Origin of the sequence: Marinomonas colpomeniae (genome assembly GCF_014803385.1) — a bacterium.
In the GTDB taxonomy this organism is placed as follows: Bacteria; Pseudomonadota; Gammaproteobacteria; order Pseudomonadales; family Marinomonadaceae; genus Marinomonas; species Marinomonas colpomeniae.
Map to the genome: position 1 here is coordinate 57,672 of NZ_JACYFC010000001.1, position 57,671 is coordinate 115,342.

The 57,671-nt window shown below is 40.1% G+C and carries 52 protein-coding genes (2 of these 52 cut by a window edge); 19 read left to right on the plus strand and 33 right to left on the minus strand.

The features are described from left to right. Window positions 1-2,355, minus strand: partial view of a TRAP transporter permease gene (locus IF202_RS00305; protein ID WP_191592882.1) — the 5' portion only. It extends 246 nt beyond the left edge of the window; 2,355 of the gene's 2,601 nt are visible here — the first part of the coding sequence; its start codon is at window positions 2,353-2,355; its stop codon lies beyond the left edge, outside the window. A 91-nt stretch (window positions 2,356-2,446) separates the two neighbouring features. Next, window positions 2,447-3,424, minus strand: a complete 978-nt coding sequence (locus tag IF202_RS00310; RefSeq protein ID WP_191592883.1) for a TAXI family TRAP transporter solute-binding subunit — start codon at window positions 3,422-3,424, stop codon at window positions 2,447-2,449. A gap of 492 nt (window positions 3,425-3,916) precedes the next feature. On the opposite strand from IF202_RS00310, the gene grpE reads away from it, so the two are divergent. The 3 genes from grpE to dnaJ all read left to right on the plus strand — a co-directional run bounded on the left by grpE (window position 3,917) and on the right by dnaJ (window position 7,830). Next, window positions 3,917-4,495 carry a nucleotide exchange factor GrpE gene (grpE, locus tag IF202_RS00315; protein WP_191592884.1) on the plus strand — a complete coding sequence of 193 codons (579 nt, stop codon included), beginning with the start codon at window positions 3,917-3,919 and terminating at the stop codon, window positions 4,493-4,495. 101 nt (window positions 4,496-4,596) lie between these two features. Continuing rightward, window positions 4,597-6,513, plus strand: coding sequence for a molecular chaperone DnaK (gene dnaK, locus IF202_RS00320; protein ID WP_191592885.1), 1,917 nt, complete (start codon window positions 4,597-4,599; stop codon window positions 6,511-6,513). Window positions 6,514-6,702: 189 nt separating this feature from the next. Further along, window positions 6,703-7,830 carry a molecular chaperone DnaJ gene (gene dnaJ / locus IF202_RS00325; protein WP_191592886.1) on the plus strand — a complete coding sequence of 376 codons (1,128 nt, stop codon included), beginning with the start codon at window positions 6,703-6,705 and terminating at the stop codon, window positions 7,828-7,830. 35 nt (window positions 7,831-7,865) lie between these two features. Here dnaJ and IF202_RS00330 read toward each other — a convergent pair whose 3' ends face one another. Beyond that, the gene (locus IF202_RS00330; RefSeq protein ID WP_191592887.1) at window positions 7,866-8,477 is read right to left on the minus strand and encodes a uridine kinase family protein; all 612 of its coding nucleotides are present in this window, start codon (window positions 8,475-8,477) and stop codon (window positions 7,866-7,868) included. A 128-nt stretch (window positions 8,478-8,605) separates the two neighbouring features. On the opposite strand from IF202_RS00330, the gene IF202_RS00335 reads away from it, so the two are divergent. From IF202_RS00335 to IF202_RS00345, 3 genes are all read left to right on the plus strand, one after another. Further along, on the plus strand, window positions 8,606-9,166 hold the full coding sequence (locus IF202_RS00335; protein ID WP_191592888.1) for a uridine kinase: 561 nt from the start codon (window positions 8,606-8,608) through the stop codon (window positions 9,164-9,166). Window positions 9,167-9,206: 40 nt separating this feature from the next. Further along, window positions 9,207-9,536: a DUF3392 family protein gene (locus tag IF202_RS00340; RefSeq protein ID WP_191592889.1), complete on the plus strand. Its 330-nt coding sequence runs from the start codon at window positions 9,207-9,209 to the stop codon at window positions 9,534-9,536. A 262-nt stretch (window positions 9,537-9,798) separates the two neighbouring features. Continuing rightward, window positions 9,799-11,172: a glyceraldehyde-3-phosphate dehydrogenase gene (locus IF202_RS00345; protein ID WP_191592890.1), complete on the plus strand. Its 1,374-nt coding sequence runs from the start codon at window positions 9,799-9,801 to the stop codon at window positions 11,170-11,172. A 114-nt stretch (window positions 11,173-11,286) separates the two neighbouring features. On the opposite strand, the gene IF202_RS00350 is transcribed toward IF202_RS00345, so the two are convergent. The 3 genes from IF202_RS00350 to IF202_RS00360 all read right to left on the minus strand — a co-directional run bounded on the left by IF202_RS00350 (window position 11,287) and on the right by IF202_RS00360 (window position 14,720). Continuing rightward, window positions 11,287-12,066 (minus strand): TSUP family transporter, encoded by a 780-nt coding sequence (locus IF202_RS00350; RefSeq protein WP_328797177.1) that lies wholly within the window; start codon window positions 12,064-12,066, stop codon window positions 11,287-11,289. Window positions 12,067-12,204: 138 nt separating this feature from the next. Continuing rightward, window positions 12,205-13,695, minus strand: a complete 1,491-nt coding sequence (glpD, locus tag IF202_RS00355) for a glycerol-3-phosphate dehydrogenase (RefSeq protein ID WP_191592891.1) — start codon at window positions 13,693-13,695, stop codon at window positions 12,205-12,207. Window positions 13,696-13,934: 239 nt separating this feature from the next. After that, complete coding sequence (locus IF202_RS00360; RefSeq protein ID WP_191592892.1) at window positions 13,935-14,720, minus strand: DeoR/GlpR family transcriptional regulator; 786 nt, start codon at window positions 14,718-14,720, stop codon at window positions 13,935-13,937. A gap of 159 nt (window positions 14,721-14,879) precedes the next feature. Between IF202_RS00360 and glpK the strand changes: the two genes are divergently transcribed. After that, window positions 14,880-16,364 carry a glycerol kinase GlpK gene (gene glpK / locus IF202_RS00365; RefSeq protein WP_191592893.1) on the plus strand — a complete coding sequence of 495 codons (1,485 nt, stop codon included), beginning with the start codon at window positions 14,880-14,882 and terminating at the stop codon, window positions 16,362-16,364. A gap of 93 nt (window positions 16,365-16,457) precedes the next feature. Then, window positions 16,458-16,745, plus strand: a complete 288-nt coding sequence (locus IF202_RS00370; RefSeq protein WP_191592894.1) for a hypothetical protein — start codon at window positions 16,458-16,460, stop codon at window positions 16,743-16,745. Between the two features lie 83 nt (window positions 16,746-16,828). Here the strand turns inward: IF202_RS00370 and IF202_RS00375 are convergent, their stop codons facing one another. From IF202_RS00375 to IF202_RS00385, 3 genes are all read right to left on the minus strand, one after another. Beyond that, window positions 16,829-17,344 carry a DUF501 domain-containing protein gene (locus IF202_RS00375; RefSeq protein WP_191592895.1) on the minus strand — a complete coding sequence of 172 codons (516 nt, stop codon included), beginning with the start codon at window positions 17,342-17,344 and terminating at the stop codon, window positions 16,829-16,831. A gap of 132 nt (window positions 17,345-17,476) precedes the next feature. Continuing rightward, window positions 17,477-17,887, minus strand: a complete 411-nt coding sequence (locus IF202_RS00380) for a PilZ domain-containing protein (protein ID WP_191592896.1) — start codon at window positions 17,885-17,887, stop codon at window positions 17,477-17,479. 169 nt (window positions 17,888-18,056) lie between these two features. Beyond that, on the minus strand, window positions 18,057-19,475 hold the full coding sequence (locus IF202_RS00385; protein ID WP_191592897.1) for an aminotransferase-like domain-containing protein: 1,419 nt from the start codon (window positions 19,473-19,475) through the stop codon (window positions 18,057-18,059). A gap of 252 nt (window positions 19,476-19,727) precedes the next feature. On the opposite strand from IF202_RS00385, the gene IF202_RS00390 reads away from it, so the two are divergent. From IF202_RS00390 to aroQ, 3 genes are all read left to right on the plus strand, one after another. Beyond that, window positions 19,728-21,704, plus strand: coding sequence for a methyl-accepting chemotaxis protein (locus IF202_RS00390; RefSeq protein WP_191592898.1), 1,977 nt, complete (start codon window positions 19,728-19,730; stop codon window positions 21,702-21,704). A 62-nt stretch (window positions 21,705-21,766) separates the two neighbouring features. Next, the gene (locus tag IF202_RS00395) at window positions 21,767-22,246 is read left to right on the plus strand and encodes a peroxiredoxin (protein ID WP_191592899.1); all 480 of its coding nucleotides are present in this window, start codon (window positions 21,767-21,769) and stop codon (window positions 22,244-22,246) included. Between the two features lie 158 nt (window positions 22,247-22,404). Further along, window positions 22,405-22,857, plus strand: coding sequence for a type II 3-dehydroquinate dehydratase (gene aroQ, locus IF202_RS00400; RefSeq protein ID WP_191592900.1), 453 nt, complete (start codon window positions 22,405-22,407; stop codon window positions 22,855-22,857). 73 nt (window positions 22,858-22,930) lie between these two features. Here aroQ and pepQ read toward each other — a convergent pair whose 3' ends face one another. Both pepQ and IF202_RS00410 read right to left on the minus strand, forming a co-directional pair. Next, window positions 22,931-24,220, minus strand: a complete 1,290-nt coding sequence (gene pepQ, locus IF202_RS00405; RefSeq protein ID WP_191592901.1) for a Xaa-Pro dipeptidase — start codon at window positions 24,218-24,220, stop codon at window positions 22,931-22,933. Window positions 24,221-24,333: 113 nt separating this feature from the next. Then, entirely contained in the window at window positions 24,334-25,362 is a 1,029-nt protein-coding gene (locus tag IF202_RS00410) for an AraC family transcriptional regulator (protein ID WP_191592902.1), read from the minus strand. A 162-nt stretch (window positions 25,363-25,524) separates the two neighbouring features. On the opposite strand from IF202_RS00410, the gene IF202_RS00415 reads away from it, so the two are divergent. Continuing rightward, entirely contained in the window at window positions 25,525-26,181 is a 657-nt protein-coding gene (locus IF202_RS00415; RefSeq protein ID WP_191592903.1) for a cytochrome b/b6 domain-containing protein, read from the plus strand. A gap of 69 nt (window positions 26,182-26,250) precedes the next feature. Here the strand turns inward: IF202_RS00415 and IF202_RS00420 are convergent, their stop codons facing one another. The 5 genes from IF202_RS00420 to IF202_RS00440 form a co-directional block, all read right to left on the minus strand. Then, complete coding sequence (locus tag IF202_RS00420; protein WP_191592904.1) at window positions 26,251-26,826, minus strand: cupin domain-containing protein; 576 nt, start codon at window positions 26,824-26,826, stop codon at window positions 26,251-26,253. A 12-nt stretch (window positions 26,827-26,838) separates the two neighbouring features. Beyond that, window positions 26,839-28,737, minus strand: a complete 1,899-nt coding sequence (locus tag IF202_RS00425) for a TRAP transporter permease (protein ID WP_191592905.1) — start codon at window positions 28,735-28,737, stop codon at window positions 26,839-26,841. 112 nt (window positions 28,738-28,849) lie between these two features. Further along, window positions 28,850-29,776 (minus strand): TAXI family TRAP transporter solute-binding subunit, encoded by a 927-nt coding sequence (locus tag IF202_RS00430; protein ID WP_191592906.1) that lies wholly within the window; start codon window positions 29,774-29,776, stop codon window positions 28,850-28,852. Between the two features lie 466 nt (window positions 29,777-30,242). Next, on the minus strand, window positions 30,243-30,899 hold the full coding sequence (locus IF202_RS00435; RefSeq protein WP_191592907.1) for an NAD(P)H-dependent oxidoreductase: 657 nt from the start codon (window positions 30,897-30,899) through the stop codon (window positions 30,243-30,245). Between the two features lie 189 nt (window positions 30,900-31,088). After that, window positions 31,089-31,745 (minus strand): nitroreductase family protein, encoded by a 657-nt coding sequence (locus IF202_RS00440; RefSeq protein WP_191592908.1) that lies wholly within the window; start codon window positions 31,743-31,745, stop codon window positions 31,089-31,091. A 156-nt stretch (window positions 31,746-31,901) separates the two neighbouring features. Here IF202_RS00440 and IF202_RS00445 point away from each other — a divergent pair, with 156 nt between their 5' ends. After that, window positions 31,902-32,846 (plus strand): LysR family transcriptional regulator, encoded by a 945-nt coding sequence (locus IF202_RS00445; protein ID WP_191592909.1) that lies wholly within the window; start codon window positions 31,902-31,904, stop codon window positions 32,844-32,846. Window positions 32,847-32,959: 113 nt separating this feature from the next. Here the strand turns inward: IF202_RS00445 and IF202_RS00450 are convergent, their stop codons facing one another. The 4 genes from IF202_RS00450 to msrA form a co-directional block, all read right to left on the minus strand. Further along, window positions 32,960-33,484, minus strand: coding sequence for a peroxiredoxin (locus IF202_RS00450; protein ID WP_191592910.1), 525 nt, complete (start codon window positions 33,482-33,484; stop codon window positions 32,960-32,962). Between the two features lie 43 nt (window positions 33,485-33,527). Further along, window positions 33,528-34,265 carry an oxygen-insensitive NADPH nitroreductase gene (nfsA, locus tag IF202_RS00455; RefSeq protein WP_191592911.1) on the minus strand — a complete coding sequence of 246 codons (738 nt, stop codon included), beginning with the start codon at window positions 34,263-34,265 and terminating at the stop codon, window positions 33,528-33,530. 158 nt (window positions 34,266-34,423) lie between these two features. Continuing rightward, entirely contained in the window at window positions 34,424-34,996 is a 573-nt protein-coding gene (locus tag IF202_RS00460; RefSeq protein ID WP_191592912.1) for a porin family protein, read from the minus strand. Window positions 34,997-35,226: 230 nt separating this feature from the next. Further along, window positions 35,227-35,853 (minus strand): peptide-methionine (S)-S-oxide reductase MsrA, encoded by a 627-nt coding sequence (msrA, locus tag IF202_RS00465; RefSeq protein ID WP_191592913.1) that lies wholly within the window; start codon window positions 35,851-35,853, stop codon window positions 35,227-35,229. A gap of 236 nt (window positions 35,854-36,089) precedes the next feature. On the opposite strand from msrA, the gene yghU reads away from it, so the two are divergent. Continuing rightward, entirely contained in the window at window positions 36,090-36,890 is an 801-nt protein-coding gene (gene yghU / locus IF202_RS00470; RefSeq protein WP_191592914.1) for a glutathione-dependent disulfide-bond oxidoreductase, read from the plus strand. A gap of 233 nt (window positions 36,891-37,123) precedes the next feature. Further along, window positions 37,124-38,941: a methyl-accepting chemotaxis protein gene (locus IF202_RS00475; RefSeq protein ID WP_191592915.1), complete on the plus strand. Its 1,818-nt coding sequence runs from the start codon at window positions 37,124-37,126 to the stop codon at window positions 38,939-38,941. Between the two features lie 48 nt (window positions 38,942-38,989). Here the strand turns inward: IF202_RS00475 and IF202_RS00480 are convergent, their stop codons facing one another. Both IF202_RS00480 and IF202_RS00485 read right to left on the minus strand, forming a co-directional pair. After that, entirely contained in the window at window positions 38,990-40,954 is a 1,965-nt protein-coding gene (locus IF202_RS00480; protein ID WP_191592916.1) for a putative bifunctional diguanylate cyclase/phosphodiesterase, read from the minus strand. 33 nt (window positions 40,955-40,987) lie between these two features. Next, window positions 40,988-41,203 carry a YgaP family membrane protein gene (locus tag IF202_RS00485; RefSeq protein ID WP_191592917.1) on the minus strand — a complete coding sequence of 72 codons (216 nt, stop codon included), beginning with the start codon at window positions 41,201-41,203 and terminating at the stop codon, window positions 40,988-40,990. Window positions 41,204-41,446: 243 nt separating this feature from the next. On the opposite strand from IF202_RS00485, the gene IF202_RS00490 reads away from it, so the two are divergent. Continuing rightward, window positions 41,447-43,039 (plus strand): L-lactate permease, encoded by a 1,593-nt coding sequence (locus tag IF202_RS00490; RefSeq protein ID WP_191592918.1) that lies wholly within the window; start codon window positions 41,447-41,449, stop codon window positions 43,037-43,039. A gap of 65 nt (window positions 43,040-43,104) precedes the next feature. On the opposite strand, the gene modF is transcribed toward IF202_RS00490, so the two are convergent. From modF to ilvC, 5 genes are all read right to left on the minus strand, one after another. After that, window positions 43,105-44,577, minus strand: coding sequence for a molybdate ABC transporter ATP-binding protein ModF (gene modF, locus IF202_RS00495; RefSeq protein WP_191592919.1), 1,473 nt, complete (start codon window positions 44,575-44,577; stop codon window positions 43,105-43,107). A gap of 37 nt (window positions 44,578-44,614) precedes the next feature. After that, complete coding sequence (locus tag IF202_RS00500) at window positions 44,615-45,796, minus strand: cytochrome-c peroxidase (RefSeq protein WP_191592920.1); 1,182 nt, start codon at window positions 45,794-45,796, stop codon at window positions 44,615-44,617. Then, complete coding sequence (locus IF202_RS00505; RefSeq protein WP_191592921.1) at window positions 45,793-46,203, minus strand: FixH family protein; 411 nt, start codon at window positions 46,201-46,203, stop codon at window positions 45,793-45,795. The genes IF202_RS00500 and IF202_RS00505 overlap by 4 nt, the downstream gene beginning before the upstream one ends. Beyond that, the gene (locus IF202_RS00510; RefSeq protein ID WP_191592922.1) at window positions 46,200-47,018 is read right to left on the minus strand and encodes an amidohydrolase family protein; all 819 of its coding nucleotides are present in this window, start codon (window positions 47,016-47,018) and stop codon (window positions 46,200-46,202) included. The genes IF202_RS00505 and IF202_RS00510 overlap by 4 nt, the downstream gene beginning before the upstream one ends. A 138-nt stretch (window positions 47,019-47,156) precedes the next feature. Continuing rightward, window positions 47,157-48,632: a ketol-acid reductoisomerase gene (gene ilvC, locus IF202_RS00515; protein WP_191592923.1), complete on the minus strand. Its 1,476-nt coding sequence runs from the start codon at window positions 48,630-48,632 to the stop codon at window positions 47,157-47,159. A gap of 199 nt (window positions 48,633-48,831) precedes the next feature. On the opposite strand from ilvC, the gene ilvY reads away from it, so the two are divergent. Then, the gene (ilvY, locus tag IF202_RS00520; protein ID WP_191592924.1) at window positions 48,832-49,719 is read left to right on the plus strand and encodes an HTH-type transcriptional activator IlvY; all 888 of its coding nucleotides are present in this window, start codon (window positions 48,832-48,834) and stop codon (window positions 49,717-49,719) included. A gap of 244 nt (window positions 49,720-49,963) precedes the next feature. On the opposite strand, the gene IF202_RS17320 is transcribed toward ilvY, so the two are convergent. The 6 genes from IF202_RS17320 to IF202_RS00545 form a co-directional block, all read right to left on the minus strand. Continuing rightward, on the minus strand, window positions 49,964-50,563 hold the full coding sequence (locus IF202_RS17320) for a YHYH protein (RefSeq protein WP_206705330.1): 600 nt from the start codon (window positions 50,561-50,563) through the stop codon (window positions 49,964-49,966). Next, a complete protein-coding gene (locus IF202_RS17325; RefSeq protein WP_206705331.1) occupies window positions 50,560-50,814 on the minus strand; it encodes a hypothetical protein in 255 nt (84 codons plus the stop codon). The genes IF202_RS17320 and IF202_RS17325 overlap by 4 nt, the downstream gene beginning before the upstream one ends. A 506-nt stretch (window positions 50,815-51,320) precedes the next feature. Then, window positions 51,321-51,992, minus strand: coding sequence for an HAD family hydrolase (locus IF202_RS00530; RefSeq protein WP_191592925.1), 672 nt, complete (start codon window positions 51,990-51,992; stop codon window positions 51,321-51,323). Beyond that, window positions 51,985-53,043 carry an ABC transporter ATP-binding protein gene (locus tag IF202_RS00535; protein ID WP_191592926.1) on the minus strand — a complete coding sequence of 353 codons (1,059 nt, stop codon included), beginning with the start codon at window positions 53,041-53,043 and terminating at the stop codon, window positions 51,985-51,987. Before IF202_RS00535 ends, IF202_RS00530 begins: the two co-directional genes overlap by 8 nt. 33 nt (window positions 53,044-53,076) lie before the next feature. Continuing rightward, window positions 53,077-55,272 carry an ABC transporter permease gene (locus IF202_RS00540; protein WP_206705332.1) on the minus strand — a complete coding sequence of 732 codons (2,196 nt, stop codon included), beginning with the start codon at window positions 55,270-55,272 and terminating at the stop codon, window positions 53,077-53,079. A gap of 141 nt (window positions 55,273-55,413) precedes the next feature. Beyond that, window positions 55,414-56,586, minus strand: a complete 1,173-nt coding sequence (locus IF202_RS00545) for an extracellular solute-binding protein (RefSeq protein WP_191592927.1) — start codon at window positions 56,584-56,586, stop codon at window positions 55,414-55,416. A gap of 208 nt (window positions 56,587-56,794) precedes the next feature. On the opposite strand from IF202_RS00545, the gene IF202_RS00550 reads away from it, so the two are divergent. Both IF202_RS00550 and IF202_RS00555 read left to right on the plus strand, forming a co-directional pair. Then, on the plus strand, window positions 56,795-57,538 hold the full coding sequence (locus IF202_RS00550) for a response regulator (protein WP_191592928.1): 744 nt from the start codon (window positions 56,795-56,797) through the stop codon (window positions 57,536-57,538). Next, window positions 57,531-57,671, plus strand: the 5' portion of a protein-coding gene (locus IF202_RS00555; protein WP_191592929.1) for an ATP-binding protein. The gene runs 1,791 nt beyond the window's last position; the window shows 141 of its 1,932 coding nt (coding positions 1-141); it begins with the start codon at window positions 57,531-57,533; the stop codon falls past the right edge of the window. The genes IF202_RS00550 and IF202_RS00555 overlap by 8 nt, the downstream gene beginning before the upstream one ends.

The following is a 57,671-nucleotide window of genomic DNA, read 5'->3' on the forward strand; positions in this document are numbered from 1 at the left end:
ATCTAGTAAACGAGTCTCTCCACTTTCGCCTTTAGGTCCCATCGGTAAAAGGTAACGAGCGTCAATCTTTTCACCATATAGATCTTCACCTAGTAAGCGTACTCGTAGCGAGCTATCGCTGTTCGCTTCTGTTGCCATTTCAATGACAGTGTTACCCGGGCGAGTCTCGAATTCTGGCGCCAGTTGATTTAAGAAAAAACCTGGCTGGAATAACATGAAGGCAGCAAATAATAATGCAGCACTTTCCCATATTTTAGACTTGATTACGAAGTAGTTCATCGTACCCGCTGCAAACAATAGCATGGCAATCAAAGCAAAGACGAAGACGAAAATAGCTTGTATTGGCCCAACGTTAATCAGTAGCAGATCTGTGTTGAAGATGAACAAGAAAGGCAATAACGCGGTACGAATCGAATAAAAGAAAGCTTGGAAGCCTGTTTTTAAAGGATCACCCTTAGAGATTGCTGCCGCTGCAAAACTTGCTAAACCAACAGGAGGTGTTACATCGGCCATAATACCGAAGTAAAAAACAAACATGTGGACGGCGATTAATGGAACAATCAAACCATTCTGAGCACCTAACTCCACAACTACGCCAGCCATTAAAGATGAAACGACGATGTAGTTTGCTGTTGTTGGCAACCCCATTCCCAAGACGATGGAAATAAGTGCAACAAAGAACAGCATGGCTAATAGGTTACCACCAGAGAGAAATTCAACGAATTCCGCCATGACTTGTCCAATACCTGTCAGTGTTACCGCGCCAACGATAATGCCTGCAACACCCATTGCCGCGGCGAGTCCTATCATGTTACGAGCGCCAGCAATCATGCCTTCTGAAATATCGACTAGACCTTCTTTTACGTGGCGAACAATGTCTGTTTGGCCGCGAAAGTAGGCTTTCAATGGGTTCTGTGTGAGCAAGATAAATAACATGAATATAGTTGACCAGAAAGCGGACAAGCCTGGTGACTTACGCTCAACCATAAGTAAGTACATCAGCAACATAATTGGCATTAAATAATGAATGCCTGTTTTGAAGATTTCTTTAGTTGGCGGTAAATTCTCAATAGCGTCCAGACTCATGTCTAAATCTGGGCCTTTTGCAGCGAATCGCACAGCGGCGATGTAGCCTATTAGCATTAACCCCAAAATTATCCAAATGGATAGACCTCCAACTGCGGCACCTAATGCTCCAACGGCTAGGCCGGCGAGATAGAGTGAGCCACCGAAGAAAATAATTGACAAGGCAATAATCAATATTGCAGCCAAGATGATTTTCACAGGGTGAGTCGTCGATGTGGTTGTCATGCCCATTTTTAATGCTTCTAAATGGACGATATAAACCAATGCTATATATGAAATAGCGGCAGGAATAATGGCTGTTTTCACTACTTCAACATAAGAAATGCCGACATATTCTGTCATTAAGAAAGCAACAGCGCCCATAACAGGAGGCGTCAGTACACCATTGATAGAAGAAGACACCTCGATTGCACCTGCTTTGGTTGCAGGGAAACCAACTTTCTTCATCAAGGGGATTGTAAAGGTACCTGTAGTAACAACATTGGCAATAGAAGAGCCAGACACCAAACCTGTTGCTGCAGACGCAATAACAGCCGCTTTCGCTGGACCACCACGTAGATGACCTAAAGAGGCGAAAGCAAGTTGTAGAAAATAGTTACCAGCACCGGCTTGATTTAACAAAGAACCAAATAAAACAAATAAGAATACAAAGCCTGAAGAAACGCCCAGAGCGACACCGAAAACGCCTTCACTGGTAAGCCACATGTGGCTCATTGCTTTTTCAAAAGACGCGCCTTTCCACTGAACTATTTCAGGTAAGCCACTCCAAGATCCAAAAAATACGTATGCTAAGAAGAAAAGAGCAACACCCATTAAAGGGAAGCCTAATGATCGTCTTGCAGCTTCAAGTAATAAAACAATACCAATACCAGCGATGACTAAGTCAGTCATATTGGGTGCGCCAGTACGATTCGCAATCCCTCTGTAGTCCCACCATAAATAAGACGCAGCGACGGCGCCAACAATGGCAATTAGCCAAGTGATTTTTCGAATATGCAGGCGTGGACTGGATTTAAACGCGGGAAAAGCAAGGAATGCCAAAATAACGGCAAAACCAAGGTGGATAGAGCGTGTTTGGGTGTCATTTAAAACACCGACGCCGATCATGTAAGGTAATGGCGAAGCGATCCATAATTGATAGACAGCCCAAATAAGAGGTAAATACCATAAAACGGCCTTACCAAAAGGATCTTGAGGTTTACGACCACCGACGTCGGAATCACCGACTATATCGTCGAGTTCGTTATTGTCTAACGTTTTTTCAGACATGAATTTGTTCCTGGAGGTAGGGGATAAAATAAATGCCTGCCAGCATAGTGCTGGCAGGCATTTATCAGGATGAACTAATTATAAGGTTGAATTATAACCAGCCACGTTCCTTGTAGTATTTTACAGCACCTGGGTGTAGTGGAGCGCTCAGGCCATCTTTAACCATGTTCTCTTCTTGCAACGTTTTGAAAGCTGGGTGTAGCTTTTTGAAATCAGTGAAGTTGTCGAAGATAGATTTAACAAGAACGTATACAACTTCATCAGAAGTGCTTGCGTCTGTTACGAATGTCGCTTTTGGTCCCCATGAAGCAACATCTACTTCATTACCAGGGTATAAACCTGCTGGGATTGTTGCAGCAGCATAGGCCGCATTTTGGCTTAGTACTTTATCTGTGCCTGATGTGGTCAAATCAAGGATTTTAACATCACAAGTAGATGTTGCTTCCATAGTTGAACCGTTTGGTAAACCAGCAGCCCAGATTGCAGCGTCGATTTTACCATCACATAAAGCAGAAGCTTGTTCTGATGATTTAAGCTCAGCAGCTAAAGAAAGGTCAGAAGGTGTAATTCCAGCGGCATCCATTAATACTGCAGCTAATACGCTAGTACCAGAACCAGGGTTACCAATGTTTACACGTTTACCTTTCATGTCAGCAACAGAATTGATGTTTGCATCTTTACGAACCATAACGTGCATTGGCTCTGAGTGAACAGAGAAAACTGCGCGTAGATCGCTATAAGGCTCGTCGTCTTTAAATGCACGAACGCCTTCAATTGCTGCAGACTGTACATCAGACTGAACAATACCAAAATCTAACTCACCGCCACGAATAGTTCGAGTGTTATAGACAGAGCCACCAGTAGATTCTACTGAACAACGAACACCGTGGTCTTTACGTCCTTTATTTACTAAACGGCAAATCGCGCCGCCAGTAGGATAATAAACACCTGTTACGCCACCAGTACCGATAGTAATAAATTGTGAATCGGCAGCTTGAGCTGGAAGAGATGCCGTTAATCCAATTGATGCCGCTATAATTGCTGTGGCAAATGTGCTTGATTTCAACATTGTTAGTAACTCCTAGTTTGCATTTTTTGAACGCTTTAAAAAGATGGCTTATGACATCTTTTTTCACATTGTAGTTTAGTATTAATAACACCGTTAGTAAAATTAATGTATTTAATTCACATTGTTGATAATACAAATGTATCAGTTAAGAGTGGAAAATACTTATTTCCGCTTCTTATTAGTGCGATGTGTTTCTTTATTCTCTTTTTATAGAGATAAAAAGGTTTCGCAGGTATGAATAGACTTTTTTAATTAATGGCGTAAATGAGTAAATAGTATTCGTTATTTATAGCGGCGTTGTGCTGTTTATTTTTCCACGTTTTTGGATAAAAACTAGACCCAAAAAACACTGGCTATAACCTAATATCCCAACGGATTTAATCGACTTAATTTATTCCATGAAAATAATATGGATTTAGTGTTGAAAGGCAAAAAGCAGCCCCCATATAACCAGCACAGAGAAAGAATAGTTTCTGTTATTTGGAGTGCACGATGAGTGAACAGCAAAAAAATCCTAACCTAGAAACGGAGCAAGATTTGAAAAGCGAAACGCAAAATGAATCAGTAGAAGGTCTTTTGGAGCCAGAAGTAGACGCTTTAGAAGATGTTGTTGAAAACGACGAGTTAACCAAAGCATTAGAAGACGTGGCTCAATATAAAGAAGCCGCACTTCGTGCACAGGCAGATTCACAGAATGTGCGTCGCCGTGCAGAGCAAGACGTTGAAAAAGCCCATAAGTTCGGTGTCGAAAAATTCGCAAAATCAATTGTGAACGTAGCTGACAATCTTGAACGTGCTTTAGCGTCAGAAGAAGCGACAGGTGAAGCCGATCCCCTTCGTGAAGGTGTTGAGTTAACTCTAAAAGATTTAATTGAGACCTTGGCGCGTTTTGAGGTGAAAGCAGTCGACCCACATGGCGAACCTTTCAACCCTGAATTGCATCAAGCTATCACTATGGTACCTAACCCAGAGTTAGAACCTAATACAGTAATGGATGTTGTTCAAAAAGGTTATACGCTTCATGGCCGTATTTTGCGTCCGGCAATGGTAGTGGTTTCAAGCGCTGCATAATAAGATGTCATTTTTTTGACACCTAGCGCTTGAAATGCTCAGAAGCGTACCCAAATATAGAAACATCAACGAAACAAACGAACTAATTGGAGATACAAACCATGGGTAGAATCATTGGTATTGACTTAGGTACAACGAACTCTTGTGTTGCTGTACTAGATGGCGAAAAAGCACGAGTTATTGAAAATGCAGAAGGTGATCGTACTACTCCTTCTATTGTAGCTTTCGCAGAAGACGGAGAGGTGTTAGTAGGTCAATCTGCTAAACGTCAGGCTGTTACTAACCCAACAAATACTTTGTTTGCGGTTAAGCGTTTGATCGGTCGTAAATTTAAAGATGATGTTGTACAAAAAGACATCTCTATGGTGCCGTACAAAATTGTTGCCGCTGATAACGGTGATGCATGGGTAGAAGTAAAAGGCGAGAAGAAAGCGCCACCACAAATTTCAGCTGAAGTTCTTAAGAAAATGAAGAAAACAGCAGAAGACTTCTTGGGTGAGAGTGTAACTGAAGCGGTTATCACTGTTCCTGCCTACTTTAATGACTCTCAGCGTCAAGCAACAAAAGATGCTGGTAAAATTGCTGGTCTAGAAGTTAAACGTATTATCAATGAGCCAACGGCTGCTGCTTTGGCTTACGGATTAGATAAAAGTACTGGTGATTCTACTATTGCAGTTTTTGACCTTGGTGGTGGTACATTTGATATCTCTATCATTGAAATCGCTGATGTTGATGGTGAAAAACAATTCGAAGTATTGTCTACAAATGGTGATACGTTCCTAGGCGGTGAAGATTTCGATATGCGCGTTATCGAATTCTTAGCGAGCGAATTTAAGAAGCAATCTGGCATCGATCTACATAATGATCCATTGGCTCTACAGCGTTTGAAAGAAGCGGGTGAAAAAGCAAAAGTTGAGTTGTCTTCTTCTACTCAAACAGAAGTTAACTTACCTTACATCACGGCGGATGCAACTGGCCCTAAACACTTGAACGTTAAATTGACTCGTTCTAAGTTAGAGTCTTTGGTTGAAGATCTTGTGATTAAATCTCTTGAACCATGCCGTCAAGCGTTGAAAGATGCAGACCTAACTGCTGCAGACATCGACGACGTTATCTTGGTTGGTGGTCAAACACGTATGCCATTGGTTCAAGCGAAAGTAACTGAATTCTTCGGTAAAGAGCCACGTAAAGATGTAAACCCTGATGAAGCTGTTGCGATTGGCGCATCTATTCAAGGTGCTGTATTGGCTGGTGACGTAAAAGACGTACTTCTTCTTGATGTAACGCCTTTGTCTCTAGGTATCGAAACAATGGGTGGTGTTATGACTGCCTTGATTGAGAAAAATACAACGATTCCGACTAAGAAATCTCAGACCTTCTCTACTGCTGAAGATAATCAGAATGCAGTAACTATTCACGCAGTACAGGGTGAGCGTAAACAAGCGTCTCAGAATAAATCTCTAGGTCGTTTTGATTTGGCTGAGATTCCACCAGCACCACGTGGTGTTCCACAAATCGAAGTAAGTTTCGATATTGATGCGAATGGTATCTTGAGCGTATCTGCAAAAGATAAAGCAACTGGTAAAGAGCAGTCTATCGTGATTAAAGCGTCTTCAGGTCTTAGCGACGAAGAAGTGGAAAAAATGGTTCAAGACGCTGAAGCGAACGCTGAAGAAGATCGTAAGTTTGAAGAGCTTGTACAAGTTCGCAATACAGCTGACGGCATGATTCACGCAACTCGTAAAACTTTGACTGATGCCGGTGATAAAGCGACAGAAGAAGAGAAAGCAGCGATTGAAACAGCGATTACTGAACTTGAAGAAGCGCTAACATCTAATGATAAAGATAAAATCGAAGAGAAAACCAATGCGTTGACTCAAGCATCTGGCTCTTTGGCTCAGAAGATGTATGCAGAAGCTGAAGCGGGTGCAGAACAACCTGCTGAAGGCGAGCAAGCTTCATCTCAGGATGATGCGGTTGATGCAGAATTCGAAGAAGTAAAAGACGATAAAAAATAAGCGTTAAACCTTATTTTTCCCCTTCGGGGGCTGTTTTCAGAAAGCACGGTTTTAGAACCGTGCTTTCCTGTTTACACTCTTCTCAGTTAGCAATTTTATGATTCAGATTTTATAAATTCAGATTTTATAAATTCAGATGTTTTAATTTAGACTTTTCAATTCGGATTTTTCAATTCAGGAATGCCTGCGATGAGCAAAAGAGACTATTACGACGTTCTTGGGGTGGCCAAAGACGCGGATAAGAAAGACATCAAAAAATCTTATCGCTCCTTAGCGAATAAGTACCACCCAGATAAGAACCCAGATAACCCAGAAGCTCTTGAAAAATTCAAAGAGTTAGCTGAAGCCTATGAAATACTGTCTTCTGATGACAAACGTGCTGCTTATGATCGTTTTGGTCATGAAGGCGCAAATGGTCAGGGTGGTTACGGTGGCGGCGCAGGAGCTGGCGGTTTTAGTGATATTTTTGGCGATGTGTTTGGCGATATTTTTGGCGGCGGTGGTGGTGGCGGTCAAAGCCGTACACGTCGTGGTTCCGATTTACGTTACACATTGGAGCTTGATCTTGAACAAGCTGTTTGGGGATGTGATGAAAAAATTCGCATACCAACTTTAGTTAACTGTAAGCCTTGTAGTGGTTCTGGTGCCAAGAAAGGTTCAACGCCAAAAACGTGTGGTACTTGTGGTGGCGCAGGCCAAGTTCGCATGTCACAAGGTTTTTTCTCTGTTCAACAAGCATGTCCAGAGTGTCACGGACAAGGTCAGGTTATTTCTGATCCGTGTCCTGATTGTCATGGACAAGGCCGTACACAGGAATATAAAACACTTAATGTTAAAATTCCTGCGGGTGTTGATACGGGTGATCGTATTCGTTTGTCTGGTGAAGGTGAAGCTGGTGCTCAAGGTGGTCCATCCGGTGATTTGTTTGTTCAGGTTTCTGTTAAACCTCACAATATTTTTGAGCGTGATGGTGCAAACTTGTACTGCGAAGTGCCAATCAGTTTTACTACAGCGGCATTGGGTGGGGAGATAGATGTTCCTACACTAGATGGCCGTGTACGTTTGAAAGTAACGCCTGAGTGTCAGACTGATAAGCTGTTCCGTTTACGTAATAAAGGCGTTAAGCCTGTTCGTGGTGGTCCAGTGGGCGATTTGATTTGCAAGGTTGTTATTGAAACACCTGTGAATCTTACTGCTCGTCAGAAAGAACTATTTACTGAGCTGTCAGAAAGTATGGGTGAGGGCACAGACCACTCACCTAAACAGAAAAGCTGGTTCGATGGTGTAAAACGTTTCTTCGACGATATTAAAAAGTAAACGATTTACCTTGCTCAGCAAGATAAAAAAGGCGCCTATTTGGCGTCTTTTTCTTTTAGTAAATATTCTATGTGATTGCGCAATAAGTTTGCCGCGTTGGTGAAGCTTTTATTATTTGGAATAATAAAGTCAGCTTTAGAGCGGATATCAATTGTTTTCAACGATGCTTGACGTACATGACGCATGTATCGGCTTGTTACTTCATTTACATTGCGGCCACGCTCGGCAATGTCTCTTTTTAGTCTACGTACAACGGCTATGTCCATATCTGTATCAACAAACAAAAGGAAATCAACTGCATCTCGTACTCCTGGATCCTGAAACATCATGTGTCCTTCCACTAGAACTACGTGTGTTGGATCTAGGTTACGATAGCCTACTCTTTTATGCTGAGAGTGATCATAAACAGGTATTTCATTTGGCTGCTGTCTGTTTTTACAGTTATGAATCGCAAGTGTTAAGCTTTCAAGGTCAAGCGAGCTTAAGTCATCAAAGTTGTAAACATCAGGATCTATGCTGCCACAACCATTATAAAAATTGTCTTGGCAAAGAATTGTGATGCTTTTATCTTGGCCTTCAGCAAGTAGAGAACAAAGTCGGCTTTTTCCACTACCTGATACGCCAGTAATGCCAATAACAAGTGCCATGTTTTACCTCAGTAAATAAAGTTATAGTGCTCCTTGAATTGAAGGAGCTTATAGTGTTGTATTATATATCAGGTTTCATCTTTTGTGCCTGTTAAACTGGAAGATGATACGCCATAGGGAAATTATTAATGCTTAGAAAAAATGCTCCAGCTTTGACGTTGTGGATGCTAGTTCTTTTTTTTACCATAACGGCTTCTGTTAAAGCTGCAACAGCAGAAGAACCACGCTTTTCTGGTACTGCCGAATTATTTGGACTACCTCTTAATAATTTGCATTTGTCTAAAATACAAGAAAAACTTAAAAGCATGGGCTTGTATAGTTACCCTTCTTATAAAACTGGCATTGTGAGTTATAGTTTAGGGTCAGAAGGTATCTTAGGTGTTACCAACGCTACCATTTACTCCAATACGTCTAATTATATAACGAAGGCTTTATTGTCTGGTGTTGTGCAAAGTAAAGAGAGCCGCCAAGCGTTAGGTGAGGTGTTGACAACAAAGTATGGTAAACCCTCTGCTGGATTTTTATCCGAAGGAATTGGTAGGGCTAAGTGGTTTTTTAAAGAAGGTACTATGATTGAATTTCATAATAGTACGTTTGACGTCTCTATTTTATATGTAGATGAACAGCCAAAAGTAGCGTCTCGATCTGGAAAAATTGATGTGGAAGCTCTGTCTCGTAAAAATAAGTAGCTTTTTTTTATCTTGTTGTGAGTAATATGGTTAATTATTTATGTTTATTTTTGATCTTAACCTTCGTTTAGCCTATTTTATTCAACCACATCTTCAAGATGCTTCTTTAGCATTAGTCGCCACCTGTTTGGTAATTTATGGTGGCAAAATCAATGCTGTTTTGAGAACCTTGGTGTCGTCTTGGGTCTTTATTGGCAGAGTGATCGCGTTTATTCTAATGTGCACTTTTGGGTATGGACTGCTGACGCTTTGGGGGCAGCCATTAGTCTATTGGGGGATTACCCGAGTAGATTTAGTTTATCGTCCAGTTTTATTGTTTTTTTGTTTCTGTCTTTTAGGTGTTTTAGCAGAAAGAAAACGGCATTTATAAAATAATTCATGAAATTTCCTATCGGATTACGTTGCCAAATTACAAAAAAATCATAATATCTTAATGCTAATGTCGTCGGATATTGTGATTATGTAATAAAGTTTCCAAGCCTTTCTTTTTATTTCGTTGTTTTTATAAAAAATCATTCTAAACGTCCGTTTTTAAAGCTTTTTTGTAGTCTTCTTACAATTTGTTTTTGCTCTTCTACGGCGTTAAGCTGCGTCCATATTATAATTAAACAGCGTTTTTTTTGGGGCAAAAAATGACAAACACTTGGTTGCAAACACTTTCGCAAGCTGAATCTATGATTCCTCTTTTAGGCCAATTGGGTCGTGAAAAATCAGTAAAAGTTCAGTTGGCAGGAAAAACCTTAATGGCTGATTCTGTTACTGGATTAATGACTGTTTTTGATCAGCACCCTGAGTTAGATCTTGTGCAAGTCCATCAATTGTTAGAACAGATATTGGCTAGCAATGCAGAGCAATCTATCGTTGAGTTGGAAGCCTTGATTACGGAATCAGATGTAGCTGCTGTCTTATCAAATCAAGCTAATGACGGCACCGAAACTCCTGTTGTTTTATATGGTTTTGGTCGTATTGGTCGCTTACTGGTTCGTCGTATGTGCACACTTGGTCACACAACCCCTGGTATGGCGTTAGCCGCTATCGTGGTTCGTAAGGCATGTGATAATGATTTATCTAAACGTGCAAGCCTACTGAAATACGATACTGTTCATGGGGTTTATGATGGTTTAGTCAAAGTGGATGAAGTGAATCAGTCTTTAATTATTAATGGTTCTGTGGTGAAAATAATTTATGCCTCAGACCCTGCTGAAGTGAATTACCAATCTTATGGTATCGATCATGCATTGTTGGTCGATAATACCGGGCGCTGGCGTGACCGTGATGGTTTAAATGTTCATTTGAATCGCCCAGGTATTGATCGTGTTGTATTAACGGCGCCTGGTAAAGAAATGAAAAATATAGTGTTTGGGGTTAATGATAACGATATCACGGAAGATGATCGTATTGTGTCAGCCGCGTCTTGTACTACTAATGCGATTACGCCTATTTTATCCGTACTCGAAGATAGATTTGGTATTGAATCTGGTCATGTTGAAACTGTACATGCTTACACTAACGACCAGAATTTGATTGATAATATACATAAAGGGGATCGTCGTGGTCGTGCTGCAGGTATGAACATGGTGATGACGGAAACAGGCGCAGCCAAAGCTGTTTCAAAAGCTATTCCATCTTTAGAAGGCAAGTTAAGTGGCAGTGCGATTCGAGTGCCTGTGATTAATGTTTCTATTGCTGTATTAAGCTTAAACCTTAAATCTGCAGCGTCAGTTGACGCAATTAATCAGCTTCTGAAGAATGCATCGATTAGCCCTGAATTAACAGGGCAGATTGGTTACAGCGATTGCGCTGATGCTGTGAGCTCTGATTTTATTGGCTCTCAGCAAGCTGGTATATTGGACTCGTTGTCGACCAAGGTACGTGGTAATCAAGCGATTCTGTATGTTTGGTACGATAATGAATATGGCTACAGCTGTCAGGTTGTGCGTTTAATGGAGAAGTTAGCGCAAACTACGGCGGTTGCTTTAACACAACTTGAAGATAAGGCCGCTTAGAATTACTCAGGTACATTCGTTGTGTTTTAGTAAAGCGGCAACCTAGTTCGTCGTTTTACTATCTTAATTAAGCTACATACATAGTGATGTAGCTTATCAGGTTATGTTCCTTGTTTAATTATCGAGTAATAGCTTTACCGAAATCGCTAAGCACATGATGATCACCATAGGGCGAATTAGTTTTGCCCCTTTGGTGATGACAAGGCGTGAGCCGATTTGTGCACCAAACCATTGCCCAATCCCCATTATTATTCCTAACGCCCAAACAAGGTGGCCGCTAAAGGCAAACATCGCCAAAGATGCTAAGTTGCTGGTCGCATTTAACACCTTGGTGTGAGCGGTAGCCGACACAACTGTTAATCCCATAAAACAAAGATAAGCTGTCGAAAAGAACGCCCCTGTTCCTGGACCGATTAAACCATCGTAAAAACCAATGCCGGTGCCAATGAAAAGTGAAAATTGCATGTTAGTCAGCGAGAAACGACTCGCAATATAAGGCTGAACTTTAGGTAAAAAGAAAAAGAAGATCGCAACGGCAATCAGAATAATAGGAACGGCTTTTAGTAGTAACGCACTGTCTAGATAGGATACTAACAGAGTGCCTGTGATTGCTCCGATTGCTGTCATGAATATGGCAAACCACATATCAGACAGTTTTACCTGACCTTTTTTAATAAAATGGTAAGAAGCAGAAACGGTGCCTGCGCAGCCTTGAAGTTTGTTAGTCGCGAGTGCTTCTGCAGGAGATAAACCGGCAGCGAGTAATACGGGAACAGTAATTAATCCTCCGCCTCCAGCTATAGCATCAATAACACCGGCGAGGAAGGCAGCGGCAAAAAGCGCAAAATAGACCCAAATTGATATGTCGTAAAAAACCAAGTCCATAAAGGCCATAAAACCACTGTTCCTATTGTTTATTTCTTACGAAAAGAAAGACTGTGCACGAAAGTGCTGACGAACTTTTAGTAGACCAAAAAAAGCCCACCTAAGCAACGGCTTAGGTGGGCTGATAAGTATTTTCAGTAATGTTTCTTAATGCACTTTGGTTTCTAAATATTTTTCGAGCTCAGTAACTTCTGCTTCTGTAAACTCGAGCCCTAACTTACTACGACGCCATAAAATGTCTTCTGCTGAACGAGCCCATTCATGCTCAATTAAATAATCGATCTCCACTTGATATAAATGGTTGCCAAAGTTCTGTCCAAGTTCTTTTGCCGAGCGAATGTTGTTGAGCAAAGTGTGGGTAAGTGTGCCATAGCTATTTGCAAAACGATGCGCTAGGTGAGCCCCAATGAAAGGGTAGTCTTGTTGAAGTTTCATTGTAAAAGCATCCAGTGGCATGTCTAAATTTCCGCCTGGTAATGGTTTACTATGAGTCCAAGCTGGGCTTAAATTGTCAAAGTAAGGCTCGAGTTTGCGCATCGCAGACAAGGCCAATTTACGATAGGTAGTAATTTTCCCGCCAAAAATACTAAGTAATGGCGCTTGGTCATTTTGGTCATCTAGATGCAGTGTGTAGTCGCGAGTAACAGCAGAAGGGTCTGATGACTCATCTTCTAGTAATGGACGGACGCCAGAATAGCTCCAGACTACATCATCTGGAGAAAGCGTTTTTTTGAAATGATCATTAGCGACGGCAAGAATGTATTGAGTTTCCTCTTCGCTAATTGCGACCTCATTCGGGTCTCCTTTATATTCAACATCCGTTGTCCCTAATAAGGTGTAGTTCTCACGGTATGGGATTGCAAAAACAATGCGCTTATCCGTGTTTTGCATAATGAACGCATTCGAATGCTGATGAATCTTAGGTACCACAATGTGACTGCCTTTGATCATACGGATACCGTAAGGGGCTTTTTGTTCTAACTTAGTTTCAATAAATGAAGATACCCAAGGCCCAGCGGCATTCACTAATGCTTTTGCTGTGATATTGTGAATTTCCTTGGTGACTTGATCTTCTAAAGCTATATGCCACTGATTTTCTACTCTTTTAGCAGAAGTACAGCGCGTTCGAGCAAATATCGAAGCACCGTTTTCCTGTGCGCTCAAGGCGTTAGTAACTACTAAACGAGCATCATCAACCCAGCAATCGGAATATTCAAAACCTTTGGTAATATCCGCTTTTAGTGGACTATCTGTACCGTACTTTACACCCTTTGAGCCTAACAAGGTTTCACGTTTGCCTAAGTTGTCATATAAAAATAGACCAATGCGAATAAGCCAAGCAGGACGCAAATGCGGTCTATGTGGCATTTGAAAGCGCATAGGTGTGACAAGGTGAGGGGCAATTTTGAGTAGAACCTCACGCTCTGTTAAGGCTTCTTTTACTAGGCGAAATTCGTAATGCTCTAAATAGCGTAGGCCGCCATGAATTAATTTACTGCTCGATGATGATGTGGCGTGAGCAAGATCTCCCATTTCACAAAGGCCAACACTTAGGCCTCGTCCTGCTGCATCCGCTGCAATGCCAGTGCCGTTGATTCCACCGCCAACAACAAATAGGTCAAAATGGGAGTTATTCATGTGAAGCCTCATGATTAAAATGCAAAGTTTAATGTTCGAAAGTGAAAATTTATGTTCGATACTAAACCTCAATGAGGGTCATGACAAGATTACATTGTGAAATTTTGATGAAATTAAACGGTACTGAACAATAAAAAAATTCAGAACTGATAAACCGTAGGTTATTTAGAAAAATAACGTTAAAAATACTTTTACGTTTAAAGCCATGTAAATGTATTGAATGATATAAAAGGGTCAGACTACTTAGAGGTAGACAGCTTAGGGGTACAAAGTTCGAGTCGCACCTTGTGTTCTTTCATTAATGCATTGATGGCCTTTGGTGGTTGCTCATCTGTAAAAAGTCTATCAACTTGGGTGATATTTCCTAATCGCACTACCGCATTGCGGCCAAATTTTCCGCTGTCTGCTGCTAAAAAAACCGTACGGGAGTTAGAAATTATGCTTTGGGCAACGCGTACTTCCTGATAATCGTAATCAAGTAAAGAGCCATCGTTTGGATCAATACCACTGATACCAACAATGCCAAAATCCACTCTAAATTGATTAATGAAGTCGATAGTTGCTTCCCCCATTACACCACCATCACGAGAGCGAACGGTTCCTCCAGCGATAATAACAGTGAAGTCTTCTTTTCCACTCAATATAGCAGCTACATTGAGGTTGTTAGTAATGACCTGTAAACCTTGATGATTCAAAAGGGCACGAGCAACGGTTTCTGTGGTGGTACCAATATTAATAAATAAAGAGGCATTGTTGGGTATCTCGGCTGCTATACGTTTGGCTATTTGTTCTTTTGCTGGTAGCTGCAAGATTTGTCGAGCCGCGTAAGCTACATTTGTCGTGCTTGAATCGTAACTGGCTCCCCCATGATGTCGACGAATTTTATCTGCTTTCGCCAGTTCATTAATATCTCGGCGAATGGTTTGAGGTGTGACGGAGAATTTACCAGCCAGTTCATCGATCGTCACATAGCCCTGTTCTTTTACGATAGCGACAATCTTATCTTGGCGAGAAAGTTGGCTCATATTTTTTATTCTCCTTAAAAAAGGTTACTGCTTGCTAAGTGAGTATGCATTGGTTTTTAATAAGGTATATTCGTATTTGAATATTTATGTTCAAAAAACAAAACAAAAACAATAAATCATTCACTTTTTGAGTGGTTGTGATTTCAAAGAGAATTCACCATGACCCATTATATTCTTGCTATTGACCAAGGTACTACCAGTTCACGTGCTATTTTATTTGATGAGAAAGGCACGCGTGTCAGCCAGTCTCAGCAAGAGTTTCCTCAAATTTTTCCGGATGATGGCTGGGTAGAGCATGATCCTGAAGATATTTGGTCGTCGACTTTATCGGTTTGTCGTTCTGTTCTCAAGGATACAGGGATAGATGCGCAGGCGATAGCAACCATAGGCATCACAAATCAACGTGAAACAACCATTCTTTGGGATACTGAAACAAGTGAGCCTGTTTATAATGCTATCGTTTGGCAAGATCGTCGTACGAGTGAATTCTGCCAAGCATTAAGCAATCAAGGTTTAGGTGAGAAGGTTCAAGAGAAAACAGGTTTATTGATTGATCCATACTTTTCAGCGACCAAAATCCGTTGGGTATTAGACAATGTTGATGGCGCGGCGGAAAAGGCAAAAGCAGGGCGTTTGGCATTTGGCACAGTAGACAGTTTCTTATTGTGGCGTTTGACCAATGGTAAGTCTCATAAAACTGATGCGACTAATGCCGCTCGAACCATGGCCTTTAATATTCATACTCAAGAGTGGGATAAAGAGCTGATCGATATTTTAGGTATTGGCGATGTTCTCTTTCCTGAGGTGATGGATTGCAGTGCAGATTTTGGGGTGATCGATGTCTCTTGGCTAGGCGCTGAAATTCCTGTGAATGGTATCGCTGGTGACCAGCAGTCTGCCTTAGTTGGGCAAGCTTGCTTCACGCCTGGAATGGTAAAAAGTACTTATGGTACAGGCTGTTTTCTAATTTTAAATACCGGTGATATAGCTATTCGTTCAGAGCATAAGCTGCTAACAACAGTAGGCTACCGATTAAATGGTAAAGTTACTTACGCTTTAGAGGGTAGTATTTTTGTTGCTGGCGCTGCTATTCAATGGCTGCGTGATGGTTTGAAGCTTTTTTCAGACGCTAAAGAGACTCAAAGCTTAGCTAAACAAGCATTGAATGATGACTCTGTTTATCTTGTGCCTGCTTTTACAGGTTTGGGTGCGCCGTATTGGGATCCAGATGCACGCGGTGCCATGATTGGTTTAACGCGAGATACGAGCGTAGCCGATATTGTAAGTGCTGGTTTGCGCTCTGTTTGCTATCAAACGAAAGACTTAGTAGGTGCCATGGCTCAGGATGGCGCTACGTTTAGCACACTACGTGTTGACGGAGGCATGGTTATGAACGATGTTATGGTGCAGTTCTTGAGTGACTTGTTAGAAATTACAGTTGAACGTCCTTGTGTCACTGAAACAACCGCGCTTGGTGCTGCTTTCTTAGCTGGTTTGCATGTTGGTATTTATAAATCTTTGGATGATGTGACTGATTTGTGGCAAGCCGATAAATGTTTCGAACCTGCTATGGAGAAAGGCACGGGAGACAAGTTATACCGAGGTTGGCAAAAAGCAGTAGACCGTGTTCGAACAAAAGATTAGTTCTGTTTACGTTTTTACACATGCCATTTCTTGTGTACTTGGTTAATTATCGCTAAATTTACTGTAAGTATTTTACAAAAAAAGGTTTTAACAATGTCTAAACAGTTTGCCGAAGTGCAACAAGATGATTTTATGAAGTTTGGTGGCGAACGCCCTAGCTATTTAGAAATCGAAGATGCCTTGATGGCGCTAGGTGGTCATGGCGTTAATGGGAACAACTTTAAAAACGAAATGGTTAAGCTTGCAGGCTGGACTGGTGGTGCGTTGACGACGTATGCACAACGAGCTGCGGTGGCTCAGGCTGCATTTAACAAAATTCGTGAAACACTTCCTAAAGCCAAATCAGACGATGAATTAAGAGCATTGCTTAAAGCATCTTAATTGATTGTCAGTGGATTGTATTTTAAAAAAGGGAGAAACGACTTTGATCGTTTCTCCCTTTTTTTGATGTCTAGTTGATTGCTTTACTCTGCGTCAGCGACGGCTCTTACACCGTATTCTTCATCTAATATACGGCCAATCGCATTATTACCAGCAAGATGATGCGCATATTGCATGTGTAGGCATCGAACTTGATCCCAGTTGGCTATCCCACCAATACCTAGCTTATGAAATAAAGGTTTAAACCCTTTTTCTTCAATAATTGCTTTGTGTTCATCACTCATTACTTCCCAGCGACGTGCGATGTAGTCTCGATGAGAGGCGTGATGCGCTTCTCTTAATGTCTCATCGTCTTTAATGCGTTGTTCTAGTTCTTTAACAACGCCTTGGCTTTCGATTCTAGCGAGTGCTTTATCTATCGCTTTACTTGAAAGCCAATAAACGGTTGGAAACGGTTGGTCAAATACCCAGGTTTCCATTTCTAGGACTTGTGGCGTGCCATTAGGTGAATAATGCGCAATAGCATTTATGCCAGTTGGAGCACGCTTTAATTGCATTGTGATTATGTCTATATCACGTTGGGAAAGTGGTTTTTTCATGATGTCTTATTTTTTAAAGAATGATGGGTGGCTTTTATAAGGTGTAATTTTATACGGTTATGTCTATAAAGCTATTTTTTGGTGTGTTTTTTTGGATTTAGTTTTGCAGTAAGGATGTTTGGAAATCTGTGTTTATATGGTGAATGCTGGGAAGTTGGCTGCAAATTTCTGTATCCATTCTGCGGCGGCTTCATTATAGTTAAGTCGGCGACCTTCTATTTTGGCTTGACGTCGATAATGCTCTATCTGGGATAGTTGCTCAATCATGCGGACACAGTAACATTCTTCAGTAGAAGGGAATTCAATCGCGATTCGATAGCCATCTGTTTCTTGGTCACACCAAACAACACGTCCAGAGACGCAAAAGTTTGGGTCTATCTCTTCTAATGTAATTCTTACCGAGCGTCCATTATCAAATGGACGAGAGGTGAAGGATGTAATACCGACAAACCCAGCTCTTTCTTCATTAACATGAGGAAAGGACTGATCTTCTATTAGCGTAATATCTAATGGAAGGTCTCTCGGATGTGCAACAAATTCCATCGCAACAAGCCAGCTACTGTTTCAGATAGTTAAGTTATCGGCCAATAAGGCAGAGTGTTTAAAAAAGAATGCGAATTGTACGCTTTTTGCTCTAGCTGTACAGACGGATTTTAAAATGCGAGAGTATAAAATCATAACTTTTACTTATATAGGCGCTGAATCGAATTTGTTAATTAATATTTATTTGTTGTTGGCAGAGTTCGCCTAACGTTTTTAGCGCTGAATCCGTTCTGTTATCCCAGTCTAGAGCATAGTTCAGTCTAAAGTGATGACTGAATTGGGGTGTTAAACTAAAGGCTAGTCCAGGTAGTAATCCAATGCCACTTTCTAGTGCTTGAGCTTGTAATATCATTGAATCTACAGTGTTTGGTAGCGTGATCCAAAGTAAGAAGCCACCTTTAGGTATTGAAACCTCTGTTCCTTCAGGGAAGTGCTTCATGATTAATCCCTGACAGCGAAGTAAATTTTCTTGGTAGGCCGATCGAGTTTTTCGTAAATGACGGTCATAAGCGCCATTCTCTAAAAAATTAGCAATGGCGGTTTGCGTCAGTGTCGGTATGCCAAGAGACTGTACATAGGCATAATGTTCTATTTGAGCTTGGAACTTACCTCCTACAATCCACCCAATACGAAACCCAGGTGCAATACTTTTTGAGAATGAGCTGCAATAAATGATACTGTCATTTTTATCGTCAGCTTTTAGTGCTCTTTCACGTTTATCTGAATAGCTTAGTTCGCCGTAAACGTCGTCTTCAATGAGCGTAAAATCGTGTTCAATTGCTTGTTTGATAAGCTGTTGTCTTGCTTGATTGTCAAGTGTTGCGCCGGTTGGGTTTTGGCTATTTGGTGTTACTACACAGGCTTTGATATTCCAGTTTTCTGCCGTACTTTCGAGTAAATCTAAATCAATGCCTGTTTGTACCGAACAAGGTATTTCAATAGCTTTTAGGTTCAGTACTTCTATTGCTTGTAATACGCCGTGGTAAGTGGGGCTTTCAATGGCGACAGTATCTCCAGGTTCTGTCACGGCTTGCAGTGCAAGCATTAACGCATTTTGACAGCCTAGGGTGATTGTAATGTCGTCTGGTTGAAGTTGGCAGCTACTGTCTAGCATTCGAATAGCAATTTGACGTCGTAGGCTGAGTGATCCAGGTGTGAATTCATAAGCAGCACACATTTCTGGTTCTAAACGCATTAAGCGACCAACTGAACGCTGTAATTGTCGGATAGGAAGATATTGGCTTTTAGGAATGGCTGCGCCAAATTGAATAATGCTCTCGTCTTGCGAGGCATGTAATAAACAATTTAATAGGGTCTGTGTGGTGCTACCGTTTTGAGATGGTACAGTTTTGGTTAGATTTTCTGGTTGTAATTGGGTGTTCTGTACAAAATAGCCTTTCTGCGGGCGTGCTTTAATAACACCTCTATCTTCTAAGAGGCTATAAGCTTGAAGTACGGTTGCAACACTGACTTCCATTTGTTTACTGGATTTTCTGACTGAAGGGATTTTTGCTCCAGGTAAAAAAATACCTTCATGAACTTGATGTTCAATTTTGTTGGCAATTTTTTCGTAGAGAGGAAAGTCCATAAAATGTAAATCAAATATATAAAAATAGAGCATCAATCTACCAGATTGATGAAATGAAATAAATCAATGTTAGCGTTGGAGTCAGCTAGTTAAGAAATAGGGCTGTGAACGTTTATTATTTAGAGCGTGTAATTTTCTGTAAACACAGTATTATCGGTTCCTGTTTAAATGGTCAGTTTTATGTTGTTGTGTCTTATTTGGCATGATAGTTGTATCGAGAGTTTAAAGAAGCTAAAAATTTAGAGGTTAATTATGTCGTTGTCTGTTATCCAAAGGATTCTGTTTGGTTTTAGTATTTTATTACTATTATTGCTAATGATTGCAGCTTCAGGTTTTGTAGGAATTAATAAAATCGAGGATAGATTAAATGTCGTTACAGGTAAAGTTGCGAATATTACATCTACCAGCAACCTTCTAAAAGAAGATTTAAGTTTAGCCAATGGTGCTGTTTTACAGTATCTGTTGAGTAAGTCCCCGGATTCATTAACGAACTTATCTGAGGGCTTTGTTACATATAAGGACGATTTTATAAGTGTGTCAGGGCAATTAGGCTCTCAACTTGCAGGTCTTCCTGTGATGAAAAAAGCACTTCAGAATATTAATTTCGAAGTGGATACCTTTTTTGGCTACACAGATATGGCCTTTTCTAATCATGAAAAAATGTTAGGTATGCAGGCCATTATTGCCAATGAAAAATTGGATTTAAAAGATGCAATTATTTTTACTTCTGAAGACTTATCAATCTTAGAAGAAGATGGTGATGACTTTGAAGTTCAGTTTTCCGCGGCCTATATGCAAAACCAAATACAAAGCCTGCAGCTATCAGTAATCGATTATTTTGATTTGCATAGTTTAGAAAAAATGCAAGAACTGCGTGAAGTAATGGTCGCAACGATTGCAGGAATTAAAGGCAAGCAAACTTACTTAAATAACGAAGACATTGACGAGCTCGTTAGTGAAGTCGAAGCGGGTGTATTATCGGAAGATGGTGTTATCGCTAAACACTATGAGAATGTCCGTTTGGAACAAGAATCAGAAATATTAGCTAAGAATTTGTCAGACAGCATGAAGGTGGTCAGCACACATGTTGAAACATTGTTATCTGAAGCTAAATCAATGAGTGATATTGCAGCGGTAGAAGCAAGAGATGCGGCATCATTGTCTACGTTAATTATAAGTACTGTATTAGTTACTTCTATTATCATTGCGATTCTTGTCGCCTTATGGGTAAGTCGCAGTATTCGACTCCCCTTGAAAGAAGTTATGAGTGTCTTAGGCAAAATATCCGATGGTGATTTTACTCAGCGCAGTAAAGTAACGACCAAAGACGAATTCGGTGAGTTATCTGCTTGGGTTAACGGACTAGTAACGAAACTTCAAAGTGTAATGAGTGAAATTGATCAAGCATCTAATGAGGTGTCGGGGTCTGCTGCCGGCAATGTTCGTTTGGCGGGAGAGTCTAAGCAATTAATGAGTGCTCAAAATGAGCGTACTACAGAAGTTGCTTCCTCAATGACTCAGATGGCAGCAACGGTTAACCAAGTGGCTCAAAGCTCTGAAATTATTTTGCATCAGATTCAAGGTGTCGATCAAAGAACTGCTCAAAACCGTGCACAGATGGATTCTAATATTCAAAAAATCGAGCATCTTCTTGTCCAACTTGAAGAGTCCACCGTGGTTGTTAATCAATTGGATGAACACTCGAAGAACATTGATCGTATTTTGGATGTTATTCAAGAGATTGCAGAGCAGACGAATCTATTGGCACTTAATGCTGCTATTGAAGCCGCTCGGGCTGGTGAGCAAGGCCGAGGTTTCTCTGTTGTTGCAGATGAGGTTCGCACGCTAGCAAATCGTACTCACAGCTCAACTGAAGAAATTCAAAATGTTATTGTGCAGTTGCAGCAAGGTGTTACGAAAACAGTTGGCAGCATGTCGGAAAGCCGAAAGAGTGCTCATTCAAGTGCGGAAGATACTCGTTTGGTCGGTTCATCATTGAGCGATTTACAAGGTGATATGGCTGAAATTCGTGATCTGAGTACACAAATTGCAACGGCTGCGGAAGAGCAATCTGCTGTTGCACAAGAAATCAGACAAAATATTATTGAAATATCAGAAATGTCTGAGCAAGCTGCGAAAGGTTCAGATAAAAGTGAGAAAGACAGCGAAGGTTTATCACAACTGGCTTCTCATCAGAAAAAGCTTCTGAGTCAATTTAAAATTGTTTAATGGTTTTTCTTGGATGGGTTGCGTTAATATAAGCGCAACTTAATTCTCTGGAGATAAAGGCTATGTCAATTCTTATTGGTGATATGTTACCTCATGGAACATTTCAAGTAATGGGAGAAGAAGGCCCTGAAACAATAGATGTCACGGAGTTTTTTTCAAGTAAAACCGTGCTGATGTTCGCTGTTCCTGGTGCATTTACACCAACATGCAGCGCGAGTCATCTACCTGGATTTGTTGTTCATTACGATGCATTAAAAGAGAAAGGAATAGACGAAATTATTTGTCTTTCGGTGAATGATGTTTTTGTTATGAACGCTTGGGGTGAAGCGCATAATGCTGAAAAACTAATAATGGCGTCAGACGGTTTAGCCGAGTTCACTTGCTCTATGGGACTAGAGCTGGATATTTCTGCTGCTAAGATGGGTATTCGTAGCCTTCGTTATGCCATGTTGGTTTCAAACGGAATCGTGCAGCAGCTTTGGTTAGAAGAGCCAGGTGAATATAAAGTAAGTTCTGCTGAATATGTATTATCTCAGTTGTAATTTTTTAGAGGCTACTCGCTAATTTTAAAAAAAGCGCTCATTTGAGCGCTTTTTTTATACGTCTATTTCTTGGGCTTTGAAAATTTTACTGAGATGATTCATTTGATGGTAGGATTCAATCATGTTTATACAGTTTCAGTTTCGTAGGAAAAATAATTATGTCTAGCATTATGGTATTGAATGGTCCTAACTTAAATTTACTTGGAACCCGCGAGCCAGAAACTTATGGTCATGAAACATTAGCCGATGTCGAAACAATGTGTCGAGATGCTGCTAAAACATTAGGCTATGACATCGATTTCCATCAGTCTAATCATGAAGGTGTGCTGATCGATTTAATTCATGAAGCTGGCCGACGAATAAAAGAGGGTGTGCTACTAGGCGTTGTCTTTAATCCTGGTGCCTACACACATACTTCCATTGCATTACATGATGCAATTAAAGGTGCAGATGTTTCTGTTATTGAAGTGCATATATCGAATGTTCATGCCCGTGAATCATTTCGTCACCACTCCTATATTTCATCTGTAGCAACTGGTGTTGTGGTTGGTATGGGGGTTCAAGGTTATGTTTTAGGGATCCAAGGTTTGGTTCATAAATTGAAAAATTAAACCATGTCGATTTAGAATACAAAAAAGCCGAATTAGGAAAACCTAATTCGGCTTTTTTGTATTCAAGTAATCTTTATAGATTATTAAAAGCAATTCGGGTGAGGTTTTCTGGTTGATCGTTTTTTACTACTACGTTGTCTTCAATACGAATCCCACCATAGGGCATGAAGTGTTCTATCTTGGATAAGTCACAGCCATGATTAGCGATTTCAGCCTTCATTTTTTCTATCAGCATAGGAATAAAATATAACCCCGGTTCTATAGTGATGACCATATTTTCTTCTAACGTACGAGTTAAACGTAAAAATGGTGCTTTATCGTCGGGTAGGTTTAACGTGCCTGCTTGATCAATTTGATGCCCACCCACATCGTGTACTTGTAAGCCCAGTAAATGACCTAATCCATGGGGAAAAAATATCTGAGGGATGCTTTTCGCAAGTTGTTCTTCAACACTTAGAGAACATATTTTGTGTTCATGTAATAAACCCGCAATACCAATAAGTGCTTCCTGATGTAAATCTCTAAAAGCCAGACCTGATGTAGCGCTTTGACAGAGTGCTTGTTCCATCTTATTCATAGTATTAAGCAAAGCATTGAAGTCATCATCATGACGAACAAAAGTACGAGTGATGTCACTGGCGTAGCCATGTTCGCTTGCACCCGCGTCAATTAAAAGAGTACGAGACGTAGCAGATGACTCAATAGCTTTATGTTCATAATGCAGCACAGCCGCGTGTTCGTTGAGGCCTACAATACCTGGATAAGGTTCTTGAGCTGCGGTTTGTTGACTCGCTTGTAAAAAAGCCAAGTGAATGTCTAATTCGCTCATGCCTGCCAAAAAAGCTTCTTTCGCGGCAACATGTCCTCTTGCTCCACGCATACTGGCTTGTCGCATTGCTTGGATCTCGAATGGTGTTTTAACCGCTTTGCTAAAATCGATGTACGCTTTTAAACCGTCATAAGGTGCAATAGTCGCCAGTGGATTAGGGCCAAGCCAAGCTGTTTTACTTGGTAAGCTCGCAAACCATTTATCTGATTTTTTGGCCAAAGTAATATTCCAGGCCTTTTGCCAATCACCACTAGGTACTGGGTTAGATGCGTGCCAAAAATCATCGCGAACAGGCCAAACGAGAGTTGGTTTTTGACCTGCCCTTAGAATAAGGTAAGTTTCTGCCCCCAGCAGAAATGGTAGCCATTGTTGCGTGCCAGAATAAGCGTGAAAAGGGTGTGTATGGTCATCTTGAAAGTAGTAACTCTTCTCACCAGTAGATAACACTATGGCGTCAATGCCAAAGTGGGTCATCGCATTGTTATAACGTGTTGTTAACACCGACAGGTGTTCTTGATAAAGTGCGGTTAGCATTGTAAAAGGCTCATGTTAATTGAATGAGGGCGCATTTTTATATCTATTTAGAAGGCGCTTTTTTATAAGAAATATCTGTTTTCAGGATACGCTAAATAAAATTTTTCTTGTCATTATTTAATAGGTAAACACACTAGAGTAATGTATTTTTTTGAACACTCGACTTGAGCTGGACCCACCTCAAATACTTCAACGCCATAACGGCGGCGATTCAACTTCAGATTATGCAGTCTCATGAAACTATAAATAATATGCCATGCTAAAGACAAGTTTTGGTAAGGGCCATAATAGCGTAGTTGTAAGTAGTAACCTCGTAGTACGATTCGTTCTGGACAAAGTTCACACGGTGCCAGATTTTGAATTGGAATACCCAATCGACCTGAAAAATCGTGATTAGCTAAATCAACCTTGTTATACAGTGCAAAACTTGGCCCTGATGGTGGGTTTTCTGGGCCTAATTGGGTAATTAAGTTGTGAAAACCTTGATCCATTTTTTGGGACATAGGTTGGTTTCTGACTGAAAAAGGGCGAGTGACAGCATCTACGTTGTCTAAGCGAGTCTGAGGGAGCCATTCAAAAACTGGTTTATGATATTCACAATCGGAGTTTTGGTTGTACTTGGCTAAATAGGCCAGTAGCTTTAATAGAGCAAGTTCTATGTCTTTATTTGCCCTCATTGCATAATCATCACGTCTCCAGCGTTTAAGAAATGGCAGTTTTCCTGTTAACTGAATCGTGATGAGGGTCTGTTTTTTTTGTTTGGCAAGACCAATATTAAAATGTAAGTCGTTTGGGTAAAAAGCGGGTGCATTTAATAATGTATGAAAGTAGCGCTCGCTCGAATTGGCGGGTTCTAAAGTAATATGGCCTGTTTTAATGAGAGGACTCTGCCATATTAAACGGGAAGGCAAATCAGACGTCGATCCAGTATTCAGATATTCATAGGTGATATCAGCATCATTATCAAAAATAAGCCAAGGTAACCAATTTTGCCAATGGGTTAAGTTGCTTAAATCTTTCGACAAAAGCTCAATAGGTACATCAATGGTTGAATTGTATCGACAAAAAAAACGATCTTTAAATAAGATTAGATATAATAATGAAGCAATAGAAACTGTGATTAAGAGTAATATAACTACCATGTTATTTTTCCTTCATCTGCAATGTATTGAGAAGTAAATACATTTTTCTGAATTCTCCCTAAAACCATAGGGATAATATTACTTTCCACAGCATAGTGTTTAATGTGACTCTTTGGCAAGAGCGTGTTTATTATACAATCAATATTTATGAGGGAGGTTAAAGTGAAATCGATATTAGTATGGGATTGTCCAGTACGAATAAGTCATTGGCTTATGGTACTTTTATTTACAGGTTTGATTTTAACTGGCAAGTCTAATGATGATTACATGCAATATCACTTCTATATGGGATATGGGCTATCAGCCGTTATTTTTTTTCGGATACTGTATGGTTTTTTTGGGTCTCGTTATGCTCTTTTTCAGCAATTTATTAGAAGTCCTAAGCATACTTTAAATTACATTAAATCTTTTTTATCGGGCCGTCCTAAACCCTATTTAGGGCATAACCCTTTAGGCGCTTTAATGACTGTTGCCTTACTTCTAGTCTTGAGTGCTCAGTGGGTAACAGGGCTTTTTAATAGTGATGATGTCTTTTGGTATGGGCCTTTTAATTCATTGGTGTCTGAAGATGTTATTCGCCAATTAACTTATGTGCATGGGCTTTTACCAGATTGGTTATTAGGTTTGGTTGGCGTGCATATTGTTGCGGTTTTGTATCATGAGATCTGTTTGAAAGAAGGCCTCATTAATTCAATGGTTCATGGACGAAAAGCGCACGATACTAGAGCAACTGATATTAAAACACCACGCTGGGGTGTTATATTCTCTTTACTAATGGGGTTGTCTTGGTTAGCAGCATTATGGATGATGGATATTTAAGATCCTTAGATATTTTGTATCTCAATGATGCTATCGATACAAAATATCTAGGAAGCAAAGATTTTTTAATTAGCGAGAAGGTATACCTTTACTAGATTCTGGTGCTGCATTTGTTGTCGTAACACCATCAATTAATACAAATGCAATTACACAAGGCACAGTACCTTTATTACTCCAAGCATGGTTGGTGCCTCGCTGTACTACAACATCTCCAGCCTTTAAAAGCACATCTTCTTCGTCCATCAACATATAAATCTCGCCTGATAAAATAACCGCATAATCCAGTGAATCAGTACGGTGCATAAATGGATGTCGAGCACCTTCAACGATATTCGCACCAGCACCCATTTCTGCGAATGCGCTAGGGCCATCTAGTTTTGCTAATACTTCAGGGTTTTCTGGTAAAAATTCAACGCAACGAAAAGCGCTTCCATGAGTTGGTGGATGTAAGATAAATGGCCCTTTACAGGTTTCCACATCACCATCGTATTCTGCTGGCGTACTGTCTGATAACCAGAAGTTAGTTAAAGTAACGCCAGGGCGATTTGGTCGTTGTAAAATGTGTTCTGCATATTGGTCCGATTCTACACAAGCAACACCATTGCTGTCGTGTCCAGTAACTACGCGTCTAAATTTCTGAGTCATTTTAAAGGCTCCTTATAATGACAGTTTAGGAATGTTTTTTTGTTTATATTTTTCAAGTAATACCAGAATTAATAAGGTACTTAGTCCTATTAATGCTGGTATGACACCTTGAAATAACAGAAGGGTTCCAGTGATAAAAAAAGCAAATCGCATTAATGTATTGATTGGTTGATACAAGCAGCCAATCACGGCTACAGATATGCAAATTATGCCTAAAACACCAGTGATGGCGGCGACAATGCCACCAAAGAAGCTTCCGCTTAGTAACAGCGCAGGAGAGAAACAAAAAGCAAACGGTAAGATGAAACTATTTAAGCCATAAGATGCCGCAGTCCAACCGACCTTATTAATATCTGCTCCAGCAATGCCACCAGCCACATAAGATGCTAGAGCGACGGGTGGTGTGATAGTGGAAATACAACCAAAGTAGAAAACAAAGAAATGAGCCGTCAGAACAGGTACGCCTAAATTTACCAACGCTGGTGCAATAACTGTCGCCAAGATAAGGTAGGCTGCGGTTGTAGGTAGCCCCATACCTAATATGATGGAAGTGATCATTGTGAAAAATAGCGCTAAAGGAAGATAGCCATTTGAAGCAATGTCTATCAGTAATGCAATTTTTGAACCTAATCCAGTGACTCCTAAAATACCAGAAATTATGCCAGCAGCGGCACAAGCGGCAGAAATAGTAATTACGCTTTTAGCGCCATCACTAATACCAGTGGCAAGTTTAGATAAAAACACCATGTCGATTTTTTTGCGTTTTAAAATATCTAGTCCTAATAAAACTACCATTGCCCACATGGATGCTTTGAAAGGTGAGTAACCAACTAACATTAATCCGATAAGCGTCATGAAAGTCGCAATGAAAGGTAGACCTTCAAGTAAAAGCACCGACAATGGCTTGTCTTCTTCTACGTTTAGCTTTGAAGTTTTAGGTTGGATGCCAGACTTAACTGCTTGTAAATGAACCATGGCAAAAATGGCAACAAAGAATAGTATTGCTGGTAACAGGGCCGTGGTCATTACTTCTGTATAAGGCACACCGACAATTTCCGCCATAATAAATGCAGCGGCGCCCATAACAGGTGGCATTAACTGCCCACCAGTAGACGCAACAGCCTCAATAGCACCTGCTTGATGAGGCTCGTAACCTTCACGTTTCATGATAGGAATTGTCACAGTGCCTGTTACCGCTACATTACCAGCCGCAGAGCCAGAAACCATACCAATAAGAGTTGAGAAAATAACTGCAGATTTTGCACTTGCTGCACGTAAACCACGAGTAAAGCGCATAGACACTTGGAAGAAAAAGTCTCCAGCCCCAAAGCCTGATAACAAAGCACCAAAAATAGTAAATACAATAATATAAGTCGCTGCTACGCCAATAGGAATGCCATATACGCCTTGAGTATTGGTTGTTAGAAACGTCACGATACGTTCAAAACTGTAACCTCTACTATTTAATACTCCGGGTAAATAACTGCTGATAAACGGGTAAGAGAAGAAGACGAAGGTAATGCCTGCCAGAACGGTACCGACGCCTCGTCTAGCGGCTTCAAATACTAATACTAAGATTACAATACCAGCGTAGAAGTCCATCGGCTCGACCATACCACCACTAAAGGCAATAGGTTTCCAACGCATTAGCATCCAGTAACCGGAGGCTAATGTCATCAGAATGAGTACTGTAGACAGGGCTGTATTTATTTTTGTACCAGCGAGCTTTTTAGAAAACGGCTTCAGCCCAAATAGGAGAGACAAAGCAAAACTCAGGTGTATTAATCGCATGCTCATCGTAGAGATGGAAAAAAGGCCCGAAATCACGGCTAAATGAAACAGACCAAATAGCAGTGCAATGGCAGATAAACTGTATTTATTCAAAGAGCCATACAGGCCATTTTGATTCATTAGATTCTCCTATCATGATATTGCTAAAAACGTTGCTAAATCTCACTAACTCATAAAAGTTAGTGGATATAGTTGCGTTTTCTTACGTTATAAATCGCGTGAGCTAAAATTATTAGCGTGATTCGAAATAACGTTTAGCACCAGGATGTAATGGGATAGAAAGATCTAAGGACATTAAAGGATCAATCTGTTTTGCATTGGCATTTTGAGCTGAGAATTCATCAAGGTGGTCGAAAACAGAGTGGAGAATGTCTTCTACAATTTCAGAAGAGGTTGAATTTGCGACGATCAGCATGTTGTTCACACCAATCGCAAGGCCCGCAGACTCTGTACCATAAACTTCTTTCGGAATTAAAACACCACGATAAACAGAATTTGCTTCAAGGGCTTTTTCTAACATGCCATCTGAGAAAGTAATAAAAGCTAAATCGTTAGATGCGGCAGCTTGCATTACCGCGCCTGCAGGATAGCCTGATAAGGCAAATGCAGCATCGATAGCACCATCCGATAATTGGCTGAAACCATCAGAGTAAGATAAGAAGCTAGGTGTCATATCGTCTAAAGACATATCATGAAGAGATAATAAAAAATTTAGAAAGCTTAGAGTGCCACCACCAGCTGGGCCTACCGCAACTCTTTTTCCTTTTAGGTCTTCAATCGTTTTAATATCACTGCCTTTCATAACAACCATGTGTAATACACTTGGATGCAATGCGGCAATAGCGCTCATTTCAATTGGGCCAGATTTATAAGGACCAACACCTTTGATAGCAAGTGCGGCTAAATTGTTATTTGTAATAGCGATATCAACCTCACCAGAACCAAGTAAGCGAGGGTTTTGTACTGACCCTCCGGTGACAACCGGAATCATCATCGAGCCTTGTGTCCCATATTTATTAACGAGATTTGAAATGGTTTGCCCCATTGGGTAAAACGCCCCGCCTAAACTGGCTGTACCGACTCTTAACTCGGCGGCTTGAGCAAGTAATGCGTTGGTCATTATGAGACATATTGCGGCTGCTTTTATGAACTTAGTCATCTGATCTATCCTCTTTAAGCTGATGCTTATTTATTATTTTTGTTTTCATAGTGCTTATTTTAGCTAGCTGATTTCTGATGATTCTTTAAAGAAGTACCTCTTAATAAAATGTATATTTTTAAATATATAACTAAAATAACGTTATTTTATAAAAAATCAATAAAAAAACTATATTTTACATTTCGGTTAAACCCTTTTTAAACAAATTTAAGGTGATTCGTGGCTGTAGGAACGCTTAAAAACTAAAAAGCGTTTTTATTAACGTGTCATCGTGATTTATGGGGGTGATGCTTAAATTTTAGAAAGGAGATTACAAAGAGCTTAAATATGCTTAGCTTACTACTAGAAAGCCTTTGGTAAGCCAGCGGTATAGTGAAAGATTAAAATGAAGTGAGAGAAGAGTATTGAGTTAATTAAGACAGAAAAAGAAACGACTCAAACATAGAAGGAATGAGTCGTTTAGAACTTATATAACAGTGAGAACGTCTTTTAAATCATGGCGGTACTTTGGTAATGCCGCGTTATAGTCAGACTCAGGCTCGTTGTAACCAATCGCCAGTGCAACGTCACATTGGTAACCTTCTAGTTCTTCTTTGAAAATTTCTCCAACGAGCTCTGCATCTATTCCTTCCATCGCGGTGGAACCAATATTCAAGCGAGCCATAACATGCATAGCGTTACCAAATGCGATGTAAGTTTGTGCTTTTGTCCAAGCCTCTGTGTTGCCATTTGCATCTGTGTTCATTTCAGCAAAAGCAAATGAACCGAAAGCTTGCTCTCTATTTTCTGGTTGCACACGGCCGATTTTAATACTGTTATCGACGATTTTTGAAAAATCGTCACGGCTATAGTGGGTTTTGTGTGCAAATAAAATAATATGTGACGCGGCTTTTGCATGTTTTTTATTAAACTCGAACTTGTTTGCAAAGGTATCTTCAAAACGTTGTTTTGCTGCATCACTTTCAATCACAACAAATTTCCATGGTTGAGAGTTGATAGAAGAAGGCGATAAGCGTAACGCTTCATAGATAATAGTTAAGTCTTCCTTAGAAACTTTTTTAGCAGCATCATAATGCTTTACTGTATGGCGTTTTTCTAAATCAGCGATGATGTGGTGTGACACTTTCGTCTCCATAAAAAATAATTAAACGCCGGCTGTCCGCCGAACTGAATAGCGCCATATTAACGGCTTTTTTATGAAATGAAAAATGGAGTAGTTATTGTCTTTTTTGTTTTATTAGGTAAAAAAGAGCAATCTACTTTCATAGTTTGCTCTTTGATTTGTCGATACTAAACAGAACTGTTCTGCTATTTACAGAACAGTAATGATGTCATTTTTTACTAGGCGAGATTTTGGCATGGCTGCGTTGTAGTCAGATACAGGGTCGTTGTAACCCATTGCAAGTGCAACATCACATTGGTAACCAGCAAGCTCTTCTGAGAAAAGTTCACTAATTAATTCTGCATCTACGCCTTCCATTGGTGTAGATGAAATATTAAGACGAGCTAATGCATGCATGGTATTACCAAGTGCTATGTAGGTTTGTGCTTTTGTCCAAGCTGCGTTGTTACCTGTTTCGTCTGTATTCATATCAACGAAGGCAAAAGCACCAAATGCTTGTTCTTTATCTTCAGGCTTAGTGCGGCCTATTTCTATATCTCTGTCGATGACTTTACCGTAGTCGGCGCGTGAGTAATGCGTTTTGTGAGCGAATAAAATCACGTGTGACGCCGCTTTAGCATGTTTTTGATTGAACTGAAATTTATTCGCAAAAGTGTCTTCAAAAGATTGTTTTGCTTTACTGCTCTCAATGATGATGAACTTCCAAGGTTGAGAATTTATAGAAGAAGGCGATAAACGTAATGTTTCATAGATAACATCTAAGTCTTCTTTTGAGATAGTTTTAGACTCGTCGTAATGCTTTACCGTATGGCGTTTTTCTAAATCAGTAATAATTGAGTGTGACATGTTTTGTCTCCATAAAAAGTGCAATATCGGTGCTTCACCGAATCTGATGTCGCTATATTAACCGTGTTTTTTAAAATGAAATACGGTGTTAATATTGAATTATTATCAAAAAATATTTGATAATTGTGTCATGATTACCTTTTATTGGAGCCGTATATGCAATTGGAAGATTTACAAGTTGTGTTACAGGTCGCTGAATTTCGCAGTATTACCGCAGCAGCGAATCACCTTGATATGCAAATGGCAACGGCGAGTGCAGCAGTAAAGCGAGTAGAGGCTGCGCTTGGTGTGGAACTGTTTGTGCGAACGACACGGCATCTTCGACTCTCGAGTGCTGGGGAGCGCTATTTACCTCAATGTACAGCAGCGCTGTCTATGCTAGATCAAGCCAAGCAAACAATTCATGCTGATTTAGGTATTGTTAGTGGTGAAATTCGGATTGCAGTGTCGTCAGATTTAGGCCGGAATATTGCGATTCCATGGGTGAATGAGTTTATGGAACAGCATCCACAGCTGACGTTAAGAACACACATTAGCGACAGTAATATTGATTTCTACCGTGATGCATTGGATATGGCTCTTCGCTATGGGGCACCAGCCGATTCTAATCTGTATGGTTTTAAAATATGCAATGTTCCTAGGCTCATTTGCGCGAGCCCTGATTATTTAGAACGATTTGGCATCCCAGAGCAGCCGAAAGATTTACTTAATCACCAAGGTTTATTTTATCAGTTACAAGAAATTCTTAATGACGCTTGGCTTTTTTCTGATTCAGAAAAAACGTATAAAATTAAGCCGAAAGCCTATTGTGCCGCGAATGATGGAGATTTGGTTCGACGCTGGTGTGTAGAGGGAAAAGGTATTGCGATTAAGTCATCATTAGATATTGCTGATGATTTATTGAATGGGCGTCTTGTACCATTGTTACCTGATTATAAAGTCGGTATGGGGGAGCTTTGGTTGGTTTGTCCTAGTCGTCAGTCTATTACGCCGACGGTTCGCTTATTGCGAGACTTATTTCGAGAAAAAACAAAGGTCTTGCTCACAGAGCTAGTAGAGAGCGGAATGTTAGATAGAGAGATCTTGGCGATTAGTTTGTGAATTCACTAGTAGACTGAATTCGAATGTAATAAAAAGGGCAGGTGAATTATTATCCACTTGCCCTTTTTGTTACTTATAAATTACAACTAAAATAGTTTGTTGTATCGTCTAAATTAACGAGATTTTAAGTAACTCAACATAGTGTCAGCATCAGATACTTCGAACGGGTCGCTTGGAGCATTGTCTTGGAAGCCAGCTTCAGAGAATAATTTCTGAATAGCGCCATTTTCAACGTACATGCTATAGCGCCAGCTACGCATGCCAAAGCCAAGGTTGTCTTTTTTCACTAACATGCCCATTTGGCGAGAGAAGTCACCGTTGCCGTCTGGTAGTAGGAAAACGTTTTTCGCGTCTTGGCTTTTGCCCCACTGATACATAACGAAAGCATCATTTACAGAGATACAAACAACAGCATCAACACCTTGAGCTTTAAATTCACTGTAAAGCTCTTCGTAGCGAGGTAGGTGAGTCGTTGAACATGTTGGTGTAAACGCTCCAGGTAAAGAGAAAACAACCACTTTCTTGTTTTTGAACAAGTCATCTGTGGTTACATCTTTCCATTCAAATGGGTTTGTTCCACTAAGTGCATCATTACGAACACGTGTTTTAAAAGTAATGTTAGGTACGTTAGTAAGCATTTTTCGTCCTTTTTGAGTGTATAGCCAATGCATATTATATGCGTTAGCGTTTTAAAAAGCCTTGTTGTTGCAGAAAGCTTAGCATATGTTCACGTTTCTTTTTCTGTACTGCACCAGCAGTTTGAGCTGACCAGTTACTGTTCTTTTGATTCTCGTCACGACTTTGATAATACGCGTGTATTTGAGCATCGTAAGCAGTAACATCATTTTTGCAACGAGATGAATCATAGCTGTCTTTGTGTAATATTACATCCACTGGGAAGCGTGGTTTCAAGTCTGGCTCCGCATCTGGATAGCCAAGACAAAGACCAAATATAGGATACACTTGTTTTGGTAAGTTTAGCATTTCAGCCACTTGTGCTGGATCGTTTCGGATTCCACCGATAAAGACAGCACCAAGGCCAACAGATTCTGCACCAAGCATGAGATTCTGAGCCATAAAAGTTGCATCCGTTGTTGCGGCAATAAAATGTTCTGCGTTGCCTTCTAATTCACCAAGACCTTCTTCGATACTGCAATATTCTACTCGCGTTAAATCGGCGCAAATAATCAAAAATTCGGCAGCAGATTCGATCCATTTTTGTCCGCCTGCTAATGCTGCAATCTTAGCTCGATTCTCTTTATTGGTGACTTGAACCAAAGAGTAAGCCTGAATAAAGCTTGAAGAAGCCGCTCCTTGGGCTGATTGAATAAGCTGTCTTAGTAAAGCGTCATCAATCGGCTGTTCTGTGTATTGGCGAATAGATTTATGGGATTGTTGAGCTTGAAGAATAGGATTCATTACTGACATCTTTGGATACTTCTTTTAGGCTGAGTAGAGAGCAAATAGTAGAGCGTACAAAGACGTTGGTCAAAGGCTAATTTTTCTATCAGCATGAATAAAAGTGGATGAAAAGGCGCCCTTATAACTGGACACCTTTTCAGCTATCGTGTTTTAAATTAGAAGCGATATTCTGCGCCAACACTAGCCTGATTAAAATCTGTTTCAAACTTACTATCAGAAGAGACGTTATCGGCATTTATATCAACGTCGTACCAAGTGTACTGTGCGTTCACTAGTAGATTTTCAGTGACATTGAAGCTGACACCGGCACCAGCGAATAAACTCTTGTCGTCTGAGCTTCCTGAAAATCCTGCCACGTTATAATCTGTCTCGTGCCAGAGTTGCCCGCCTTTAACAAATATTTCTACCGTTTCAGTAATCGGAAGTGTGCCTTTCAGTGCAGCGGTATAACCTTTAGTTTCTGCATTAGCAAGACTGCCGCCATAGCGACCAAAGTTGATATGGCTCCCTTCAACGGCTAAAAATGGGTTGAATCGATAACCAATGATACCTTGGGTTACGTCATTGCTATCGTCGAAGTCGTCATCACTTTCTACTTTTAAATAACCGTAGTTACCACCGATATACAAACCTGACGTGTTTGCTTGTGATGATTCGGCCAATGCCACAGAGCTTAACGTGCTTGCTAAAGCCATGCTGCCAATAATTCCTAAGGTTGATGTTTTCATTTCCTTTCTCCTCTTCGTTACTTTGTGGGTATTGAATAAGTGAGCTATTACTTTGGAGAATTGAATTTGGTTTGGCTAGGTTTTAGGTGTGGTTTGCAGATTTGCTTCATTTTCTATTCGCTTAATCAAGACTGATGTTACTTTGTTGATCATTCTTGAAGGGAAGAAAGTCAAAAAAGCCTACTTAATTAAGTAGGCTTCGAAGGAAAAAAATTGTTTTAAAGGAAAGCTTAATGAAGTTCTTTACTGGCAACGCTGCCCCATAAGCTTTCAATTTTGCTATCACGTCGACAGCTTAAGCGATAAAAACCATATCGAGCTGGATTCTTTGTGTAATAGCTCTGATGATATTCTTCAGCAACATAAAATTCACTGGCAGGAAGAATTTCCGTTACGATTTTATCTGTAAAAGGCTTTGTTTCTTCGACATTTTTTAGAGATGCATCGAATACCGACTTCTGTTCTTCGTTTTGATAAAACATTGCCGTTTTATAAGGTGCACCTTTATCACAAAACTGTCCGTATGCGTCTGTTGGGTCGATGGTTTTCCAAAAGTAATCCGCTAACGTTTTGAATGATACAATTTCATCATCAAACGTGATTTCAACCGCTTCAAAATGACCTGTACCCTTTGCCGCGACTTGTCGATAAGTCGGATTTTTAACGTGCCCTCCTGTGTAACCAGAAACGACGTCTGTTACACCTTCAACTGCTTCGAAATCAGATTCTACACACCAAAAACAACCCCCCGCCACGATCATAGTCTGTGGTGCGGCAAGTGCTGTATTAGTAAACAGACTGGTGCTCACGATAGCCGCTAGTCCTAAAGTACGTTTTAGTAATGCGCTATTTTTCATGTTGAATACCTTTTTATTTACCATGTTTTATTACTCTGTTTTTAATATTATGCCTTTGATGTCATGCATTGGCTTAGACATTAATCATAGGCAAATAGGACATTGACGAATTAATTCATCCTTACGATATTGTGAACGGAATAGTCAGTCCCATATAAGATAAATATCATCATTTAGTTTTTAGACGTGTGCTGTCTTGGGATTATTACAATGAATTTCAAAAGAGAGAATAAATAATGAGCTCTGATACGAATCCAGATGAAAACTACATTCCGCCTAAAGTATGGGAATGGAACTCTGAAAATGTCGGTAACCTAGCGGTTGTCAATCGCCCTTTTTCTGGCGCGACCCATGAAAAAGTTCTACCTGTTGGCAAACTTGCATTACAACTGTATTCCATGTCGACACCTAACGGCCAGAAAGTAGCCATCATGTTAGAAGAGCTTTTAGAACAAGGTATCAGCAACGCTGAATACGATGCTCATCTGATTAATATTAGAAAAGGTGAACAGCTTTCTTCAGGATTTGTTGAAATAAACCCTAATTCAAAAACACCAGCTTTAATGGATCACAGTATAACGCCACCAACACGAGTGTTCGAGTCTGGTTCTATACTGCAATATCTTGCTGACAAGTTTGATGCCTTGGTACCGAAAGGTCATGCAGGGAAAACAGAGTGCCGTAATTGGTTATTTTGGCAAATGGGTTGTGCCCCTTACCTAGGTGGCGGCTTTGGGCATTTTTATTTCTACTCATCCGTAAGAATGAAATACCCAATTGATCGTTTTACAACGGAAGTGAAGCGAGAATTAGATGTACTTGATAAACATTTAGCTAAAAATGTTTATATGGCAGGCGATGAATACTCTATTGCAGATATTGCGATTTGGCCTTGGTATGGAAGTCTTGTTCTTGGTAATTTATATGGCGCAGCCGAGTTCCTTGATGTAGCAAGTTATAAAAACCTTATGCGTTGGGCAAAAGTTATTGAGCAACGCCCTGCGGTTCAGCGCGGCCTTGAGGTTAATCGTATTTGAAGTAACATCGTGTGAGCAGGTTAGTTCTGCAAGTGATTTTTAGGCAGCTTAACTATTTTAATAAGCGCTAACAAATCATTATAGATCTAGTAAAAGAATGCTTCTAAAAAGGGATGACCTTTATCAAGTCTGTCCCTTTTTTAATTTTTGTGATGATTAACGGTCTATTTTTTGCTTATAAAATTCCTATTAGTATTTTTATTTTTCTAACAGGAATGTTTTAAGGGGAAAGTATGGCTTTTTTAGCCGAGTGGGTAGAAGCTCAGTATCAGAAAGCGGACAGGGCTCCAGACTGGAAACAGCTTTTGTGTGACGGCAATATTGACGAAGCGTTAGCACTTGGTTCAAAGCATATGCCAGACTCTCTGCGTACCATTTTAGTTGAAGCGACAAGTGGGAAAAAGCCTAAGACTATTAATAATAATTCCCTTGTTGCTTTGATTGGGCGTCTTAAAGCTTTGCAAAGACACAGCCAACAAGCTCAAGAGTTATTACAAGGATCTCTCGGTGAAGTACAAGCGAGGACTACAGAACAAAATGATTTTGTCAGTAAAACAAAAGTATTTTTGCAACATAGTGGTGACAACACAACTGAGCTGCGTACCGAAATAGAGCAGAAATTAGGACAAACAAGTCAGCTATTTACTAATCAGTTCTCGGAATTACAGCAGCTTATCGATGGTCGCTCTAAGGATGCCATGACGGTGATTAAATCGATTGAAGAAATCGGTAAAACTGTTCAGTTACTATCAATTAATGCTGCTATTGAAGCTGCTCAGGCAGGAGAGTACGGTCGAGGCTTTGCTGTTGTGGCAGGAGAAATTCGTGATTTAGCCATGCGAACTCAAGCGAGTACAAAGGAAGCTTACTTACAAATGGATCTTTCAGGTGTGGGCGAGCAGCTAGAAGGTATCTTAGCCAGCACAGACAGGCAGATTAGTGAGCTATCAAGCCAAGTGCAGGAATCGTTAGATAGCATCCAAAGTTTGATGTCAGACATTGATGGCTCATTGTGCGAAATTGACAGTAATAATAAAGTTGTTGAAGCCACTGTAGGTCTTAGTTACAGCGCTTGTGAACAAATAGATGGTAAGAGTTATTGGAGTCATCAACTGCTCGATGATATAGGTACTAACCTAAATTCCCTCTCATCAGATCAAGATTCGCTAGAAAAAGTTGTCAATAAGGAGCAGCTTCACCTTAACTCTAATTATGACCGTTTAGAAGAAATCAAAAAACGAGGTGAAATTCGAATTGCGATTGAACCTTCATTTGTAGGTGTTTCTTATAGAGTAAAACCGAATGACCCTCTGAGCGGGTTTGATGCGGATATGGCGAGAGCGCTTGCTGATTGGTTAGGTGTAAAATGCAGTTTTGTAGAACACCCTTGGGATCGCTGTTTGCAGCTTTTAGAAACTGGCACCCATCAGGGTGAAGCTGAAGTCGACATGGTGCTGAGTGCCATGCCACCTATGCCTAATGAAAATGTCGTCTTTTCGGATCCTTATGTATTTCTTCCATATGTTTTAGCCAAGCGCCAAGGCGATACACACATTCAAAGTATTAAAGATTTAGACGGTAAGGTCTTGGGCTGTATTAACGACCCTGCAGCAATACAAATATTAGAAGATCTAGGTATTCGTTGGGAGAGTAATCGAAGCAAACCAGGCGGCACCATTCAGTTGTCCAATTTATTAGCGTATAACGATCAAACTCAAATTCACGACTGTTTGACCAAAGAAATAGTAGATGCTTTCGCTGTGGATTTACCAATATATCATTGGGCTTGTTATGGCGATGCTAGTCCTTGGAAAGGTAAGTTGGAGATCCTACTTGGGAGCTTATGTGAGGATCTGTGGTTCTATTCTGTAGCGGTAGAATCTAAGTCCTATAACCGTACTTTGCTTGAGGTAACGAATACCTTTATTAAAAAATATCGCCAACAGACAGAATACAGAAAATTAACAGATACATGGTTAGGTCAAAACTACGATGATCCTAATTGGTCTTTTGAAGAGGGCGTATTAGACGTTCGTTCGTTTATAGAATAAGAGCCTAGTTAAGCAGACCATGCTTTACGGCGTATGGTCTGCTTATTCTTATTTAATAGGAAGTACTGCTTTGGTTAAGAGTATATTTTTCATTTGCTTTGCTTGCATAGGCTTAGCGTAATAATAACCTTGGCCGTAACGACAACCCATTTGCATAAGCAGATCCGCTTGTGCTTTTGTTTCGATACCTTCTGCTAGCAATTTAGTATCAAAAGATTGAGCTAACGTCACTGCAGTAAAGATGATAGCTTGTTTTTTCGGGTCTTTATCCACGCCGTCAATAAAAGATCGGTCAATTTTTATGAGGTCTACATTAAGATTACTGATGTAGGATAAAGAACTCATCCCCGTACCAAAGTCATCAATCGCTAACTTGATTCCTGCCTCTTTGAACTTATTAATTCGATAAGATATCTGCTCTATATTAATGCTGGTAGATGATTCTACTAATTCAATTTCCAACATATCAGGGCTGACATTGAAATCATCCAATAATTGTAAGGTGAAATTTAATAGACCAAGATCTAGCAAATTATAAGGAGATAAATTAATCGCAATCGGAGTAAAGGCTCCTTGCCTTTGCCATTCAGCTAACTGCATGATGGCGGTACGAACAACATAGCGGCCGAATTCTTGAACTCGGCCGCTTTGCTCGATGATATCAATAAAACTACCAGGGTAAAGCACACCATCGGTTGGATGATGCCAGCGTGCGAGTGCTTCAACACCGATGATTTTACCTGTATGTAACATCACCTTAGGTTGGTAATATAAATGAATTTTTTGCTCTAAAAGGGCCTCACTTAAGTCGGCACGTAAGCGTAAACGTTGGCGATTTATTTCTGTATCTCGTACGTTAAAAAGCCCCCATCCTGTACGTGCTTGTTTTGCTTCATACATAGCGATATCAGCACAAAGAATCAGTGATTCTATATCTGTGGCATGAGTTGGATAGTGTGAGACACCAATGCTTGCGCCAGTGTTGACAGCTAGTTGATTGATCATAACGGGCTCGTTACATACCGCAACAAGTTCTTTTGCTAAGTTGGTGGCTTGTTTAATTTCTATATCGTTAGCCCAAACAATAAATTCATCGCCACCGATTCGAGCGAGTGTGTACTGCTCACCTAAAGTGACAGATAAACGTCGAGATACTTTTCTAAGTAACTCATCTCCAGCTGAGTGTCCAAAGGCGTCATTTACTTCTTTAAATTTATCGAGATCGATAACAAATAAACAACCTTGTACCTCTTTTTTTAAAGATGATTTTTTGAATGTTAATCGATCTGATTTTGGCGTTTCAGGCATGTTCTTTTGCATCATATCAATCAGATATAAGCGATTAGGCAATCCCGTTAGTTGGTCGTAAGTTGCTAGCTTTGCCAGCGCGTTATTTTTACTTTGGACTCTTCTGCTCATCCATGAGGAAAGTAAAATGGCCATCCAAGCCGCTATCCAAAACACTATAATAGATGTGATAGACAAGCGTTTTGCAACGAGGTTAAGCGCAACATTAAGACTTTCTGCTACTTCAATGGTTATAATTTTATAGTCTTGACCTTCAACAACTTGCCATAAAAAAAGCTCTCCATCCAAAGTGTCTGTGCCGCTTGCCATAGCAGAATGATGATGTTGAGTGACTTTGTTTTCCATTCGATTTTTTAACGTGGAGGTTTGTTGTGGTGTGATGTTATGGGTTAATGACCAGTCAAAGTCTTTTCCATACGCTTCGATATACAGTTTTTGAACGCCGATGTGATCATTTAGGTAAATAAGCTCAACTAATTCTGTTAAGCGTTCTTGTGGATCATTGTCTGCTTCAACAAGCTCAGCATGAAGCAGCATAGTTTGCCTATGAAGCGATACCTGTTCGGCTTTTATTCCCAAGTCAGTAGCAAGACGGTAAGAGACAATAACGTAAATAGCAGAGACTAAAAAAGCGACGCCAAAACAAATAATCATTAACCGAAAACGGAAAAACTTGTCTCTTTGCAATTCTAATAATGGAGGCATAAAACCTTTAGTCCCTTATATTATTGATTCTTTTTACTTCTTCGCCTTACATGTACTGATGCCTGCAATTTGATATATAGGGCACCAACTGCTTATTAATGAAATTAAATTCAGAGCTCCAAATATAATAAGTAATATTTCTAAAACAGGTTCTTCTAAGTAGCCATCATTAAATAGAACGAAGCCAATGACTGAAACGCCGATTATGCCTCGTAAGATACGATCTAAAGGGTGTAGATTCTTTTCCATGCTTATATCTCCACTTACTTGTGACTAAAAATACCTAAATTCTAGTATCTCCCTTGGTTCGAAAATAAACAATGTTAAGACTGTAAGGAATTGCATTTCAATGTAATGAAGCGAGGAAGTATTGATTTGTAATATAAATTGCAGCTTAAAACCATGTGTAGTGTATGGATTAATAAACAATCTTGTTATTGTTACTGCTTCTGACCTGATTTTATTTAACGCTAACCTGGAGATAGTGGAAAAATGGCATTTCTTGGTACTTTTATTTCAGTTTTTCCGATTCTTTTATTAATTTGGCTCATGACCAAAAAACAGGCGTTACCGTCTCATATCGCATTACCTATTTCTGCATTATTGGTGGGCGTTATTCAGTTTTTTTACTTTGATGCTGATTGGCGTTTGTTGACTGCGAATATTATTTCTGGAACCTTGTCTGTCATTACGCCTATTTCCATTATTGCCGGAGCGATTTTATTAAATCGAGTGTTGGCAATTTCTGGGGCAGAAAGTGTTATCGCTCATTGGTTAGAATCCATTAGCACCAATGCCATTGCTCAGTTGATGATCATTGGTTGGGCGTTCGCCTTTATGTTGGAAGGTGCATCAGGATTCGGAACTCCTGCAGCCATTGCTGCGCCTATGTTAGTGGGTTTGGGTTTTCACCCTTTAAAGGTCGCAATGCTTGCTCTGGTGATGAACTCTGTTCCTGTGTCATTTGGTGCCGTCGGTACACCGATTTGGTTTGGTTTAGAGGCATTGAACCTAAATTCAGAAGAAATCTTCGAGGTTGCCACACAAACGGCCTTAATTAATTCAATGGCTGCGTTTATTATCCCAATCATGGCATTAAAATTTGTCACCAGTTGGCAAATGATTCGTCAAAACATTGTGTTCATACTTCTGAGTATTTTGTCTTGTACGGTTCCATATTATTGGATTGCGACGTGGAACTATGAATTCCCAGCATTGATTGGTGGAGCGATTGGCTTGATGATCAGCATAGCTTTAGCTAAGCAGCGTATTGGCTTAAAAGCAGACGAAAACGATTTACCTAGAGGTGAAAAAGTACCTTTTAAAGCACTGGTTTTTGCATTGTCTCCTTTGGTTTTGCTGATTGTCATTCTTATAGTGACGCGTATTAGTCAGCTGGGCATCAAAGGGTTATTAACTGACATGACTCTGTGGTTTGGTTTCGACATAGGTCACGCGTATTTTAGTGTGAGTCAGGCGCTGGTGCTGTCAGTGGAGAATATTCTAAACACACCTGTAGGCTGGTCGTATAAAACGCTTTACGTACCCGCTTTAATTCCATTTCTGTTGGTCGTGCTAATTTCGATTCCTTTGTTAAAAATGTCACGAAGCAATGTAGCGGAAGCCTTTGCAGATACTGGCCGTAGAATGAAGTTACCACTGATTTCTTTGGCTGCCGCGCTTATCATGGTGAACTTCATGATGTTGGGTGGTGAACACTCTCCTATCTTTTTGATTGCCAATGCATTCTCAAGTATTACCGGTGATAACTGGTCGTATTTTTCTGCCCTTTTAGGCGCATTAGGAAGCTTTTTCTCAGGTTCTGCTACTGTGTCTAATTTAACCTTTAGTGGCATTCAGCAAAGCATCGCAATGCAAGTTGGCTTACCAATATCCGTCGTCCTTGCTTTGCAATCTGCAGGTGCCGCCATGGGTAACATGGTGTGTATCAACAACATTATCGCTGTCTCGACTATTTTAGGGATTGCCAACAAAGAAGGTTATATCATTAAGAAAACCATTATTCCTATGATGGTTTACGGCGTGATTGCTGCCTTGGTTGGCGCTGGTTTGATACTTATTTAGTTACTTAGGCACTCAATAAAAGACCAACTTTTTGAGTTGGCCTTTTTTGTTTGTGACTTTCTACATTAGTTGTTTTTCTTCAAAGCCAAGTAGTTATCTATCCCTGTGATTTTATCTTCTGCATGGTGATTTACGTATAAAACAGTGGTTTCTGATGCTGCGCAGATCTTTTCTATTAAGGCTAAAACCAGCTGTCGATTCATGTCGTCTAGACCAAGACAAGGCTCATCTAGGATCAGCAGCGGTGGATGTTTCACCATGGCGCGGGCGATGAGTAGCAAGCGTTGGTCTCCGTAGGAAAGCTTGTTAAATGGCTGGTCAGCGCGGTCTCTCATACCAAGTAATTCAAGCCATTCATTGGCAGTTTTCTTTTGATTGTCAGTGGATTTTGAATACATACCAATGCTGTCATAAAACCCTGAAATGATGACGTTACGGCAACTGGTACTAACGCGGTATTCCCATTGTAAAGCGGTGGAAACATAACCGATGAATTGTTTGATTTGCCAGATACTTTCCCCATTACCACGCTGAAACCCGAAGACAAAAATATCATTCACGTAACACTGTGGGTGATCACCTGTGATCAAAGACAATACGCAAGTTTTACCGCTGCCATTTGGCCCGCTGAGTTGCCAGTGTTGGCCTTGTTCAATTGTCCAATTGAGTTTATCGACAATGACAGTGTCTTCGTATTTGATTGTCACGCCTTTTAAGCGAACTAAAGGCTGGCTCGCATCAAGTCCAGGCAATTGGTTACTTGAGCCAGCCGCTGGGATTTTTAGATCTGTGGTTTTCAAATGCAGTAATTGGTACAGATCTTCGAAGGCGGTTTTGTCTTGGCGATCTATAGTTAAGGCCAAGTTCCCTACGGCTGTATTACTTTTATTGTCTTTTTTATCTAATTGGACTTTATCCATGTAGGCAACATGAGTAATAAAGTCAGGCATTTCATCAAATCGGTTTAACACCATTACCATGGGAACCGTATCAACAATAGAGGCGAGGTGAGCTTGTAGCATGATTAAGGTGTCGGCGTCTAAGCCATCAAAAGGCTCGTCTAAAACCAATAAATCAGGCTTGCTGGATAATGCTCGGACCAGCATAACTTTGCGGGTTTCCCCTGTAGAAAGCTTGCGAAAAGCACGATCAAGTAAGGTAGTAAGGCCGAACTTCTCAATCAGTGTTTGGGCTAGTTCTGGATCCGCACAATCGTCAAAAATCATTTCTCGAACAGGTGTGCCAACAGAAATAACGTCCATGATGTCGGCATCGTCTTTCTTCAATTCTTTGGCGATCAGTTCCGCTTGAGCTTCAAAAGACACCAAGCCGACATTTGTTGGAATACCTTGAATACTGCCCGATTCCAAATCACCAACACCGCCTAACACCGCAGCAAGAGCAGATTTTCCTGAGCCATTGGTTCCTGTGATTACCCAATGTTGGCTTGGTTCGACTGTCCAGTTGATGTTGTTTAACGTGAATCTTTCATCAAAATTGATATAAGCATCAATAATTGAAATAGCAGTAGTAAGCATAAAGAAATCTCTTGTTTAAAAGTAAGTATAAAGTCCGTTATTGGCATCTAGAAAATAGTTGTGTATTTTCGGTCGCCGCTGAAATAGGGCCAGCGAGCGACGTTAAAAATGCGACCATGCTACGCGATTGCTCTTCATTTAAATGTAAAGGTCGCAAGATTTTTTCGCCATCTGCATGTAATCTTTCTTCATCTAAATTTGAGTAAAAATCGATGACATCCACTAAGGTTCTAACGCTGCCATTATGCATATAAGGGGCAGTTTGGCTGACATTTCTGAGAGAGGGCACTTTAAACTCACCCCAGTTACGATGCAAAAGTTGCAGATGTTTTGTGCGTACCGCATTGTTTTTACTAGGATCGTCATTGTATTTACCCAGCAAGTTATAAGGGTCTTTTCGTAGCGCTTGAATTCCCTTATAACGTCCTTTATCAACACCTTGGCCATTTTGGATAAAGAAGGGCACACCAATATCGCCAAATTCACCATTAGTGAAGTTCGGGCCAGAATGACAGAGTACGCAGCGAGCTTCACCAATAAACAGTTTCAAGCCTTTTTGCGCATCTATGGATAGGTATTGTTCGTCATTTCGGCTGGACTGTTTGATTCGTTGACTGCGAAAGAGATCAAATGAACTTGATCCGCTTTTAATGGTTTCTTGATAGCTAGCAAGCAGTTTTCCAAGTGTAATGAGTAACTCATCTTCTGAAAAGGATCCGATAGTGCGATCTGTGACTTGCTGGAAAGCACATTGAAACTGATTGTCTTGTTTTAGCGTGTTTTTAAGTATTGTTATGTTGGTGTGCATTTCCGCCGAAGCCAACATAGGCCGAATGCTTTGAGACCACAGACTGTCATGTTCACCGCCCCAGCCATACCAAGGACGATGTCCAACATCTAGTAAGCTGCTGGTGTGCCTGTGTAGTGGATCGAAGCCTTTGTTCAGAGGAAGACTATCCTGAAAGGCTTGATTTGGCTGATGGCAGTCTGCACAAGAGAAACGATTATCTTTGGATAAACGGCGGTCAAAAAACAACTGACGACCTAACTCAATCGCACCTTCTTGTTGTGAGAACCGATTACTTGGGTCTTTTACAGATTCTGTAGGCCAAGGCCCCAAAGAACGAATCATCGTCAATTCTTGATCGCTGTATTCTAATCCGTAAACAGGTTGCCATAAAAGCAGGAAGACAAGACAAAAATAGGCCGTTAACTTCATAGGGTTAAGTCGTGTTCTATATCGTATCGGCGTTCATCAGAGAAGATATTTAGCTTTAAACGCCATGTTCCAAACATGTGAAAAACAAATCCTGTAGCAAGGTATTGTCCGGGGCTTTTCATTGTCACATTTGGTTGGTAATTCATGCCGTGATTATGGGCAGGCATCATAGCTGAAGCTTTTATTTCCCCAACAAAGGGCTTGGATTCTTCGCAAGCGATAATATTCAATTCAAATACTTCTCCCACGATGGGAGGCGTGTCTTGTTGCCAGATAATGCCAATTGTCAAACCATCTTGTTCAATAGTCACGCCAGCGTCGTCTGGTATTGAACAAGCAAGTACATAACTGCTGCTTTGAACGGCTAAGATGATAGCGCCTATTCTAGCCGCAACAGCCGTTTTCATTTTAGCGCCCAATTCGATAAGGCGAGAGCGTTTTTATAGGCGATTTTCTCAGCTACGTCTGTCGGTAAATCCGTTAACCATTCTCGGCTCCAATCCGCATGATCTATGATGTAATACCAACGTTCTGGGGAAAACGTATCAGTGCCGACCATAATACGATCTGGGTAAGCAAGAAACAGCTCTCGCCAATCTGCGTCGACTTTTCCATTTGATGCATGCTCATTTCGAAAAGCCAAGTCGGCGCTTAAATTAGGATGTTTTTCTAACATGCGAGCAATGGTGTATGTATCATCGAACCCTGAATGCGCCCATAATATCTTGGCACTTGGATCTTGATCAAACACATACTCAACGGCGTCTGAATCGCCATGTAAATGAAGGAAGATTTGATACTGAGCCGCAAGCTCTACCACGCGTCGAATGACGGGTAAATTTGCATTATCACCATAGACATGAAACTCACCAATGCCAGCGTAGGTGTTTTTCGCCAGTAAGTTTTCTAGCATAGGAATAACAGATTCGTCATGCAACCAAGTGCTGATTTCACCGCGTTTACGATAAGGACGAAGAACTGGAACAATTAGATCAGGTGCTTTTGCGTATAAAAGCTGGGTACCTTCGTCACTGGAACTCGAAACAAAGGCTTTTTGTAGGCCTGCTGTGCGTAATATTTCAATGGCTTTCTTAGGAGGAGTCACATTCCAAGCGTCATGACTGTAATGAATGTGAGTATCTATCAATTGTGTTTCTGAATGGGCGGTTGAAACACTGAAAACTAATACACTGCTTAACAAAGAACCTATGACACGTTTCATATTTTCTTCCTCGTGATGATCAATAAAATTGATACGTTCAGAATAGCTATTTTTAGTAGATTGATTTCATTCTGCCAAGTAGACACAAAAAAGCCAAGGTAAAAACCTTGGCTTTTGACGTTTAAATTCTTACGGAAATTAAACGATTTTTTTCATGTCAGCCATGTGACCACGAAGTACGCCGCCAATAGCTTCAACTGGATGATTACGTAGTGCTGCGTTTACTTCAATTAAACGAGCGTTATCAACACCGTTATCTTCCGTTGAAAGACCTTTACCGATTACGTCCGTTTTGATGTCTTTCATGAAGTCTGCTAGCAATGGTAGGCAAGCGTGGTTGTATAGGTAGCAACCGTATTCTGCTGTGTCAGAGATAGTTGCGTTCATTTCGTAAAGTTTCTTACGAGCGATTGTGTTGGCGATAAGCGGAGTTTCGTGTAGAGACTCGTAGTAAGCAGAATCAGCAACAATACCTGCAGCTGTCATCGTTTCGAAAGCAAGCTCAACACCGGCTTTAACCATCGCGACCATCAAGATACCGTTGTCGAAGAACTCTTGTTCAGAAATTTCAACGTCGCCAGCAGGTGTTTTTTCAAAGTTTGTTTCTGCTGTTTCTGCGCGCCAGCCTAGTAGGTTAACGTCGTCATTCGCCCAATCTTCCATCATAGTTTTAGAAAAATGACCACTGATGATGTCGTCTTGGTGTTTGTTGTACAAAGGACGCATGATCACTTTCAATTCTTCAGAAAGATCGAACGCTTTGATTTTTGCTGGGTTAGAAAGACGGTCTAGCATGTTTGTCACGCCGCCGTATTTCAAGGCTTCTGTCACTGTTTCCCAACCGTATTGTATCAAACGAGATGCGTAACCAGCATCAATGCCTTCTTCAACCATTTTATCGAAACAAAGGATAGAACCCGTTTGCAACATACCACAAAGGATTGTTTGCTCACCCATAAGGTCAGATTTTACTTCCGCGATGAAAGAAGACATTAGAACGCCTGCTTTATGACCGCCAGTACCAACCGCGTACGCTTTTGCTAGAGCAAGACCTTCACCTTTAGGATCGTTGTCTTCGTGAACAGCTATCAGTGTTGGAACACCAAAACCACGAACGTATTCAGCACGTACTTCAGAACCTGGGCACTTAGGCGCAACCATGATGACGGTTAAGTCTTCGCGAATTTGCATGCCTTCTTCTACGATGTTGAAACCGTGAGAGTAAGATAGGCAAGCGCCTTTCTTCATAAGAGGCATGATTTCTTTCACAACAGGCGTGTGTTGTTTATCCGGTGTTAGGTTCAATACCACGTCAGCGGTTGGGATAAGTTCTTCATAAGTACCAACAACGAAACCGTTTTCAGTCGCGTTTTTCCACGACTGGCGTTTTTCAGCGATCGCTGCAGCACGTAGTGTATAAGAAACGTCTAGCCCGCTGTCACGTAGATTCAAACCTTGGTTAAGACCTTGAGCACCACAACCAATAACGACAATTTTTTTGCCTTTCAGCGCATCAACGCCTTCAGGGAATTCAGAAATGTCCATGAAGCGACATTTTGCTAATTGAGCTAATTGCTCACGTAGTGGCAAAGTATTGAAGTAGTTATTAGACATGGGTAAACACCTGTTAATTTAGTATTTGTAATCGATGAGCAAACCTCACCGATTTTTAAAATGAGTGACAAAATAAAGAAACGTAAAACGATTTCTAATGTCAGTGTGGTTACTTTATAGAAAGTTCATGATTTCGTAAATTGATATATTTGCAATATAACGTCCCATTTTTTGCAAAGATAAGATATCCTTACTTACTATGAATATACGAACCTTAAAACACTTTCTTGCTTTGGCAGAAAACCTGCATTTTGGTCGCGCTAGTGATGAGTGCCACATTAGCATTTCTGCCTTGTCGCGTAACATTCGTCAGCTAGAAGACGAGCTTGGTGTGGCTTTATTTAATCGAGATAATCGCACGGTTGTGTTAACTCAAGAAGGGCGGAAGTTTGTTGATTACGCTCGAGAAACCAACAGTCGATGGAATCTCATTCGTCATGAGCTGACGGATAATTCTGACCAGCTTAGAGGTGAGATTAGTCTCTATGGTTCGGTAACGGCCAGTCATAGCTTTCTATATGAGTTGCTTAACCGCTTTCGCGATATCCATCCTGGTATTGAAATCAAATTACGCACCGGTGATCCAGAACACGCCATAGCCCATATTTTGGATGGCAAAGAAGACGTTACCATTGCCGCTCGTCCTGCTAATTTACCTCGTAATTTAGCCTTTAAGCCGATTGCCATGTCGCCATTGTTATTCATTGGGCCGCTTGAGCAACAAGTTCCAAATATACCAACAACCGCTCCGACGATGATAAAGGAATGGGAAAACATCCCCATGATTCTTTCTGAAAGCGGCGTTTCGCGTGTTCATGTAGATGCATGGTTTCTTCAGCATGATATTACGCCAAGAATTTACGCCCAAGTAACGGGGAACGAAGCGATAGTCAGCATGGTGAGTTTAGGGTTTGGTATTGGCGTGGTGCCAAAAATTGTACTCGACAACAGCCCGCTGGTGGATCGCATTAAAGTGTTGGACGTACAGCCAGAATTAGCACCGTACGATATTGGTTTATTTGCTCTTAAAAAGAACCTAAAGAACCCAATGGTAGAAGCGTTTTGGAATTTGATAGAAGGCGAATAATAAACCGCTTACTTCTCCCTCGCTTAAAATGAATGGGAAATGAAAGGCAGCTACACAAAATTAATTACAGTCTTCGATGTCACTTTTTACCATTCATTTCTTTCTTGGTAGCAATACAGGAAAAGGTTAAGAGAGTAAAATCTGCTCTCTTAACCTTTTCCTACTGGAGCAGCTAATCTAACCATAATTCGCATATTCGCATGTTCACGATGCTATAGCATGGCTCAACTATACTGCTTAGTGTTTAGCCTCTTCGTTTATCAAAGCTTGAGTCCGGAGTGCCTTTGAAGCACTTAAGCACCCAAGGATAAGCATCCGTTACATAATAACCATAAGTGCCATTTACTGACATTCCATTGCATTCGTCTAAGTCTCCAGATGTTTTATCGTATTCATAATCATCAACGAATTTTCCATCATAGGAACCACCTGGAGAATACTTTTTACCTGCAAAGGTAATATCTGTTCTTTTGCCGTCATTTTCTTTGAGAACATAGCTGGATTTTGCTTTTCTAATCACGCCTTCATCATCAAAGTAGCTACCATAAATAGGAAAGCCATCTGTCGCGAAACCAATAACAGGTGAAGCAACACCACCATTAGAAGAAAACATGGCTATTGGGTTTCCATGATAATGGTAAGCACCATCTGGTTGAGTGTGCGCATTATGTGAGTCAGTACCGAAATTGTTTAAAGATGACATAGGGTCAAATCGAAACGGTTGATCGGTATTACCGCAACCAATAAACCCATCACGAACACCAAAACAACCAGCCGCTAACAAATCCAATTTTACGCCATTTAAAAATACGGCATTATCTTTACGTAAACTAAGTTCCGTCATTTAGACGCTTTTGTCGGTGCTTTTGGCACTGAATAAACTATATTTTGTTCGGTTATCGGGTTGCGGAAGGTTGAAGATCCATCATTAAAATCATGATTGGGTATCGCATTTGTAGAAAAAAGACACTTCTCATTTTCTAATGTTACTTTCAGGCTACCTTTATACAAGGTGTCTTGATTAACGTCTTTGACACTAGACTTATACTCATTGGCGTACTCAGAACAATTTGCCGCTCTACTTGTAAATAGCACATTAGTAATGTCTCTTGCACCATTACTAATGGCACGATTGTTACTTGTGTGACTGCTGCCATTGGCATGTTTATGGCTATGATCGGCATCATGATTATTTTGAGCACATGAAGCAGAGAGTAAACTTAGTGCGACTACAGTGAGTATGTTTTTCCTTTCTTTTTTGAATATATGTAACTTGCTTAGTTTCAATTAACTAGGTATTTGAGTAAGAGGCTTTTTTAAAATTTTTAAGTGAGTTGTCTTGTCATTATTAAACGCTGTTTTTTTTATGAGTAAAATCAGATTTACATTAATTTATTTTTAACAACGTATTAGAGCGCTTAGTGGGAAATTAAGAAAAGGCATTTATATGATTTTTGAATGAATCTATAAAATGATTTAAGCGGCAGGTGAGTAATCTATGTAAAAACCGCTAAACAAGGCCTGATTAGTTTGTTTAGCGGTGGGGAAATGTTCAAAAAGGTAAGGTGATTAAATTTATTTGGTTTTAAGTATTCCTTTATTTAATCAAAAACTAATGACTCTAGTTCCACATAATCGTGTACGACTACGTCAGCCCCTCTGTCTATCAATTCTTGGCTGGAAAATTCACCGATTAATCCTACTGTAAAACACCCTGCGGCTTTTGCCGAGCTGATACCATTAGGTGAATCTTCAATAACCAAGCAGCGAGCTGCTTGAAGGTTAGACTGTGTCATGCATACTAAATAAGGCGCTGGGTGGGGCTTATGTTGACTTACGTCATCGCAGGTTATGTAGCCTTTGAAGTCATTAATTAGTTCATACCTTTCAATAAAACAATTCATTTGCTTTCGAATTGAAGACGTCACCACGTAACAAGGCTTATACTGATTGAGTTTTCGAATGAACGGAATGGCACCTTCTATTGGTTTAATATGGTTTATTTCTTGTTCAAATAGTTGCCGTTTTAATGCCAGTAAAGTATTTGCACCCTGTTGGCTCAGGTTTGCAAAAAAGTCGAAAAAATCGACTTCTGGGCTGCCTTGGAACGACATTACCTGAGCATTGTCGTATGCAATATTAAAAGCATCTAACGCGGCTTTTTTAGTACTAACATGTAATGCTTCTGAATTTGCGATGACACCATCAAAATCGAATAAAATAGCATCGTAATCGACGAAGCTTATTTTCTCTGTAGGTCCGTATTTAGACAATGGAAACTCCTCTTGCATCAATACTAACAAAAGCTTCGCTTTGATTGGCAAGCGGTTCGTCAAAGCTATAATCGATCATAAACAGTGACTCACCCCATGATGTGCTGAGTTGATATTCTGTATGACTACCGAGGTAAACAGATTTTTTTACAGTGACTGGAAAGCAGATATCTGAAGTGCTTTCTGTACTGACAAACTTCAACGCATTAGGACGGATAAATACATCGTATTTTCCTGCTGGCTTGTTACCTTGATAAGCGAATATAGACTGTTCCGCTATTTTGAATAAACTATCGTTTTCATCTTTTACAAGCTCACCAGTGAGCTTGTTGGCATCTCCAATAAATTGTGCGACGAAAGCATTAGTCGGGCGTTTGTATAAGTTTTCAGGACTACCAATTTGGCTAATATTGCCATCGTTCATAACGATAATATCGTCAGAAATGGCCAATGCTTCTTCTTGGTCATGCGTAACATAAATGGCTGTTACTCCGATCTCCTGTTGTAAGTCTCGAATGTCCTGTCTTACTTGGCGACGTAATTTGGCATCTAGGTTTGACAATGGCTCATCAAATAAAAGCACATCGGGTTGAATTACAATTGATCGAGCAATAGCAACCCTTTGTTGTTGACCGCCGGATAGTTCGCTAGGGAAGCGTTCTTTTAAGTGTGATAGACCGACTGTTGCTAAAGCTTTTTCTGCTTTTTCAAGCATTTCTAGTTTTTTAGACTTGTGATTACTGAGGCCATAACAAACATTTTGAAGTACGGTCATATGCGGGAACAGAGCATAGGACTGAAAGACCATACCGACATTACGTCCTGAAGCTGATACTTTACTGACGTCTTTACCGCTAATATAAATCTCACCAGAGGTAGGGAGCTCTAACCCCGCTATCATCCGTAACGTAGTGGTTTTACCACAACCAGAAGGACCGAGTAGGGTAACCAGTTTCCCTGAATCTACTTGAAAGTTAATCGACTTAACGACTTGTGTATCGCCAAAAGCTTTAACGACATTTTTAAATATTACTGAAGAATTTTGAGACATATTAATACCCAACTATTTTTATTTTTGAATAAGTTATTTTTGAGCTCTTAAAAAGACTTTTCGATCGCCTATTAATAGTTTCATTAACAAAATAGCGACGCTCATAATAACGATCAGAGCAGTTGCATAGGCAATGGCAACACCAAAGCGGTTACTTTCAACCAAGCCTATGATGTAGGCTGATGAAAGGTTGTAGTCTGCACTGACCAGGAAGATGACAGCACTGACGCTGGTAATTGATCGAATGAAACTGTAAATCATCGATGAGACAATCGCTTGTTTGATCAACGGGAAGATAATGCGTCTTAAGGTAGTAAAGCCTGTTGCCCCTAAGGTTATTGAAGCCTCATCTAAGCCTTTGTCTAATTGTGATAGAGACGCAATACCAGAACGCACACCGACTGACATATTTCTAAATACGAAACACAAGACAATGATCATACCTGTGTAGGTCAGATCGATTGGCGCTTGATTAAACGCAATAACATATGAGACACCAATAACAATGCCTGGGATGGCGAAACTGAGCATAGTGCCAAATTCGAAGTATGCTTTGCCGGGAAAGTCGACACGGGATAATAAATAACCTGTTAATAACCCAAGAAAAGACGTCAATGGCATAGCAATAATTGCGAGTAATAGGGTAGTAAAGAGAGAGTCCCAAGCAACGCCTGATGCCATCATGGAGTTATTAACAAATTCTATCCTGAAGGCTTCTGCGTAATGAGTAAGAGAGAAGGAATTATCTACCCCCCAAGTCTCTACAAAACCACCTAACAAAATCATTACATAAACGGTGAAAGTGAATGCCACCCAAGGTAATGCGGTACCTAAAGATAAGAATTTAACTAACTTTGGCAAGGGGCCATAACTACCGCCATCGCCTTTACCCGTTACTGTGGTGTAGTTGGTTTTGCCTACCCACCTTTTCTGGATGAAAAACGTGGTGAGTGTGAAGATCAACAGCACAATAGCAAGTGTTGCGGCTTTTCCATCATCAGCAGAGGCGCCGGCAATGGCAAAAAATATTTGAGCGGAAAGAACTTGGTAGTCCCCACCTAGTACCAAGGCGTTGCCAAGATCAGCCATACTTTCAATGAAGCCTAATAAAAAGGCATTGGCCAACCCAGGTCTCATTAGCGGTAATGAAATAGTGAAAAAAGTCTTGGTTGGACTTGCTCCTAATGTTTGAGAAGCTTCTTCCATGGAAGGACTGACACCTTCTACTACGCCAATTAAAACCAAGAAGGCAATCGGTGTATAAGACAGTGTTTGTGCTAACCAAAGTCCCCAAAAACCGTAAATCCAACCACCCAGTTCCACCTCAAAAAAAGCGTTTAACCATTCGGTAAATGTACCTGATGCGCCGAGTAATAGGATCAATGCCATACCGACTACAAAAGGTGGTGTGATCATGGGCAGAATGCTAAAGAAGCTTAGGAATTTTTTTCCAATAAAGTTCGTACGAGTCACGATTAGAGCAAAAGCCAAACCTAATAACGTAGTACTAATGCCTGTCATTATGGCTAAAAATAACGTTGACCAAGCGACTCCACAAATTGAACTTGCATTGGGTCCGCAATCCAGCCCCCATAAATTAACAATCGCGAAGCGATCGAAAAATGCTTGAAAAGAGTAGCCTGCGTCCTCAATAAGGAATGCTCTGATTAGAATATTTAAGACTGGAAAGGCAACAAACACTACGACTAAAAAGATGATGAGAATCAAGCAAGAAGTAGCAAATATATCGCCTTTCATAAATCCACGATAAGCCAAACCGTTGGCAATCATAAAGAGAAAGCTAATGACTAATAATAATGTGCCTGCACCCGCACCAAACTGGTAAGAATCTTCGGGTAATAAAGATACTAACCAGTCAAAATTGACACCAAAGTCACCCACTAAGAAAGCTTGAATTAAGGTGAAAGACAGTCCTGCTAAGCCATAATAAAGCTGTCTGTTAAGCAACCCTTGCTGTTTGATAGAATCCGAAAATTTGGTACTGGCCATATAATCGAAAGTGTAAAGTACAAAAGGAACGAGGGGCAAAATAAGCCAATATTTTTCTAGGTGAAATAACTGACTAATTAATGGCGCACTTTCCTCTATCAAAAAAAAATTGAATGCCAGCCATTGGAAAGTCCAAAAATTTCCATCAACTCGATACCAAGGCATTAATAGAATGGCAACAAGGCCGAATATTAATGTGTTTCGGTGAAATTGGTTCACAGGTAAATTCTCCTAAACGAGTACGTCTAGTGCAATTGAAAATATCAGATATAGCGAGCTATGCCAGCTATGTATCTAGAATATGGAGCGGAAAGGTAAGTTCAAACACAGTTCTAAACCGTGTTTGAACTTCTTTTTTATTTATCTTGCAAGAGGGAATATTTCATTGGTCCATTTCTGGATTATGTCATTCTTATAAGACTTGGTTGCAAAGCGTGAATCAGAAGCAATTAGTTTAGCTTCTTTTAGCTTCTCAGAACCTTTAGGTGCTGCTGCATTTGCATTAGATGGGAACTGTAAAGAGCCAACAGTCGCTAAAAGTTCTTGAGTTTCTTTCTCATATAAAAACGTCGTGAAAGCTTCTGCGGCCATACGGTTTGGCGCACCACGGACAATGCCTACAGGGCCGACTTCGTAAAGTGTACCTTCACAAGGGACAACCAATTCAATTGGAAAACCTTGATCGACTAGATCGACGATATCATGACCAAACCCGATACCGATTAAAGTCTCGCCTGATGCAGCCATTTTTACACCTTTAGAGCCTGATTTGGTATATTGACTGACGTTTTGATGAATTTTAGTAACCGCATCCCAGCCTTTGTCTAAATCACCATCAAAAGCTTGTAACAAAGTGGCTGCAAATTTATATGCGGTACCAGAAGTATTCCAATTAGCCACAACAATTTGGCCTTTATATTCTGCTTTTTCTAGATCTTTCCAACACATGGGCTTTGAAATATTACGTTTTTTAAGTAGCTCAGTATTAACACCTAACCCTAAAACCCCCATATACAAGGCACCAAGACGGTTACCGCTTTCTAAGGTCAGATTAGAAGCCCAAGGGCGTATGGATTCATTAAGAGGGTACTTATGCTTGGCAAAAAGATCGTCTTGAAGTGCTGTTTTATAAGGGTCATCTGTACCATAGAAAGCAAGATCTACCTTAGACTTATAAACTTGTTCTTTACAGCTTTCTAAAGCATCATCTGCGAAAGATTTACATTTACGTTTTGCCGCACGTGAAGACTTTTCTAATTCGCCTTTAATTCTCGACATCATTTCGCTAGTACTTAAGCGAATAAACTTAGCTTCAAACTCATTGTTTCCATTGATTTGAGCAACCTTACGGTTAAAATCATCAATTACTACTGCACAAGCTGCTGATTCAGCACCACAGTAAGTAACTAGATTACCTTTAATTCCTTTGAGATACTGATGATTTGTAGAGTCTGCATGAGCAGTACCTAAAAAGACGCTGGTGGATAAACCTAAAACAGCAGGGATAAAGAAAGATTTTTTTAAAATATTCATTGGAATTCCTATTTTTTATTATTGTGTCCTATTTATGTTGTTACTAGTGAGGGATATATTCAATTGGTTTTATATTATATATATTTTATAGACTAATAATAAATGTTATGTATTTGTAATTTTTGTAATATAAGTAACACTTATGCGTATAAATAAAATGTAATATGATGAATGTATAAGATGATGTGTTTTAAAAAATAGGTTTTCTATGAAAAGAATAAAAATATTAGTTGTAGATGACGATAGTGAAATTTTGAGGTTTTTAACAGATTTTTTACAAGAGAATGAATTTGAAACCTTCTCACAAAATAATGGAGAAAATGTCTTAGAGGAAATTGAGAAGAATGAAATTGATTTGCTTATTATAGATTTGAAACTCGCTGGCATGAATGGTTTAGACATATCGAAAAAGGTAGCTGCTAGGTATGATATTCCCATTATTATGATTTCTGGTGTCAATGATGATATCGAAAAAATTGTTGGTTTAGAGTCAGGCTTAGACGATTTTATTGATAAGCCTTTTAATCCTAGGTTGCTTTTGGCTCGAATACGATCTAGGTTAAGACGATCAAATATCACCCAAAAAGATCAAAATATCGATCAAGAGCCACTTAGAGAAGTAATAAACTCAGATTTGAGTTTTGGTGACTTCTTTTTAAATTCTAAACGATGCACCTTGTATCGTGAGTCGGAGGGCTTCATTGAGCTGACCAATACGGAGTTTAGGCTGCTTGAATATTTTGTAAAACACGCTGGTCAAATTATTTCAAGGCAAGATCTATCCGATGAGCTTGGATTAGAGTCCAGTTCATATATGATGAGAAGCATTGATGTACTAATTCTTCGATTAAGACGAAAAATCGAATTGATTCCATCTAAACCAAAATACTTACAAACAAGACGGAATCGTGGTTATATGTTTGTAATTGAGTCTGAAAATAAAAATGAATAGTATTAATTTCTTAAAAAATAAAACAATTATTTTATGTGTCCTTTTTTTATTTTGTTTGTCATTTCTATTTTTTTATTTCAATAACATGCAAAAAAATAATGAAATATTAATTCAAAATCAAAAAAACAGTGAA

Coding starts and splice junctions, on each gene's coding strand:
- IF202_RS00310 (WP_191592883.1), bottom strand. CDS start 3,424: ATGTTGAAATCAAGCACATTTGCCACAGCAATTATAGCGGCATCAATT.
- grpE (WP_191592884.1), top strand. CDS start 3,917: ATGAGTGAACAGCAAAAAAATCCTAACCTAGAAACGGAGCAAGATTTG.
- dnaK (WP_191592885.1), top strand. CDS start 4,597: ATGGGTAGAATCATTGGTATTGACTTAGGTACAACGAACTCTTGTGTT.
- dnaJ (WP_191592886.1), top strand. CDS start 6,703: ATGAGCAAAAGAGACTATTACGACGTTCTTGGGGTGGCCAAAGACGCG.
- IF202_RS00330 (WP_191592887.1), bottom strand. CDS start 8,477: ATGGCACTTGTTATTGGCATTACTGGCGTATCAGGTAGTGGAAAAAGC.
- IF202_RS00335 (WP_191592888.1), top strand. CDS start 8,606: ATGCTTAGAAAAAATGCTCCAGCTTTGACGTTGTGGATGCTAGTTCTT.
- IF202_RS00340 (WP_191592889.1), top strand. CDS start 9,207: ATGTTTATTTTTGATCTTAACCTTCGTTTAGCCTATTTTATTCAACCA.
- IF202_RS00345 (WP_191592890.1), top strand. CDS start 9,799: ATGACAAACACTTGGTTGCAAACACTTTCGCAAGCTGAATCTATGATT.
- IF202_RS00350 (WP_328797177.1), bottom strand. CDS start 12,066: ATGGCCTTTATGGACTTGGTTTTTTACGACATATCAATTTGGGTCTAT.
- glpD (WP_191592891.1), bottom strand. CDS start 13,695: ATGAATAACTCCCATTTTGACCTATTTGTTGTTGGCGGTGGAATCAAC.
- IF202_RS00360 (WP_191592892.1), bottom strand. CDS start 14,720: ATGAGCCAACTTTCTCGCCAAGATAAGATTGTCGCTATCGTAAAAGAA.
- glpK (WP_191592893.1), top strand. CDS start 14,880: ATGACCCATTATATTCTTGCTATTGACCAAGGTACTACCAGTTCACGT.
- IF202_RS00370 (WP_191592894.1), top strand. CDS start 16,458: ATGTCTAAACAGTTTGCCGAAGTGCAACAAGATGATTTTATGAAGTTT.
- IF202_RS00375 (WP_191592895.1), bottom strand. CDS start 17,344: ATGAAAAAACCACTTTCCCAACGTGATATAGACATAATCACAATGCAA.
- IF202_RS00380 (WP_191592896.1), bottom strand. CDS start 17,887: ATGGAATTTGTTGCACATCCGAGAGACCTTCCATTAGATATTACGCTA.
- IF202_RS00385 (WP_191592897.1), bottom strand. CDS start 19,475: ATGGACTTTCCTCTCTACGAAAAAATTGCCAACAAAATTGAACATCAA.
- IF202_RS00390 (WP_191592898.1), top strand. CDS start 19,728: ATGTCGTTGTCTGTTATCCAAAGGATTCTGTTTGGTTTTAGTATTTTA.
- IF202_RS00395 (WP_191592899.1), top strand. CDS start 21,767: ATGTCAATTCTTATTGGTGATATGTTACCTCATGGAACATTTCAAGTA.
- aroQ (WP_191592900.1), top strand. CDS start 22,405: ATGTCTAGCATTATGGTATTGAATGGTCCTAACTTAAATTTACTTGGA.
- pepQ (WP_191592901.1), bottom strand. CDS start 24,220: ATGCTAACCGCACTTTATCAAGAACACCTGTCGGTGTTAACAACACGT.
- IF202_RS00410 (WP_191592902.1), bottom strand. CDS start 25,362: ATGGTAGTTATATTACTCTTAATCACAGTTTCTATTGCTTCATTATTA.
- IF202_RS00420 (WP_191592904.1), bottom strand. CDS start 26,826: ATGACTCAGAAATTTAGACGCGTAGTTACTGGACACGACAGCAATGGT.
- IF202_RS00425 (WP_191592905.1), bottom strand. CDS start 28,737: ATGAATCAAAATGGCCTGTATGGCTCTTTGAATAAATACAGTTTATCT.
- IF202_RS00430 (WP_191592906.1), bottom strand. CDS start 29,776: ATGACTAAGTTCATAAAAGCAGCCGCAATATGTCTCATAATGACCAAC.
- IF202_RS00440 (WP_191592908.1), bottom strand. CDS start 31,745: ATGTCACACTCAATTATTACTGATTTAGAAAAACGCCATACGGTAAAG.
- IF202_RS00445 (WP_191592909.1), top strand. CDS start 31,902: ATGCAATTGGAAGATTTACAAGTTGTGTTACAGGTCGCTGAATTTCGC.
- IF202_RS00450 (WP_191592910.1), bottom strand. CDS start 33,484: ATGCTTACTAACGTACCTAACATTACTTTTAAAACACGTGTTCGTAAT.
- nfsA (WP_191592911.1), bottom strand. CDS start 34,265: ATGAATCCTATTCTTCAAGCTCAACAATCCCATAAATCTATTCGCCAA.
- IF202_RS00460 (WP_191592912.1), bottom strand. CDS start 34,996: ATGAAAACATCAACCTTAGGAATTATTGGCAGCATGGCTTTAGCAAGC.
- msrA (WP_191592913.1), bottom strand. CDS start 35,853: ATGAAAAATAGCGCATTACTAAAACGTACTTTAGGACTAGCGGCTATC.
- yghU (WP_191592914.1), top strand. CDS start 36,090: ATGAGCTCTGATACGAATCCAGATGAAAACTACATTCCGCCTAAAGTA.
- IF202_RS00475 (WP_191592915.1), top strand. CDS start 37,124: ATGGCTTTTTTAGCCGAGTGGGTAGAAGCTCAGTATCAGAAAGCGGAC.
- IF202_RS00480 (WP_191592916.1), bottom strand. CDS start 40,954: ATGCCTCCATTATTAGAATTGCAAAGAGACAAGTTTTTCCGTTTTCGG.
- IF202_RS00485 (WP_191592917.1), bottom strand. CDS start 41,203: ATGGAAAAGAATCTACACCCTTTAGATCGTATCTTACGAGGCATAATC.
- IF202_RS00490 (WP_191592918.1), top strand. CDS start 41,447: ATGGCATTTCTTGGTACTTTTATTTCAGTTTTTCCGATTCTTTTATTA.
- modF (WP_191592919.1), bottom strand. CDS start 44,577: ATGCTTACTACTGCTATTTCAATTATTGATGCTTATATCAATTTTGAT.
- IF202_RS00500 (WP_191592920.1), bottom strand. CDS start 45,796: ATGAAGTTAACGGCCTATTTTTGTCTTGTCTTCCTGCTTTTATGGCAA.
- IF202_RS00505 (WP_191592921.1), bottom strand. CDS start 46,203: ATGAAAACGGCTGTTGCGGCTAGAATAGGCGCTATCATCTTAGCCGTT.
- IF202_RS00510 (WP_191592922.1), bottom strand. CDS start 47,018: ATGAAACGTGTCATAGGTTCTTTGTTAAGCAGTGTATTAGTTTTCAGT.
- ilvC (WP_191592923.1), bottom strand. CDS start 48,632: ATGTCTAATAACTACTTCAATACTTTGCCACTACGTGAGCAATTAGCT.
- ilvY (WP_191592924.1), top strand. CDS start 48,832: ATGAATATACGAACCTTAAAACACTTTCTTGCTTTGGCAGAAAACCTG.
- IF202_RS17320 (WP_206705330.1), bottom strand. CDS start 50,563: ATGACGGAACTTAGTTTACGTAAAGATAATGCCGTATTTTTAAATGGC.
- IF202_RS00535 (WP_191592926.1), bottom strand. CDS start 53,043: ATGTCTCAAAATTCTTCAGTAATATTTAAAAATGTCGTTAAAGCTTTT.
- IF202_RS00545 (WP_191592927.1), bottom strand. CDS start 56,586: ATGAATATTTTAAAAAAATCTTTCTTTATCCCTGCTGTTTTAGGTTTA.
- IF202_RS00550 (WP_191592928.1), top strand. CDS start 56,795: ATGAAAAGAATAAAAATATTAGTTGTAGATGACGATAGTGAAATTTTG.